Annotated in this window: 42 protein-coding genes (1 of these 42 running past the window's edge); 28 read left to right on the top strand and 14 right to left on the bottom strand. The window is 35.9% G+C overall.

What is annotated here, in order from left to right; all coding sequences use genetic code 11:
* Window positions 1–189 precede the first annotated feature (189 nt).
* Window positions 190–1,005 carry a 2,3,4,5-tetrahydropyridine-2,6-dicarboxylate N-succinyltransferase gene (locus ACQ65V_RS09635; RefSeq protein WP_430467735.1) on the top strand — a complete coding sequence of 272 codons (816 nt, stop codon included), beginning with the start codon at window positions 190–192 and terminating at the stop codon, window positions 1,003–1,005.
* 55 nt (window positions 1,006–1,060) lie between these two features.
* Window positions 1,061–2,128, top strand: a complete 1,068-nt coding sequence (locus ACQ65V_RS09630; protein WP_430467734.1) for a glycosyltransferase family 9 protein — start codon at window positions 1,061–1,063, stop codon at window positions 2,126–2,128.
* Here the strand turns inward: ACQ65V_RS09630 and ACQ65V_RS09625 are convergent.
* Complete coding sequence (locus ACQ65V_RS09625) at window positions 2,125–2,946, bottom strand: glycosyltransferase family 2 protein (protein WP_430467733.1); 822 nt, start codon at window positions 2,944–2,946, stop codon at window positions 2,125–2,127. The two genes, ACQ65V_RS09630 and ACQ65V_RS09625, sit on opposite strands and share 4 nt — an antisense overlap.
* 6 nt (window positions 2,947–2,952) lie before the next feature.
* Window positions 2,953–3,774: a glycosyltransferase family 2 protein gene (locus ACQ65V_RS09620; protein ID WP_430467732.1), complete on the bottom strand. Its 822-nt coding sequence runs from the start codon at window positions 3,772–3,774 to the stop codon at window positions 2,953–2,955.
* Window positions 3,775–3,815: 41 nt separating this feature from the next.
* On the opposite strand from ACQ65V_RS09620, the gene ACQ65V_RS09615 reads away from it, so the two are divergent.
* Entirely contained in the window at window positions 3,816–4,577 is a 762-nt protein-coding gene (locus ACQ65V_RS09615; RefSeq protein ID WP_430467731.1) for a glycosyltransferase family 2 protein, read from the top strand.
* Here ACQ65V_RS09615 and ACQ65V_RS09610 read toward each other — a convergent pair.
* Window positions 4,574–5,347 (bottom strand): Kdo domain containing protein, encoded by a 774-nt coding sequence (locus ACQ65V_RS09610; protein ID WP_430467730.1) that lies wholly within the window; start codon window positions 5,345–5,347, stop codon window positions 4,574–4,576. The genes ACQ65V_RS09615 and ACQ65V_RS09610 overlap by 4 nt on opposite strands.
* A gap of 70 nt (window positions 5,348–5,417) precedes the next feature.
* Here ACQ65V_RS09610 and ACQ65V_RS09605 point away from each other — a divergent pair, with 70 nt between their 5' ends.
* The 17 genes from ACQ65V_RS09605 (at window position 5,418) to uvrB (ending at window position 41,730) form a co-directional block, all read left to right on the top strand.
* A complete protein-coding gene (locus ACQ65V_RS09605; protein WP_430467729.1) occupies window positions 5,418–6,269 on the top strand; it encodes a glycosyltransferase in 852 nt (283 codons plus the stop codon).
* A gap of 39 nt (window positions 6,270–6,308) precedes the next feature.
* The gene (locus tag ACQ65V_RS09600; protein ID WP_430467728.1) at window positions 6,309–7,418 is read left to right on the top strand and encodes a glycosyltransferase family 4 protein; all 1,110 of its coding nucleotides are present in this window, start codon (window positions 6,309–6,311) and stop codon (window positions 7,416–7,418) included.
* Complete coding sequence (locus ACQ65V_RS09595) at window positions 7,418–8,608, top strand: glycosyltransferase family 4 protein (protein ID WP_430467727.1); 1,191 nt, start codon at window positions 7,418–7,420, stop codon at window positions 8,606–8,608. Before ACQ65V_RS09600 ends, ACQ65V_RS09595 begins: the two co-directional genes overlap by 1 nt.
* Window positions 8,609–8,668: 60 nt before the next feature.
* A complete protein-coding gene (locus ACQ65V_RS09590; RefSeq protein ID WP_430467726.1) occupies window positions 8,669–10,081 on the top strand; it encodes a CCA tRNA nucleotidyltransferase in 1,413 nt (470 codons plus the stop codon).
* A gap of 2 nt (window positions 10,082–10,083) precedes the next feature.
* Window positions 10,084–10,548, top strand: coding sequence for a GNAT family N-acetyltransferase (locus tag ACQ65V_RS09585; protein WP_430467725.1), 465 nt, complete (start codon window positions 10,084–10,086; stop codon window positions 10,546–10,548).
* A complete protein-coding gene (locus tag ACQ65V_RS09580) occupies window positions 10,535–11,551 on the top strand; it encodes a COX15/CtaA family protein (RefSeq protein WP_430467724.1) in 1,017 nt (338 codons plus the stop codon). The genes ACQ65V_RS09585 and ACQ65V_RS09580 overlap by 14 nt, the downstream gene beginning before the upstream one ends.
* 102 nt (window positions 11,552–11,653) lie before the next feature.
* Window positions 11,654–12,172 (top strand): IS1096 element passenger TnpR family protein, encoded by a 519-nt coding sequence (locus tag ACQ65V_RS09575; protein WP_273290615.1) that lies wholly within the window; start codon window positions 11,654–11,656, stop codon window positions 12,170–12,172.
* 242 nt (window positions 12,173–12,414) lie between these two features.
* Window positions 12,415–13,314 carry an ABC transporter ATP-binding protein gene (locus tag ACQ65V_RS09570; RefSeq protein WP_430468625.1) on the top strand — a complete coding sequence of 300 codons (900 nt, stop codon included), beginning with the start codon at window positions 12,415–12,417 and terminating at the stop codon, window positions 13,312–13,314.
* A gap of 84 nt (window positions 13,315–13,398) precedes the next feature.
* Window positions 13,399–14,226, top strand: coding sequence for an ABC transporter permease (locus ACQ65V_RS09565; RefSeq protein WP_430467723.1), 828 nt, complete (start codon window positions 13,399–13,401; stop codon window positions 14,224–14,226).
* Between the two features lie 109 nt (window positions 14,227–14,335).
* Window positions 14,336–17,776, top strand: coding sequence for a T9SS type B sorting domain-containing protein (locus tag ACQ65V_RS09560; RefSeq protein WP_430467722.1), 3,441 nt, complete (start codon window positions 14,336–14,338; stop codon window positions 17,774–17,776).
* Window positions 17,773–20,235: a T9SS type B sorting domain-containing protein gene (locus ACQ65V_RS09555; RefSeq protein ID WP_430467721.1), complete on the top strand. Its 2,463-nt coding sequence runs from the start codon at window positions 17,773–17,775 to the stop codon at window positions 20,233–20,235. The genes ACQ65V_RS09560 and ACQ65V_RS09555 overlap by 4 nt, the downstream gene beginning before the upstream one ends.
* Window positions 20,236–20,274: 39 nt before the next feature.
* On the top strand, window positions 20,275–22,056 hold the full coding sequence (locus ACQ65V_RS09550; protein ID WP_430467720.1) for a gliding motility-associated C-terminal domain-containing protein: 1,782 nt from the start codon (window positions 20,275–20,277) through the stop codon (window positions 22,054–22,056).
* A gap of 433 nt (window positions 22,057–22,489) precedes the next feature.
* Window positions 22,490–27,316 (top strand): choice-of-anchor L domain-containing protein, encoded by a 4,827-nt coding sequence (locus tag ACQ65V_RS09545; protein WP_430467719.1) that lies wholly within the window; start codon window positions 22,490–22,492, stop codon window positions 27,314–27,316.
* 121 nt (window positions 27,317–27,437) lie between these two features.
* Window positions 27,438–32,288: a choice-of-anchor L domain-containing protein gene (locus ACQ65V_RS09540; RefSeq protein WP_430467718.1), complete on the top strand. Its 4,851-nt coding sequence runs from the start codon at window positions 27,438–27,440 to the stop codon at window positions 32,286–32,288.
* Between the two features lie 124 nt (window positions 32,289–32,412).
* On the top strand, window positions 32,413–37,245 hold the full coding sequence (locus ACQ65V_RS09535) for a choice-of-anchor L domain-containing protein (protein ID WP_430467717.1): 4,833 nt from the start codon (window positions 32,413–32,415) through the stop codon (window positions 37,243–37,245).
* 86 nt (window positions 37,246–37,331) lie between these two features.
* A complete protein-coding gene (locus ACQ65V_RS09530; RefSeq protein ID WP_430467716.1) occupies window positions 37,332–39,680 on the top strand; it encodes a choice-of-anchor L domain-containing protein in 2,349 nt (782 codons plus the stop codon).
* Window positions 39,681–39,723: 43 nt separating this feature from the next.
* Complete coding sequence (gene uvrB, locus ACQ65V_RS09525; RefSeq protein WP_430467715.1) at window positions 39,724–41,730, top strand: excinuclease ABC subunit UvrB; 2,007 nt, start codon at window positions 39,724–39,726, stop codon at window positions 41,728–41,730.
* Between the two features lie 67 nt (window positions 41,731–41,797).
* Here the strand turns inward: uvrB and ACQ65V_RS09520 are convergent, their stop codons facing one another.
* Entirely contained in the window at window positions 41,798–42,199 is a 402-nt protein-coding gene (locus ACQ65V_RS09520; protein ID WP_155090335.1) for a TerB family tellurite resistance protein, read from the bottom strand.
* Window positions 42,200–42,339: 140 nt separating this feature from the next.
* Between ACQ65V_RS09520 and ACQ65V_RS09515 the strand changes: the two genes are divergently transcribed.
* A complete protein-coding gene (locus ACQ65V_RS09515) occupies window positions 42,340–43,149 on the top strand; it encodes an alpha/beta hydrolase (protein ID WP_430467714.1) in 810 nt (269 codons plus the stop codon).
* Window positions 43,150–43,173: 24 nt separating this feature from the next.
* Entirely contained in the window at window positions 43,174–43,440 is a 267-nt protein-coding gene (locus ACQ65V_RS09510) for a DUF1456 family protein (RefSeq protein ID WP_430467713.1), read from the top strand.
* 37 nt (window positions 43,441–43,477) lie between these two features.
* Here ACQ65V_RS09510 and sucC read toward each other — a convergent pair whose 3' ends face one another.
* Together sucC and ACQ65V_RS09500 are read right to left on the bottom strand one after the other, a co-directional pair.
* Window positions 43,478–44,668: an ADP-forming succinate--CoA ligase subunit beta gene (gene sucC / locus ACQ65V_RS09505; protein WP_273291918.1), complete on the bottom strand. Its 1,191-nt coding sequence runs from the start codon at window positions 44,666–44,668 to the stop codon at window positions 43,478–43,480.
* A gap of 85 nt (window positions 44,669–44,753) precedes the next feature.
* Window positions 44,754–45,416 carry a hypothetical protein gene (locus tag ACQ65V_RS09500; RefSeq protein ID WP_273291916.1) on the bottom strand — a complete coding sequence of 221 codons (663 nt, stop codon included), beginning with the start codon at window positions 45,414–45,416 and terminating at the stop codon, window positions 44,754–44,756.
* Window positions 45,417–45,530: 114 nt separating this feature from the next.
* Here ACQ65V_RS09500 and lysA point away from each other — a divergent pair, with 114 nt between their 5' ends.
* From lysA to ACQ65V_RS09475, 5 genes are all read left to right on the top strand, one after another.
* Window positions 45,531–46,736 (top strand): diaminopimelate decarboxylase, encoded by a 1,206-nt coding sequence (gene lysA / locus ACQ65V_RS09495; protein ID WP_430467712.1) that lies wholly within the window; start codon window positions 45,531–45,533, stop codon window positions 46,734–46,736.
* 100 nt (window positions 46,737–46,836) lie between these two features.
* Entirely contained in the window at window positions 46,837–47,874 is a 1,038-nt protein-coding gene (locus ACQ65V_RS09490; protein ID WP_430467711.1) for an AI-2E family transporter, read from the top strand.
* A gap of 98 nt (window positions 47,875–47,972) precedes the next feature.
* Complete coding sequence (locus ACQ65V_RS09485; protein WP_430467710.1) at window positions 47,973–49,163, top strand: DUF1624 domain-containing protein; 1,191 nt, start codon at window positions 47,973–47,975, stop codon at window positions 49,161–49,163.
* A 40-nt stretch (window positions 49,164–49,203) separates the two neighbouring features.
* A complete protein-coding gene (locus ACQ65V_RS09480; RefSeq protein WP_412561358.1) occupies window positions 49,204–49,329 on the top strand; it encodes a hypothetical protein in 126 nt (41 codons plus the stop codon).
* Entirely contained in the window at window positions 49,326–50,045 is a 720-nt protein-coding gene (locus tag ACQ65V_RS09475; RefSeq protein WP_430467709.1) for a hypothetical protein, read from the top strand. Before ACQ65V_RS09480 ends, ACQ65V_RS09475 begins: the two co-directional genes overlap by 4 nt.
* A 2-nt stretch (window positions 50,046–50,047) precedes the next feature.
* On the opposite strand, the gene ACQ65V_RS09470 is transcribed toward ACQ65V_RS09475, so the two are convergent.
* Together ACQ65V_RS09470 and ACQ65V_RS09465 are read right to left on the bottom strand one after the other, a co-directional pair.
* A complete protein-coding gene (locus ACQ65V_RS09470; RefSeq protein ID WP_430467708.1) occupies window positions 50,048–51,658 on the bottom strand; it encodes a carboxypeptidase-like regulatory domain-containing protein in 1,611 nt (536 codons plus the stop codon).
* Between the two features lie 29 nt (window positions 51,659–51,687).
* Window positions 51,688–52,065: a glyoxalase superfamily protein gene (locus ACQ65V_RS09465; protein ID WP_273291906.1), complete on the bottom strand. Its 378-nt coding sequence runs from the start codon at window positions 52,063–52,065 to the stop codon at window positions 51,688–51,690.
* 59 nt (window positions 52,066–52,124) lie between these two features.
* On the opposite strand from ACQ65V_RS09465, the gene ACQ65V_RS09460 reads away from it, so the two are divergent.
* Complete coding sequence (locus ACQ65V_RS09460) at window positions 52,125–52,934, top strand: M23 family metallopeptidase (RefSeq protein ID WP_430467707.1); 810 nt, start codon at window positions 52,125–52,127, stop codon at window positions 52,932–52,934.
* Window position 52,935: 1 nt separating this feature from the next.
* Here ACQ65V_RS09460 and ACQ65V_RS09455 read toward each other — a convergent pair whose 3' ends face one another.
* The 6 genes in view from ACQ65V_RS09455 to ACQ65V_RS09430 are tightly spaced (at most 26 nt apart) and all read right to left on the bottom strand, a layout consistent with a single transcriptional unit that may run on beyond the window.
* Window positions 52,936–53,508 (bottom strand): hypothetical protein, encoded by a 573-nt coding sequence (locus tag ACQ65V_RS09455; RefSeq protein ID WP_430467706.1) that lies wholly within the window; start codon window positions 53,506–53,508, stop codon window positions 52,936–52,938.
* Window positions 53,509–53,520: 12 nt separating this feature from the next.
* Window positions 53,521–54,942, bottom strand: a complete 1,422-nt coding sequence (locus tag ACQ65V_RS09450) for a M20/M25/M40 family metallo-hydrolase (RefSeq protein WP_430467705.1) — start codon at window positions 54,940–54,942, stop codon at window positions 53,521–53,523.
* Window positions 54,935–55,813 (bottom strand): PPK2 family polyphosphate kinase, encoded by an 879-nt coding sequence (locus ACQ65V_RS09445; protein WP_430467704.1) that lies wholly within the window; start codon window positions 55,811–55,813, stop codon window positions 54,935–54,937. The genes ACQ65V_RS09450 and ACQ65V_RS09445 overlap by 8 nt, the downstream gene beginning before the upstream one ends.
* Window positions 55,814–55,839: 26 nt before the next feature.
* The gene (locus tag ACQ65V_RS09440) at window positions 55,840–56,382 is read right to left on the bottom strand and encodes a hypothetical protein (protein WP_273291897.1); all 543 of its coding nucleotides are present in this window, start codon (window positions 56,380–56,382) and stop codon (window positions 55,840–55,842) included.
* Between the two features lies 1 nt (window position 56,383).
* Window positions 56,384–57,547, bottom strand: coding sequence for a sigma-54-dependent transcriptional regulator (locus ACQ65V_RS09435; protein ID WP_412561365.1), 1,164 nt, complete (start codon window positions 57,545–57,547; stop codon window positions 56,384–56,386).
* A 2-nt stretch (window positions 57,548–57,549) separates the two neighbouring features.
* On the bottom strand, window positions 57,550–57,671 hold the end of the coding sequence (locus tag ACQ65V_RS09430; protein ID WP_430467703.1) for a DUF6268 family outer membrane beta-barrel protein. 766 nt of this gene lie beyond the right edge of the window; 122 of the gene's 888 nt are visible here — the last part of the coding sequence; the start codon falls outside the window, past its right edge — the gene reads right to left on this strand; its stop codon occupies window positions 57,550–57,552.

The following is a 57,671-nucleotide window of genomic DNA, read 5'->3' as shown; positions in this document are numbered from 1 at the left end:
TCCTCAAGTTATGGGGAGAGGAGTTTTCAAAATTAGCTATTAATTAAATTCTCAGATCAACTTATTATAAAATAAATTATCATCGCATTTAACAGTAATAAGACACTCGTTCTTTGAGTGGGTCACAATTTTTTAAAAATATTTTCTGAAGCCTCAATATCGAGTTATCTTTGATAAAATTTTTATCGCATGAAACAACTACAATCCGTTATAGAAAATGCTTGGGAAGACCGTTCCCTATTAACCAATCTCGTTACAATCGATGCCATTAGAAGTGTTGTTAATCTTATTGACGAAGGCACACTTAGAGTTGCTGAACCCACAAAAGATGGATGGCAAGTCAACGAATGGGTAAAAAAAGCCGTAGTGCTTTATTTCCCGATTCAAAAAATGGAAACCCATGAAGTCGGTATTTTTGAATACCACGACAAGATTCCTCTAAAAAGGGATTATATGGAAAAAGGTATAAGGGTTGTTCCTCATGCTGTAGCAAGGCACGGAGCTTACATTTCCAGTGGTGTTATTTTGATGCCAAGCTATGTTAATATAGGTGCTTATGTTGATGAAGGTACTATGGTAGATACTTGGGCAACCGTTGGTAGTTGTGCACAAATTGGTAAGAACGTTCATCTGTCTGGTGGTGTTGGTATTGGAGGAGTTCTCGAACCATTACAAGCCGCTCCAGTAATTATTGAAGACGGAGCTTTTATTGGTAGTCGCTGTATTGTTGTTGAAGGTGTGCGTGTTGAAAAAGAGGCCGTACTCGGCGCGAATGTGGTACTAACCATGAGTACAAAAATTATCGATGTCACTGGTGACGAGCCCGTTGAAATGAAAGGTAGAGTGCCTGCAAGATCTGTTGTTATTCCTGGTAGTTATACTAAGAAGTTCAAAGCTGGTGAATTTCAAGTGCCTTGCGCTTTAATCATTGGTAAACGTAAAGAAAGTACAGACAAGAAGACATCTTTGAATGATGCGTTGCGCGAGTATGATGTTGCGGTCTAAAGCCCCATTGCCCTTTGGGCATTTCCCCTAAGGGGAAAATTAAAAGTTTCTAAAATTGAAAGTACTAGTTATTCAACAGAAAATGATAGGTGATGTTTTAGCCACAAGCATTTTGTTTGAGGCTATAAAACACAAATATCCTGATGCTGAATTACATTACGTCATCAATTCACATACATATCCTGTTGTAGCCGAAAATCCGTTTATAGACCAATTTCAATTTTTCACTCCTGATCACGAAAAAAGCAAACGTAAACTCTGGCAATTTGCCAATCAATTACGAAAAGAAAACTTTGATGTTGTTGTTGACGTTTACTCACAAATCTCAAGCAACATCATTGCTTTACGCTCTAAGGCAAAAACTAAAATATCACTAGACAAAGGTCATAACGCTTTAATCTATAACCATAGGTTTAAAAATAAATCAAAGGCTAAAACCAATGCTGGCCTAGCTATTGAAAACCGATTACAAATGCTAGAGCCTCTAGAAATTGACACGACTACAATTGTTAGACCAAAAATCTACCTCACCAATTCTGAAAAGGCAAATGCAAAGCAATTTTTGGAATCAAACGGAATTGATTTAGAAAAACCGCTTTTTATGATTGGTGTTTTGGGTAGCGGAAAAGATAAAACCTATCCGTTTGCCTATATGGCTAAAGTGATTAACAACATTGTAGCTGAACAACCTGATAGTCAGATTTTATTCAATTACATCCCGAAACAAGAAGCAGATGCTAAGGCTATTTTAGAATTATGTTCTGCCGAAACTCAAAAGCAGATTCATTTTGAGGTCTTTGGAAAAAGTTTACGAGATTTTCTTGCCATCACATCACACTGCGAGGCATTAATTGGAAACGAAGGAGGCGCTATAAATATGGCAAAAGCATTATATATTCCTACATTTACCATCTTTTCCCCATGGATAAAAAAAGAGGCTTGGAATATGTTTGATGATGGTAAAAAACATGTTTCTGTTCATCTTAAAGATTATGATGAACAAGCCTACACGGACATTTCTCATCCAAAGGAATTGAAATCAAAAACATTTGAGTTGTATGAAGATTTTAAACCTTCTTATTTTGAGGAAGAATTGAAAGAATTTTTAAAGCGACTAAACTAATCTTTTTTAATGCCGAAGTCAGTCCACTTTTTATTCTCTTTTTTAGTCGTTGCTCTGATGGCCAAATTTTTATCAATCGAATCTTGTGTTTTATAGCCTCTAGGATGATCTAAATGCAAACAAACCGCACTGTATCTAATTTGTTTAGACTTTAAACCATAGTTAAACAGGCGCTCACCTAACTCTCTGTCTTGGCCTCCATATTGCATGCGTTCATCAAAACCATTGATTGCCACTATATCTTTTTTCCAGCCAGAAGCATTATGGCCGTTCCAACTTGCGTTGGTTGGAGTCACCGTATTTAAAAATTGACTAGTAACACCCTTCGCAGTAAGCTTATTGTTTTTAAATGATGATTTTAAACCATGGGATTTCAACCATTTTACATTAAAACAACGTTGGCTAAGAATATCCTCTTTGGTTATAAGTTTGGAGATGGACATAGGCAACATAAAATATCCACCTGACAAAAAATATCCTTCTTCTCGCTCATTAATATGAACTTCCACATAATCCTCTCTTGCCATACAGTCACCATCACTCATTAAAATATAATCTGCATTACAGGCCACTATGGCTTTATTCAAAATTTGGGATTTTTGAAATCCATTATCCTCATGCCAAATATGTACAATGGGATAACTTACTTCGGACTTCATCCTTTCGATAAGGTCAAAAGTGGGTTGTTTAGAACCATCGTCTGCAATAACCATTTCAAAATTCTTGTAGGTCTGTGGCTCATAACTCCACATGACTTTTTCTAGCCATTCTTCAGAATTATAGGTGCTTATTATTACAGAAATATCTGGTTCTTGCATGGTTAACTATGTCTTTATACCAAAGGCTGTCCATTTGGCCTTTTCTCGTTTTGTAGTCGCTCTTATTTGCTGATTTAAAACCTCAGCTTCAGTATTTTTATAAGGTCTATCATGATGCAAATGTACACAAATAGCACTATATCTAACTTGTAAAAATTTGATACCATTATTCATCATGCGCTCTCCCACTTCCCTATCCTCACCTCCGTACTGCATGCGTTCATCAAAACCATTTACGGCCAAAATATCAGATTTATAGCAAGATACATTCATACCATCAAACGTAGCTTTGGTAGGTGTAATGGCATTTAGGAATCTAGATTTAAAATCTGATGTAGTGAGCTTGTTGAGTTTAAATGTTTTGGGCTGTCCTTTTGCTAAAAGCCAATCTCTATCAAAACATTTTTGCTCACTTATAATATCCTTTGTGATACTATTGGAAATCTTTTCAGTCAATTTAAAATAGCCACCGGACAATGCACTATTTTTTCTTTTCAAACTTAAATGCGTTTCCACAAAATCTTCTCTGGCAATACAATCTCCATCCGTAAAAATTAAATAGTCAGCATTTGAAGCCAAAATTGCTTTATTTAGAATTTTTGTTTTCTGAAAGCCTTTATCTTCCTGCCAGACATGAGTTACATTTAACTTGTTTTCCGTAGAAAATTTGTCAACAACTTGTTTTGTTCGTTCATCAGAACCATCATCTGCAATGATAATCTCAAAGTCCATTTCAGTTTGAATACCATAACTATGCAATACCAACTCTAACCATTCTGGTTGATTGTAGGTGCTGATAATCACAGATGCTTTTAAGTCTGATTGCATAACCACAAAAATACTATTTTTACACCAGTGAAAATGCAACTATGCTAAAACTATCTGGTGTTATTATAACGTTTAATGAAGAGCGAAATATTGAGAGATGTTTACAATCTCTAGTAAATGTTGTTGATGAAATTGTGGTTGTAGATTCGTACTCTACAGATAACACTAAAGCAATTTGTGAGCGATTCAATGTAAAATTTATTGAGCAAGAATTCTTAGGTTATATTGAACAAAAAAACTTTGCCTTAGCCCAAGCCAGTTACAATCATGTTGTGTCTCTTGATGGTGATGAGGCGTTGTCTGAAACACTTCAAAAATCTATTATTGATTTAAAATCCAACTGGAAATTCGATGGGTATTATGCCAATCGCTTTAACAACTTTTGCGGACAATGGATAAAATATTCCGATTGGTATCCTAATAAAAAATTAAGGGTTTTCGATAAAACCAAAGCAGAATGGAAAGGCATTAATCCTCATGACAATGTTCAATTACATGATGAAAACGCTAAAACCGGACATTTAAAAGGTGACATCTTACATTGGACGTATCAGACCTATGAGGAAATGGACAAAAAAACAGATTACTTCTCCACTATTGCAGCTAAAGCCTACTATGATAAAGGTAAAACTGCTCCTATATGGAAATTGATCTGGAATCCATACTGGGCATTTTTTAAAGCCTTTGTTTTACGTTTGGGATTTTTAGATGGTCTAAACGGTTTTAGAATCTGCTACCAAACTTGGAAAATCACCTATTTAAAATATTCTAAACTCCGAGAACTATACAGAACTAAGGCTTAGTTCTTTTTCTTTCTCCAGAAATAATATTTCTTTTTAAAGGCTTCTTTCTTTTTGAAACTTGAAGAGAATTTTTGCGAGAAATAATACATGCGCTCTCGCACCTCTGCATGAGGTTTGTTAATCAAATTAGCATATTCATCACTGATAATATCCAGCATATAATCTTTTGGAGATAAACGTGCAAAATTGGCAAGTCGCTCATCATAGCTTAGCGTTTTAAATTCCATACGGTTTAAATCTACCAGATAGAATTTATAGTCGTTACCATCTTTCTTTATCAGCGTATTTCCTGGTGAATGATCTAAAAAATGAATCCCTTTTTCATGCAGCTGAAACGTGAACTGTGTAAACTGTCTTAAGATATTCTCATAATCCTCGCATTGTGGCTCATCAATAAGTTTACGGATTGTAAAATCGTAATTAAGTTGCTTACTGATATAATAACTTTTTCCAAAAACGAAAAGTGAGGTATATTCGATATAGGCTTCTGGACTCGGAGTTAAAATACCTGAATCCAACAATCGTTCCGCATATAAAAACGAACGTTCTGCCTTACTCTTTCTAAAAAAACGATAGACAATTTTGTTAACCACATTAGGAACCTTAAAACCCTTAATATTGTAGCGCTCACCTTCAATGTCTAAAATTTTAATCACATTTCTATAGCCTGTACCAATCAACTCACCTTCGTGGTTAAATTTTTCTAGCGTCGTTTCAATTGATGCTTTGGTTAAGGCTGAGTTTTTGTGGATTTTAATCTTTACAGACATTATAGTTATGACTTTGCATGCAAAAGTAGCTATTTAATTCTTTAAATTTACCGACTATTAATCGGCATTTATGTTTAAACATTATCTCATTACGCGTTTTAATCTCAGAAATAAAAACTGGGACGTCACCAAGAACAATGAAACCTTGTTAACGCGAGAATGGATGACGCATCGCATTGGTTTATTCAGCAATTTTTGTTTGCCATCGGTTGCAAGTCAGACGAACAAAGACTTTCAATGGCTATTGTTTTTTGATCAAACCACCGATGATGATTTTAAACAAGAACTTGAAACCCTTTTAAAACCCTATCCACATTTTAAATCATTCTATGTGGATGGTATGGATGCCTTTCATCCGTCCATAAAAGCGTATGTTTCAGAAGATGGTAAAGAGAGCTCTCATATTATCACGTCTCGAATAGATAATGACGATTGCATTCACAAAGAATATATAGATACCATTCAGCAACAATTTACATCACAAGACTTTATGGCTATTGACGTTTTAAAAGGCTATTCGCTTCAAATTTCGCCTGAGATTATGTTGGGTAAAAAAGAGCATATTTTTAATCCATTTATCAGTTTGATTGAAAAAAATGTCGAACCCAAGACCGTTTGGTTTAGTGACCATAATATGTGGAAAAAAGAGTCGAGACGTGTTGAAATAGCCAACAAACGCTTGTGGATGTCCATTATCCATGAGAAAAATAAAGTCAATGAATTTGATGGTTATGATAATGTGGATTGGAATAGCATAAAATCAGATTTTATAGTATCTGAAAGTGTCGATAAAAAAGTCACTTCAGAAATAATCCCACACAGCCAATGGCGCTATTTAAGTTTTAAGAACAAACTCTACGTCAATTATGTGTTGGCGAGCAAGAAGTTTAAAAAAGCACTTGGTCTATATAAAATTAAGTAATATTGAAATCCCTACTTTTGTGGCTCTAAAACTCAATACATGCGATTAATACAGTTTACGGCATCCAATGGTTGGCGTGGCCACGAGCAGAAAATCATTTATTTATACGAAGCTTTTAAAGCCGAAGGCCATGTAGAGGATCAATGGATTGTTTGTCCAATAGATTCTGAAATCTATCGCATTGCAACCGATAAAGGTATGCAGGTTATTCCTTTTGAATTTAAATCAGAATACAGCTTAGCCTATGCCAAAACATTTAAAAAATTAGCGGAAGAGAAGAATGCTTCAGTTATTTTTATACATAGCAGTAAAGCACATACCCTTGCCGTTTTATCGCATTTTATTTATGGCATGAAAGTGCCTTTAGTATTATGCAGAACATTGATAAAGCGTGTGGACACCAACTTTTTTAGAAAGTGGAAATACAATTACAAAGGCATTAAAAAAATCATCTGTGTATCGCAGCCTGTTGTTGAATCTTTAAAATTTGCAGTAAACGATCATAGCAGATTTACTGTCATTGGTAGTGTAACCGATGTCAATAAATTTAAAAAACAAGAAGCAACTGGTGTTTTACATGAAGAATTCAACATACCGAAGGACTATAAACTAATTGGAAATATTGCCGAGTTCACAGGGTTTAAGGATCATTACACTTGGGTGGATACTGTTGAAATTCTCGTAAAGGAGAACAAAATAAAAGCGAAGTACATTCTTGTTGGAAAAGGCAGTATGGAACAAGACATTAGAAATTATGTCGAAGAAAAAGGCTTAAACGAACATATCATTTTTACAGGGTTTAGGCGTGATGTGCCTGAAATATTACCCGAGTTTGATTTGTTCCTATTTACATCCAACAACGAACCCACAGGTGGAGTACTTTTAGAAGCTTATGCGTGCAAAGTACCTATTGTAGCTGCAGATGCTGGAGGGATTTCTGAAGTTATTGTTGATGGCGAAACAGGTCTTTTGGCTGAAGTTGGCAACGCAAAGGATTTTGCCGATAAAGTGACACTCTTAATTAATGATGAAAAGCTTCAAAAGACATTTACCGAAAATGGTTATCAATATCTTTTAGATAATTTTACAAAAACAGTGATTGCACAGAAAATGCATGATGAGCTTAAAAAACATCAGTTACAAGATTAATGCGTATACTCTTCTTTACAAATGAATATTCTCATCCCAGATTACCAAACTCTGGTGGTGTAGGCTCATTTTTAAAAATAATGAGCGAAGCATTAACAGATAAAGGACATGAAGTATTTGTCTATGGATTTTCTAAAAAACCACTGGAATTTTCGGATAATGGAATCCATTTTAAGTTTTTTAAAAAATATTCTAAGCAATTTCGTTTTAAAGAGTTTAAACGATCAATATCTACAAAATTAGGTCTCGGCAAGGCAGATATAAAATTCTTAGAAGGAGAACGAAAGTATTATGCAAAAAAACTTAGGTCTTATTCTCAAAAGCACCAAATAGACCTTATAGAGTCCTTTGTATTTAATGGTTTAACGGCATATTTTGATAATTCCACACCTCTTGTACTTAGGTTTCATGGATCGAGAGGGTTTTGGCATTGCTATCTTGATAAAGCACCTGAAAAAGCAAAAATAGAAATTGAAAAAAAAGCGCTCAATGCCACTCCCTTTGTTATAGCCAATTCAAACTTTTCAAAAGATTTTATAGAAGATTATTATAATGTAGATGTAGATACAGTCATCCACAATGGAATAGATACTAAGCTATTTGCGCCTGATAATACAATAAAGGAGTTGCCAAAATCTATATTCTATGTAGGAACCATGTCCGAGGCTAAGGGAGTTAAAGACTTAGCTAACATATTTAACAGTATTATAGAAGCACAACCTGAAGCTAGTTTACACCTCATCGGAAGAGGTGAGAGCTATTGGAATTATATAAATACCGAAGTGCTTTCAGAAAAAGCACAATATAAAACTCAGTATTATAATCACTATCAACTATCGGAGATTCCTAAAAAATTGATGGAAGCATCAATTATTGTAGTACCATCAAAAGGTGAAACTTTTGGATTTACTATTGTAGAAGCTATGGCACTTGAAAAAGTAACTGTTGTTTCTAATATTCCTGTTGCTAAAGAAATTATATCTGATGGTATTGATGGATTTATAGCTAAAGACAGCGAGGACTTTATAAAAATAATCTTAAAAATATTAGATGACTCTAATGATTATGATGCCCTAAAGAAAAGAGCTCGCGAAAAAGTACTTCACAATTTTACTTTAGAAAAAATGATCACTGACTCCATAAATTATTATAAGAAAATAATTGAAAACAATTCTCAATCTCTAGATTAATCCTTTGAAAAGAATTGTTCTATACCGTAACTTTGCAAATCCCAAGAATGGGTTGCAGTTATGAACCACAAACAAGCTCTAAAACACAATATTTTTGAAATCATCTCTCAATCTGCTGAAGAATTACAGCTAGACTGTTTCGTCATTGGTGGTTTTGTCAGAGATTATTTTTTAGAACGTGGCAACGCTAAGGATATTGATATTGTTGCCATTGGTAGCGGTATTGAATTGGCACAGCAAGTATCAAAAAATTTACCGCAACAACCAAAAGTTCAGGTGTTTAAAACTTATGGCACGGCAATGTTGCGTTATGACGATATAGAGATTGAATTTGTAGGTGCACGCAAGGAAAGTTATACCGAAGACAGCAGAAACCCTGTTGTTGAAGATGGGACTTTAGAAGACGACCAAAACAGGCGTGATTTTACAATTAATGCTTTGGCTTTAAGTTTAAACAAAGACAATTTTGGTGAACTTCTAGACCCTTTTAACGGCATTGAAGATTTAGATAAAGGTATTATCCGTACACCTTTAGACCCAAATATTACTTATAGTGATGACCCTCTGAGGATGATGCGAGCAATACGTTTTGCTACGCAGTTGAATTTTACAATTGAGGAAAAATCACTCAATGCTATTAAGAAAAATAAAGACCGCATAAAAATCATAACTAAAGAGCGTATCGTTGTAGAGTTGAATAAAATTCTCGAAAGCGACACACCTTCCATTGGTTTTATGCTTTTAGAAAAAACAGGTCTTCTAGATTACATTTTACCAGAATTAACAGCCTTAAAGGGGATTGACGAAATTGAAGGTCAACGCCATAAGGACAACTTCTATCACACTTTAGAAGTGGTAGATAATATCGCCAAGACTACCGATAATCTGTGGTTAAGATGGGCTGCTTTATTACACGATATCGGTAAAGCACCAACAAAGAAGTTTCATAAAAAAATCGGATGGACCTTTCATGCGCATGAGTTTGTTGGGGCAAAAATGGTGTACAAACTATTTAAGCGTCTTAAGATGCCATTAAATGATAAAATGAAATTTGTGCAAAAGATGGTGTTAATGAGCTCAAGACCAATTGTATTGGCCTCCGAAGTTACGGATTCTGCCGTAAGGCGTTTAATTTTTGATGCTGGTGAACATGTAGATGATTTAATGACACTGTGCGAAGCTGACATTACCACTAAAAACCCTAAAAAGTTTAAGAGGTACCATAACAACTTCAAATTAGTAAGAGATAAAATTGAAGAAGTTGAAGAACGTGACAGAGTTAGAAATTTTCAACCGCCAGTTTCTGGTGAGGAAATTATGAAAGCCTTTAACCTTAAGCCGTCAAAAGAAATAGGAATTATTAAGGAAGCTATAAAAGAAGCGATTTTAGAAGGAGAAATTCCTAATGAACATGAAGCAGCTTTTCAACTCATGATAGAAAAAGGGAAAGAACTAGGCTTAACTACAGCATAGCTATGATAAAGTTGGTTAGAACAGATTCTAGTAACATCGATTTCATTGAATTGGTAAAACAACTCGATGCCTATCTAAAAATTACAGATGGAGATGAGCACGATTTTTACAATCAGTTTAATTCCATAGAAAGTCTTAAACATGTTATAATAGCCTACGAAAACAACAAACCTATTGGCTGTGGTGCTTTTAAGCCTTTTGGATCTACTAAGGTGGAAATAAAACGTATGTTCACATTGACAGAAGAAAGGGGAAAAGGTATCGCAACAAAAATTCTGAATGAATTAGAACATTGGGCACTAGAGTTAGGGTATTCTTACACCATTTTAGAAACGGGAATACGGCAAACTGAGGCTGTAGAATTTTACAAAAAGAATAATTACTTAATTATACCCAACTATGGGCAATACATTGGTGTTGAAAATAGTCTTTGCTTTGAAAAATTATTGAGATATGAAAAAGGATAATAAAGCTGTTATTTATTGGCTTCTTATAGGCTGTGCTTTAATTTTTGTAATGGTCATCGTTGGTGGGATCACAAGACTCACACATTCGGGCTTATCAATTTCAAATTACAAACTGATATCGGGTACCATTCCTCCAATGAATGAAGTAGAATGGAATGAAGCCTTCGAACTTTATAAACAATACCCAGAATACCAAAAGTTAAACTACGGTATGTCCTTAGAAGAATTTAAGGATATTTACTTTTGGGAATGGATTCACAGAGTTATTGGGCGCTTTATTGGCTTGGTATTTATTATACCCTTCGTTTATTTCTTAATCAAAAAGCGACTTTCAAAATCAACCATAAAAAAATCCATTATTCTACTCATTATGGGTGGTTTTCAAGGCTTTTTAGGTTGGTATATGGTAAAGAGCGGCTTGGTGGACAGACCCGATGTTAGTCATTACAGATTGGCAGCCCATCTTACAACCGCATTTTTAACGTTTGCCTACACGTTTTGGGTTGCTCTAGATTTAATGTTTCCCAATAAGAAACAGATTGATAAAAAACTGCGAAACCTGATAAGAATTGGACTGATTGTACTCATTATTCAAATTATTTATGGTGCATTTGTGGCAGGATTGGATGCAGGTTGGATTCATAACCATTGGCCTTTTATGAGTGAAGGTAAGTTCATCCACGAAACGGTTTACATTGAGCAAAACCCAACATACCTCAACTTTATTGAGGGTAAAAGCGGTGTGCAATTTGTCCACAGAACATTAGCATACATCGTTGTTATTTTCATTCTCGCTATTTGGTATAAAGCCACACGAAATGAGATAACCCATTGGCAAACAAAAGGAGTGAATAGTCTTTTAATTATGGTCGGTGTACAGTTTTTACTTGGTGTTTTAACATTAATCTACGCTGTACCTGTTTGGCTAGGCGTGCTACATCAAGTTGGTGCATTTATCTTATTGAGCTGTATGGTATTTACACTTCACCGTTTTAGCAAATAAGGATTGCTGAAACTAATTAACCATAAACGCATCAACAAATAAACTGTTAAACATCTTGTACATATTAATTAACTTTGAATTCAGAACTATTATCTTTGCATTATGATATACAGATTTAGAGTCATATTAGACAATGATACGGAAGATGATGTTTTTCGGGATTTAGAAATCCGAGAGACGGATACTATGGAAGACCTACACAACATCATTACTCAATCCTTTGGGTTCGATGGTATGGAAATGGCTTCTTTTTACATTAGTGATGATGAATGGAACCAAGGTGAAGAAATCGCCATGTTCGATATGAGCGAAACTGGTAACGAAGTAAAAATGATGAGCACAACCATCATTAAGGATATAGTGCACGAAGCCTCACCAAAGTTGATTTATGTTTACGATTTCCTCAACATGTGGACATTTTATGTAGAACTTGGGGAAATTGTTGAAGAAGCTCAAGGTACTGACTACCCTAATTTAATGTTTGTGCATGGACAAATACCAGATGAAGCCCCAGAAAAAATATTTGAATCCGAAGATGATGATGACGATTATAATGAATTTGAAGATGAAATAGATGTCGATGATTATAGCGATTTAGATTTTGATGAAAATTGGAATTAAATCCAATCCACCAAACAACAATTAAGCATCTTTACGATGCTTTTTTTATTTTACTGTAACAAATATCAATGAGAATCGTCTTACCTACATAACCAAACAATGTTAATCAAAAAACACTATTAGTCATAGTGTCATATTGAGCGCAGACGAAACACAAGAAACCGAGAGATATTAAAGTTTTCGACTGCGCTCAAACTGACAAGACAGTGTGCTTTTTGAGAAACATAAAAACCAATCATATTTTGGAGCCAATCCTAACAATCAACAATCTCACAAAGAAATTTGGCTATTTAACAGCCGTAAAAGATTTAAGCTTTACCATCAATAAAGGTAATGTCTATGGTATTTTAGGTCCTAACGGAAGTGGTAAGTCCACAACATTGGGCATTGTACTTAATGTTGTTAACAAAACCAACGGAGACTTTCATTGGTTTGATGGTAATACCACAACCCACGATGCCTTAAAACAAGTCGGCGCAATTATAGAACGTCCCAACTTTTATCCTTATATGACCGCAGAACAAAATTTAAAATTGGTATGCAGAATAAAAGGTGTTGACCATAGTAAGATTGCCGAAAAACTGGAAATCGTAGGTTTACTGGATAGAAAAGACCATAAGTTCAAAACCTATTCTTTAGGTATGAAACAACGTTTGGCCATTGCTTCCGCCCTACTCAACGACCCAGAGATTCTAATCTTAGATGAACCAACCAATGGTCTCGATCCGCAAGGTATTCATCAGATACGTCAGATTATAAAAGACATTGCTGCAGATGGCACTACGATCCTTTTGGCCTCACACCTTTTGGATGAAGTTGAAAAAGTATGTTCTCATGTTGTGGTTTTACGCAAAGGAGAAAAATTATATTCAGGTCGTGTAGATGAAATGATAAGCAGCCATGGCTTTTTTGAATTAAAAGCTGAAAAGCACAGCGAACTCATCAATGTACTAGAAAACAACTCAGATTTTGGCAAATTAAAAGTTGAAGGAGATCTCATAACGGCTTTCTTAAATGAACCTATGTCTGCACCAGATTTTAACAAGCTAATGTTTGAAAAAGGTATAGTACTCTCGCATTTAGTAAAACGAAAAGAAAGTCTGGAGGAGCAATTCCTTCAACTTACAGATAAATTAAATTAATAAAAACCAACTTGTCCTGAGCGCAGTCGAAGGGTCAAAAAACAGCATAATCTATTTTTAGAATTAAGCACAACCAATCAATATATGTTACGTCTTATAAAATTAGAATTACAAAAACTTTGGTTAAATAAAACCAGTAGAGTTCTCATATTTATATCTTTTATTTTACCCTTTACAGTACTGGTACTGTCTTCAATAAAAATTAATTTCTTTGGCTTTTTTACGTTAGAACTTGGTGAGCTTGGAATTTTTAATTTTCCTATAATTTGGCATATCACTACGTTCTTTGCTTCCTACTTTAAATTCTTCTTTGCCATTGTGGTGGTAAGTATGATAGGAAACGAATACAGCAACAAAACCTTAAAACAGAACCTTATCGATGGACTCAGTAAAAAGGAATTTATACTTTCTAAATTCTATACCATTGTTTTCTTTTCGATATGCGCTACGCTTTTAATAGGTGTTGCTTCATTTCTAATAGGGCTTTATTATTCTAGCTATACGGAAGCTTCAATTATTTTCAGAGAAGTAGAGTTCTTGCTAGCTTATTTTGTAAAACTTGTAGGGTTCTTCAGTTTATGTTTATTCTTTGGAATGTTATTAAAACGTTCAGCTTTTGCGTTAGGTTTCCTTTTTGTTTTATACATTTTTGAATGGTTAATATTTTGGGGAGCTTATGAAGCTTTTGGTAATGCGGATAGTGCTTTTAAACTCAAAAACTTTTTGCCATTAGAGTCCATGTATAAGCTCATTGACCAGCCTATACAACGAATAGTAATGACCAAATTCCCGGAAAAAACAGATATCGCTTATGACTATGCAGTACATTGGTACGAAATCGCCATAGTTTTGGGTTGGTCTGCACTTTTTATCTTTTTGTCTTATCGACTACTTAAAAAGAGAGATTTATAATATCTTTGATAGCAATTGCTATAGAATTTTTAATACTAAAACTAGGAAAACAAGAGTTCTAGTTGTTATATAGTATTGTCGTGCAAGCATAATGCACATCAAAGATGTTATGAAAAAGTTAGGTTTTGCTATGCTCTTACTAATGTTTTGTACCCAAATTTTTGGGCAGAACGAAGCATCCTATTGGTACTTTGGGCAAAATGCTGGTCTTCGCTTCGATGCTACTACAGGCACGGTCACAGGGATTACAGATGGACAAATTAACACTTTAGAAGGTTGCACATCCATCTCTGATGAAAACGGAAATCTTCAATTTTATACAGATGGTCAGACCGTTTGGAATAGAAACCATCAAATCATGGCTAATGGTGATTACTTTGGTGGTACAGGATTATTGGGTGATCCTTCAAGTACATCCTCTGGGCTAATTGTACCAAAACCAGAAGACCCAACACAATATTATATCTTCACTGTTGATGAACCGCACCATGAAAATGCTGCCGTATATCCAAATCAATTTACCGGAAATTATGATAGTGGCGGAAACGTGCCATCAGCAGACGATGGTTTCAATAACGGATTTAATTACTCTCTAGTAGATATGACCTTAAATGGTGATTTAGGAGATGTTGTTGACACCGAAAAAAATGTTCACCTTGTTACTTATGATCCAACTGATGATTTAGAAATACGTTACAAATGTGCTGAAAAAATAACTGCTGTTAGAGCTGAAGATTGTTCCTCGTTTTGGGTTATTACTCATTTTGGAGATAAGTTCTATGCGTTTTATGTAGACGTTAATGGAGTAAGCACTACACCTGTTATCTCAACCGTGGGACCTTATGTACCTATTGAAGGCTACCGAAGAAATGCTTTGGGTTATTTAAAAGCATCACCAGACGCTTCTAAATTAATAGTGGCCCATTTTGGGGAAGCTACAATTACAGCAGGTGATGCTGGTGGAGGTGTTTATTTGTACGATTTTGATAATGAAACAGGAGTTGTTTCTAATAATGTTGAATTGTACAGTGCGCAAAACAATGATAGTCCATACGGAGTGGAATTTTCTGCAGAAAATCGCAAAGCCTATGCTACCATTGGTATTGGTGCTTCTGGCAACGGAGCAAGTCAAGTTTTGCAATGGGATTTGGAAAGTGCTGACATCCCTAATTCCATGCAAGTCATTCATTCTTCCAACACCATAAGTGCTGGTGCTTTGCAACTCGGCATTGATAGGAGGATTTATAGGGCTCAATTTTCTTTTGGAGCTCCTTCAAACGTGCATAGATATATTGGTGTTATTAATAACCCTGAAGCTGATGGTCTTGCCACAAATTATGATGAACAAGGAGTACTGTTAGACGTTGATGGTTTTAATCAAAACACCAGTAGAATTGGCTTACCACCATTTATTCAATCGTTATTTAACTCGCAAACGGATATTATTAGAAATGGCATCAGTACTACAGAACTGAGATTGTGTACCGGTGATGATTATACCTTACAAGCAGATGAAATTGTTGGTGCAGACTATGCATGGTCTTTTAATGGTTCGCCTTTAGCAGAAACATCCTCACAATTATTTGTAGATACACCTGGTTTTTATGAAGTATATATAGAACCCAACAATGGAGACTGCCCAATTGAAGGAAGTGCAGTTGTTGGTGTGTTTGATATTCCAGTTGCAAACCCACTAATAGATATTAGTGTTTGTGATAATTCTGGTAACGACGGGATTTTTGAAACATTTGATTTTACCAATAAAAATGGAGAAGCGCTCTTAAGTCAAAATCCATCGCAGTATAATGTTCGGTATTTTGAAACCATGGATGATGCCAACAATTTAGAAAACCAAATTGTATTTCCCTACACCAATATTAGTAATCCTCAGACTATATATGTAAGAGTTGACAATATGGACAATACCAATTGTTTTGACATTAATTCTTTTGAACTTCAAGTCTATAATACACCGCAGATCGTTCAGCTTAATAATATAGAATTTTGTGATAATGAAGGTGACCCAATGGATGGCTTCGCCAGTATTGAACTTGGTGATCTAATTCCAACTATTAGAGGAGCGCAAGATGAAACTGAAACAAACATTACGTTTCATCCAACTCAAACTGATGCAGATAACAATACCTCTTCGCTGCCACTTACGTATACAAATTCAACAGCCTTCAACGAAACCATTTTTGTTAGAATAGAGAATACAACCAACACCACTTGTTTTAGTACTGGTAATTTTGAATTGATTATCAATGATGCACCTGTAGCCAATGATATAACGATTATACAATGTGACGAAGATGGTATTCCCGAAGGTTTTACAACATTTAATATCAGCTTATTTAATGATGATGTCATTAATAATAGTGCAGACCGAACTGTGGATTACTACCTCTCTCAGACAGATGCAGAAAACCAAGAGGACGAAATAAATGCCGATGCCTTTGAGAATTTCTTTAACCCACAGATCATCTATGCAAGGGTGACCAATACCAATACTGGTTGTGTGAGTTTCAGTGAAGTTTCATTAGAGGTCAGCACCACTTCGTCCAACAACGCAAGCCTTTCTGTCTGTGACAACGATGGTAATGAGGATGGTTTCGCTTCCTTTAACCTCAGTGACAGCAATGCCATTGTACTGGCTGGTGCGCCTGCTGGTCTCGACCTTCAATATTACGAGACCTATATTGATGCTCTGGTGGAAAATAACCCTCTTGGCACGACATTTACCAATACCGTTCCCTACAACCAGACCATATACGCACGTGTTGAAAACTCTAATGCTTGTTATGGTATTAGTGAGATTGAACTTACTGTGTTAGAGCTTCCTGATATAGAAACTCAAGCTGAGACTATATACTGTCTCAACTTTTTCCCAGAGACCATTGTCTTGGATGCTGGTGTCATCAACGATTTAGCAAGTAACTATTTCTTCGATTGGTCCACAGGTGAGGATACGGCAACTATCGAAGTTAATAGTCCAGGAACATACACGGTAAGGGTCACTAATACCGATGGCTGTTTTAAGGACAGAACGATTACGGTATTGCCTTCCAATATTGCATCGGTCACTAATGTAGATATTGTGGACGCTTCACAGAATAATACCATTACCGTTATTGTTAGTGGTGAAGGTGATTATGAATATGCGCTCGACGACATCAACGGTCCGTATCAAGATTCTAATGTGTTTGAGGATGTTCAACCTGGATTGTACACGGTCTATGTTCGAGACAGAAACAATTGTGGTATTACCGAAGAACTGGTCTCCGTAATCGGCTTCCCTAAGTTCTTTACGCCCAACGATGATGACAAAAATGACTTTTGGCAGGTAAAAGGCATCAACAATCGTTTTCAGGCCAATTCCTCAATTCTTATATTTGACCGTTATGGAAAACTGTTAAAAAAGCTCGATCCTCTTGGTCCTGGCTGGGACGGAACCTACAATGGTGCCAAGATGCCTACCAGCGATTATTGGTTCAAGGTGCAGCTACAGGATGGAAGAACTTTTACCAGTCATTTTACACTAAAACGATGAGTTTAAAACCAAATCTATTTATAAAGTCTATAGTATTACTTTACTTTTTATGTTTCAGCATCATTAGCTATGGTCAACAGCCTAACGATTGTGTTAATGCTGTTACGGTTTGTGGTAACTCTAGTTTTACTTTAGATGTTAGTGGTATAGGTATGCAAGAATTAACGGGTTCCAATACCTGTTCTAGTCAAGAAAATAATAGTATTTGGTTGGAAGTTACGATTGCCAATTCAGGGACTTTGGCTTTTACACTAACACCTGGAAGTACGGACATCAATGAAGATTATGACTTTTTCCTTTTTGGTCCTGACGTAAGTTGTGGAAATATTGGTCAGGCTATCCGTTGTTCTACCACAAATCCAGCGGCTGCTAACCAAGGAAATAATTTAACTGGCATGAATGCTACTTCAGCAGAAACTTCTGAAGGTCCAGGAGCTAATGGTGACAGTTTTGTTGGTGATCTGGATGTTTTGGCCGGAGAAACTTATTTTTTAGTCATAGACAGACCCATTGGTAATAGCCCATTTTCTCTAGATTGGACTGGTACTGCAACTTTTCCTGATAATCCTTCTAACCCTGTATTGACTAATCCAAATTCTACAAGTTTACCCAATTTAAATATTTGTGATGCATTAGCACCTTTTGATGATGCTATCACAGAAGTAGATCTTACAACTTTGACACAAGATATTATAAATGGCGAAAGTGATGTTACTGTAACGTACCACGCATCCGAAAGTGATGCCAACATCAACGCTAGTGCTTTGGGTGATGTTTTCAATACGTCTGGAGGGAATCAAACTGTTTTCATAAGAATTGAAAATACTACGACGGGTTGTTTCATTATCAATGATTTTGAAATTAATGTCACCATATTTTCAAATTTCAATCAGCCGACCACTTATGAAGTTTGTGATGATGATACGGATGGAGATGACCAGAATGGTATGACCACATTCGATTTTGATGTTAAGACGCAGGAAATTATAAACGGAATTGCTGGAGCAAATTATAGCATCAGTTATTATTCAAGTCTAGCAGATGCTGAAACAGATACTGCTCCACTTCCTACAAATTATACAAATACAGTTCCTACTCCAACCGATATATTTGTTCGTGTAGAGGATTTGGATACTGGTTGTATTGGTTTTACGTCTTTTGAAATTATTGTGGCAGCAAAACCAATTGCGAATGATGTTTCATTAATTCAATGTGACGAAGATGGTATTCCCGAAGGGTTTACAACTTTTAATATTAATGAAGCTTTTGATACTATTACTGGTGGTGACCCAAATGCTTCCATTATGTTCTACCTCTCTCAGACAGATGCTGAAAACCAAGAGGATGAAATCAATGCCGATGCCTTTGAGAATTTCTTTAACCCACAGATCATCTATGCAAGGGTGACCAATACCAATACTGGTTGTGTGAGTTTCAGTGAAGTTTCATTAGAGGTCAGCACCACTTCGTCCAACAACGCTAGTCTTTCCGCCTGTGACGACGATGGTAATGAGGATGGCTTTGCCTCTTTTAACCTCAGTGACAGCAATGCCATTGTACTGGCTGGTGCGCCTGCTGGTCTCGACCTTCAATACTACGAAACCTATATTGATGCTCTGGTGGAAAATAACCCTCTTGGTACGACATTTACCAATACCGTTCCCTACAACCAGACCATTTATGCTCGTGTGGAAAATTCCAATGCCTGTTATGGTATTAGTGAGATTGAACTTACGGTTTTTGAACTGCCCAACATTGAAACCTCTTTTGAAACCCGATACTGTCTCAACTTTTTCCCAGATACCATTGTCTTGGATGCTGGTGTCATCAACGATTCGCCGAGCAATTATTTCTTCGATTGGTCCACTGGTGAGGATACCGCAACCATAGAGGTCAACAGTCCAGGAACATACACGGTAAGGGTCACCAATACCGATGGCTGTTTTAAGGACAGAACGATTACGGTATTGCCTTCCAATATTGCAACCGTAACCGATGTAGAGATTGTGGATGCCTCACAGAACAATACCATTACTGTTATTGTCAGTGGTGAAGGTGATTATGAATATGCCCTTGATGACATCAACGGTCCGTATCAGGATTCCAATGTGTTTGAGGATGTGCAACCTGGATTGTATACGGTCTATATTCGCGATAGAAATAATTGCGGTATTACCGAAGAACTGGTCTCAGTGATCGGCTTCCCTAAGTTCTTTACACCCAACGATGATGACCAAAATGACTTTTGGCAGGTAAAAGGCATCAACAATCTTTTTCAAGCTAATTCCTCTATTCTTATATTTGACCGTTATGGAAAACTTTTAAAAGAACTAGACCCTCTTGGTGTTGGTTGGGACGGAACCTACAATGGTGCCAAGATGCCGACCAGCGATTATTGGTTCAGGGTCAAGCTCCAGGACGGAAGAACTTTTACTAGTCATTTTAGTTTGAAGCGGTAAGTTTTAAAAAACGTAACTTAGTTTTACCAAACCACAAATTTGAAAAGAGCACATTACATATTATGCTTTCTCCTGTTTGGTGTAACTATCCCTCTATTTGCACAAGACATTTCATTATTTCAGCAATTTAATGGCAGATATGATTATGTGGCCATTGGTAATACCTTAAATATTCAGGAAAATGGATCTTTTGTTCCGTGTATTATAGAAACGAGCTCATCAGCAGATTTAAATCTTAATGCTAATCAAAATGTAGTTGCTGCGTATTTATACTGGGCAGGTTCTGGCTCTGGAGATTTTGACATAACATTAAATGGGTCTTCTGTAAGTGCCGAACGCACTTTTAGCGATAGTTTAGATGCTGAGCGTATATTCTTTGCTGCTTTTGCTGATGTCACCTCTATTATTTCTAATGAAGGTAATGGTACTTATACGATTTCAGATTTTGACCTTACTAATGTCATAGGACCTTATTGCAGTACTGGTACTAATTTTGGAGGTTGGGCGATATCCATAATCTACGAAGATGATAGTTTACCTTTAAACCAGCTTAATGTTTATGATGGTTTACAGAGTGTACCCACATTTTTGAGCATCACCTTAGATAACTTAAATGTACTGGATAATGAAGATGCTAAAATCGGTTTTATTGCTTGGGAAGGCGACAGTGCTTTGGCCGTTAACGAGCAATTGACCATCAACGGAAATGTGATTAGCAATCCACCTTTAAATCCTGCCAATAATGCTTTTAATGGTACCAACTCATTTACGGGAGCATCTGACATGTACAATATGGATATTGATGTTTACAACATTCAGAATAATATTAGTATTGGAGATACTTCTGCCACAATTTCCCTAACATCTGGTCAGGATTTTGTAATGATAAACAATATCATCACTGTACTAAATAGCCAATTGCCAGATGCTACTATTATCATTGATGATTATATAGTCCGTTGTGGAGATTACAACATCGACCTTTTTTATACGGTGAATAATTTTAACAGTACTGATATACTACCAGCTAATACACCTATTGCTTTTTATTTAGATGGGACTTTAATTGGCCAGAGCCAAACAGTTAACCCTATTGCTATTGGTGCATCTGAAAGTGGATCAATAACCGTAACGGTTCCAGAAAATACCAACCCTAATCTAACCATTACTGCCATCGTAGATGATGATGGCACAATGACAGGCACCATTACAGAAACCAACGAAAACAACAACACCACTTCTTCTAATATTGAATTACTTGTTATACCAGATATTGTTACGCTTCCAAGCCTTATTGGTTGTAACGAAGGTTTTGAAATCTCAACTTATAATTTGTTCGATGCTTTAGTGAATTTAGATTACGAAGATGACCAAATTTCATTTTACCTTTCTCTTGAAGACTTAGAAACCTCATCGAATGCTATTTTAATTCCGAGTGATTATAATAATATCTTCAATCCTCAAATCATTTACGTAAGGCTTGAAAGCCCTCCTTGTTATGAAATATTTCAATTCAATTTAACCATAGAAAATTGCCCACCATACATTCCTGATGGCTTTTCCCCAAATGACGATACTTATAACGATTGGTTTAACATTCAAGGTTTATACGATATATTCACAGAGCATGAGCTTAAAATATATAACCGTTATGGTGATATAATTTTTGAAGGTGATAATGAAAAACCTTGGTACGGCAAGATAAATAGAGGATTGAACAATCATGGAAAAATTGTACCTGTGGGCACGTATTATTATGTTATAAATCTTAATGACCCCAACTACCGACCAATGGTAGGTTGGGTGTACGTAAATTATTGAAAATGTTAAGATTTTTATCCGTTCGTCTTATTCTTTTGGAACTGTAGGAAAATTACTTTAATTTTAGAAACACCTGTGAAAAGAATTTCGTTAAGCTTCACAATTCTTGCACATTTTCCCTCATATAAATAAGTTACAAAAAGTCTCATAATTATGATTTGAGATTTGAAATATAACAATATTGAGTTTCAGGTTAAGGAACATTATCTGTTGAGGCTGTAATGTTTTAGAAATTTCAATTTGGGGAAAAGACCTCTTTTTTGAGGTCTTTTTTTATATATTTACATTAAAATGTTAACGTTTTATGTATTTTGTCGTGTTTTTTTGTATTTAATCTTTATACAGCTTACTTTCCCCACACACAAAAACAATACAAATAATCAGTAGCCCCAAAGTCTAAACTTATTTGTGTCATAAAACTTAATCTAAGCTCATGAATACTGTTCATCGTTCCCTCTATATAATTCTATGCTTTATATGTAGCAAAACTTATACACAGCAGATAACGGTGGATGATACAGCCACACCTCAAAGTTTAGTTGAAAATACCTTAATACAAGGTTGTGTTGAGGTCTCAAATATAAGTTCACCTTCAAATGGTAGTTCAGTAGGTTTAGGGAGTTTTGGTTATTTTGAACGTGGTTCATCTAATTTTCCCTTTCAAAACGGTATTGTTTTAACTACAGGTAGTGCAAATTCAGCCGGAAATGGGCAAAATGACAATATTTTAAATGAAGGTAATGACAGCTGGACTACAGACCCAGATTTAGAAGCAGCACTTGGTATCACAAATACTTTAAATGCCACTTCTATAGAATTCGATTTTATATCTATTTCAAATCAGATTCAATTTAATTACATCTTAGCATCAGAAGAATACTTTGGTAATTTCCCTTGCGACTATTCTGATGGTTTTGCGTTTTTAATTCGTGAAGCAGGCACAAGCAATCCCTATGTTAATATTGCATTGGTACCAGGTACAACCACACCTGTAAATACCAACACTGTACATGATGAAATTGTTGGTTTTTGTGATGCTTCAAACGAACAATATTTTGAAGGTTATAGTTTAGGTGACACTAACTATAATGGTAGAACTACTGTTCTATCTGCCACGGCCGCAATTCAACCTAATGTACAATACCAAATTAAACTTATCATTGCTGACCAAACTGATGAAAATTACGATTCGGCAGTATTTATTGAAGGTAACAGCTTTAACGCTGCGGTAGATTTAGGTGAGGATTTTTCAACCTGTGCAAGTGATGTAACCTTAGATGGAGATATTGGAAACCCACAAGCTACATACACATGGTATTTTAATGATGTGGTTATCCCTACGGCAACGCAACCAACTTATAATGTTTTACAAACCGGAAACTACCGTGTTGAAATTGAAATTCCATTATCTGGCAGTACGTGTACGATAGAGGACGATATTAATATTACCTTAAGTTCTACACAATCTTCAGACCCAATTTCGGATTACGAACTTTGTGATGATCTAAGCAACGATGGCATAGAAACCTTTGATTTATCAACTAAAGATGCCGAAGTATTAGCTTCTGTACCTGCATCTAACTATAATATTTCTTATCATTATACAACTACTCAGGCTCAAATGGGTATTAATGCCATTACCACACCAATTCAAAACACAACCAATCCACAGGTAATTCATGTTAGAATTGAAGATACCGACAACGGCTGCTTGGCTTTTTCTACTATAAATTTAATAGTTCACCCTTTACCTACGGTTATGGATCCAACACCACTTGAGGTTTGTGACGATCAAACAGCAGATGGTTTTACCACCATAGATTTAAGTATAAAGGATGATGAAATTACCAATGGACAGACCAATCTTGTTGTAAGTTATCACAGTACTGCTACAGATGCAGCAACAGGGAGCAACCCGTTGCCAATGCCTTATGTAAATACCAATGTAAACGAACAGGTTTTTGTAAGTATACAACATCCACAAACGGGTTGTATCAGCACGACAACTTTAGATATAACTGTATTGGATAACCCAGTAATAAACACAGACGATCATTACATTGATGCTTGTGACGCTGACCATGACGGATTTGCAAATTTTGATCTAACGACTATAATTCCAGATGTGCTACAAGGAATAACTGGTGTAACAGTTACCTTCCACGAAACCAATGAGGATGCCCTTTCGGGTGCTAATCCTATAGCTGATGACACTAATTATGCAAACATAAATGCAGAAGAGCAAATTGTGTTTATTAGAGTTGAAGACAATAATACAGGCTGTGCTTCCGTAACTCCAATAGAAATTCATACCAATCTTTTACTAACAGCAACCGAAATCAATGATGCAATACTTTGCGACATTGATAATGACGGTGTTGAGGAATTCGATTTTTTATCTATTGCAGGTGGTATCATAAATGACATTCCAGATATTACTGTTGAATTTTACTTAACGGAAAATGACAGGGACAATCAGATGAACCCTTTAGATCAATCTGTTCCATTTACACCTAGTAGCAATCCACAGACTATCTACTTAGGTTTATCAAGTCCTACGTGTTACGATATTTCTCAAATTGACTTAATTTTAGTTCCAGTTTATGAGTTTGAAAACATTGTAAGTCAGTCCGTTTGTGATGAAGACCAAGATGGTTTTACGACAACAGATTTATCTCAGTTTGATATTTTAGTCACTGATGCACAAGATGGCTTTAGTGTTACTTATTTTTTAACTGAAGAAGATGCTACCAATAACACCAATGCATTACCAAACTTGTACACCAATACGTCTAATCCTTTTTCATTATATCCAAGAATTACATCCGATGAAACAGGATGCTCAGATATTACCTCATTTGAAATAACGGTTCTAGAAGCACCAATAACTTCTACTCCATCTGATATAGTTATTTGTGATAATGATCAAGATGGCATTTCTACAATTAATTTGCAAGATGTTATTCCACAAGTAGTTTCTAGTACTAACAACAGGCAGATAAGTTTTCATGTTAGCCAAGAAGATGCTGATAATGCGGCAAATGCAATAACAAACGAAAGTAATTATAATGCCCAAACGGAATCCTTATTTATTCGTGTAGAAAATTCATCGACAGGATGTTATTCAACCGAAACATTAAATATCATCGTAAATACGCTTCCGGTGTTTACGGTAATTGACAATTATAGAATTTGCGAAGATAGCAGTGATGGTTTTGGTGATTTTATTTTTAATACTAAGGATGCAGAAATTTTAAATGGACAAACTGGCAAACAAGCTTTGTATTATTTGAGTCAAAATGATGCAGATAACAGAGTCAATGCCATTGATAAAGATTCTAATTTTCAGAATTCAAGCAACCCTCAAACCATTTTTGTTAGGGTTGAAAATTTAACGGATCAAGATTGTTATGGTACATCTAGCTTTACAATAGAAGTGGGTACCAACCCAGTTTATAATCAACCAGTAGATTGGTTTGTTTGTGATGATATATCCAATGACGGTTTTGAAACTTTCGATTTATCGACTAAGATTACTGAAATTTCCGAAGGCATTACAGAAAATTTAGACATTACATTCTATCTGTCTCAATCTAATGCTGAAAATAGTGTTGACCCTCTTCCACTTGAATACACCAATACCACAAACCCACAAACTATATTTGTGCAAATAGATAATGGAACCATTTGTAATTCCGTAACATCTTTTGAGTTGAATGTTATTCAAGTTCCAGATGTTAATGAGTCTATTCCACTTACATATTGTGATGCAGATTACGATGGTTTTACGGAGTTTGATTTAACAGAAGCTGAGTTTGAAATTCTGGATGTAAGACAAGATGATATAGAAATCACTTATTTTGAGAATTTTGAGGATGCAGAAACAAATTCTAACGTCATTCCAGATCCTGAAGCCTATACCAATACGAGTAATCCACAAACCGTATATATAAAAATCACCAATACCATTTCTAATTGTTATGTTCTGGTTCCCATAGATTTAATTGTAAATACTCCGCCTGTAATTAATGATTTTGTGTCCTATGATATCTGTGAGAATGAAAACAATAGCTTTGACTTAACTGAAATCGATGAAGTTATAATGGACGAGAGCTTTAATGTGCTTATCAATTATTTTTCAAACGAAACTGATGCTATAGCAAATGAAAATGCTCTAGACACCAATTACACCTACCAAACCAATAATGATACTCTTTTTGCTAGAGCAGAATATAGTACCACGCATTGTTATATAGTTTATGAGTTTAACTTAAATGTTAACCCTAATCCGATTGCAAATCAACCTAGTGATTTAGAAGATTGTGATGATGATTTTGATGGTCTTCTAGAGTTTGATCTCACGCAGCAGAATGCCAGTATCCTTGGTGGTCAAAATCCGTCCAATTATACAGTAACTTATCACAACACAGAACTAGAGGCAAACGAAAATAATTCCGCTTTAGACACTAACTATATAGCTTTTGATTCTGAAATCATTTTTGCTAGAGTAGAAAATAATAGCACAGGTTGTTACGATGTCACTCAGTTTTCAATAATTATAAATCCTTTACCAATTATCGATATTGAAGATCAGGTTATTTGTTTAGACAATTTACCGTTAGTGGTCTCAGCAAATACCAATATTTCAACAGACACCTATTTATGGTCAACTGGCGAAACCACTCCAGAAATTGAAATTACAGAAATAGGCACCTATTGGGTAACGGTTACAACAGAATTTGGCTGTGAAAACACAAGGGTTTTTGGAGTTTCAGTATCTGAGGCCGCAACAATTGAGGCCACTGAGGTTGTGGACTTCTCAGACCCAAATAATATAACCATTACTATAAGTGGTATTGGAGACTATCTCTATCAATTGGATGATGGTGAACCACAAGAATCTAATGTATTTGAAAATGTTGGCATGGGCTATCATACGGTAACCATCATAGACCTTAATGGTTGTTCTGAAGTTACGAACGAAGTTTTAGTCATTGACATTCCAAAGCACATGTCTCCTAATAATGATGGACAATTTGATACTTGGCACATTGTTGGTGTGGAAACACTACCTGGAACGGTTATCCATATCTTTGATCGCTATGGTAAACATTTAACAACACTTAAACACAACACACCAGGTTGGGATGGCACTTTTAACGGCAAGAAAATGCCTGCCAATGACTATTGGTTTGTTGCACAGATAATGCGTGGCAATGAATCTTTTGAAGTCAAAGGACATTTTGCCATTCGTCGTTAAAAACAAGCCAATTAGAGTTAAAATTCTATTTAGTTGATTCTTTTAATTGCTTTTATCTATTTTTACGGTCTAGATTTTTATAGTTACCTGATTCCTATAGCTTTCTACGACAAAAAAAGCAATGATAAAGAAAAGTTTACTTACTCTTCTCTCCTTGGGCATGCATATATGTTTCCTATATGCACAGCAAATTACTACGGATAATTCTCAACAACCAGAGCAACTCATTCAAAATTTAGTTGGCAATAACTGTGCATCAGTTTCAAATATTTCTTCCCAGATTAATGGTAATATCAATAACATAATCAGTTACGGCAGCTTTGATAACGGAACATCGAACTTCCCACTGCAAAGCGGATTGGTTTTATCAACAGGTAATGTAGCAAGAGCTGGTAATGCTTTTATTGGTGAAGATCTCAGCGATGGTGAAATTGATTGGGAAACAGATACTGACATATTGAATGTCCTAGGCATAGACCAAACCTTGAATGCCACATCAATTGAGTTCGATTTTGTAACGGTCAATAATTTTGTGGTCTTCAATTATCTATTTGCTTCAGATGAATACCAACAGGAATACCCTTGTAATTTTTCGGATGTTTTTGCAATACTTATCAAAAGGGCTGGCACTGCAGACCCTTATGTTAACATTGCCACGGTTTCAGATGATAATACCCATGTGAGTACCAATACCATCCATCCCGATATCAGTGGGTTTTGTGATGCTATAAATGAGGACTATTTTAAAGGCTACAATGTAGGTAGCACCAACTTTAATGGGCATACTAATGTCTTAACGGCTAATAGCACAGTTATTCCTGGTGAGACCTATCATATAAAGTTTGTCATTGCGGACCATATTGATGAACGCTTTGATTCTGCGGTTTTCATTGAGGCAGAAGGTTTTGGTGGTGCCATAGATCTTGGACCAGACCAGTCCATCTGCGGAAACGATCTCACGTTAGATGCTGATATAAACAATCCTTCAGCCAACTATGCTTGGTATTTAAATGGCGCTCAAATTGCTGGCGAAACCAGCCCGACTCTAGGCGTTGCCCAATCTGGAACATACACAGTCGAAGTCTCAATACCAATATCTGGTGGCGATTGTACAATGGAAGATACTATAGAAATAGAGATCATTCCCTTTCAACCAGCAGCTCCGATTGATGACCTTCCAATCTGCGATCCCGCACCTAGCGATGGCTTCTATGACTTTGATTTTCCATTGTTGAAAGATGATGAAATCTATGCTGAATTGCCTTCAACAAATTACACCATAAGTTATCACCATACTGAAGACGATGCACTAAACAACACCAACCCGATACAAGGAATTTACCAGAACACTGAACAAACAGAACAGATTTTTGTGCGAATTGAGAGTTTAAGTGGTGATTGCCTGCAAATAGGAAGTTTTAATATTGCGGTGAATAGTTCGCCCAATACTTTGGAAACAACAGCAGCTGTCTGCAATGGACAAATAAATGATGGTGGATTTATAATCTCATCTTTATCACACTTTGATTTTGAACTCTCAAATTACGAGTTCAACAGAACGGTAAGCTATTATCTTACAGAAAATGATGCACTAAACAATCAAAGCCCTATAACTGAAACAGATGAAATTATTGGATCACCTGACTTTATTTATGCTCGTGTAGCAGATGCCTCTAGTGATTGTTCTTCAATAGAAAGATTAAATCTTGATTATCAGGCTCAACCAGATATCGGTATTGACACATATATAGTTAGCCAATGTACTGATCCAGAATATTTTGAAACTAGTGGATCAAACACTATCACTTATGACAATGTTTCTGTTGGCTTCAATTTGGATGATATTTTTGATGAAATTGAAAGCACCTATCCTGGCATTACTGTCCAAGTAGCCGTCCTTTTAGGTATAACTAGCGACCCAAGAATTTATAATACCACCTCACCTATTGCTACCATACCGCTTTTATTAAGATTTGAAGGGGAAAACTGTCCAACACCCTTAACTCTAGAGCTTCATAAAAATGTTCTATATAATATATTTGGTGAAGAAAGCACAGTTAGCAGATGTGACGATTTCTCAAATGATGGAGTATATGATTTTGATTTTAATGATGTTTCAAATGAACTGTCTCAAGGGCAAGATGATATTCAATTTACATTTTACGAAACAGAAGACGACAGAGATAATGAAGAAAACCCAATAAGTCAATTTTCACCTTATACAGTAAATACTCCTTCTAAAGAATTATTCTTTACCTCCACCTACAATGATTGTGTTTATGATTCAAAGGTTGTTTTAGAAATCAATGAAGCTCCTGTTGTTTCACCACAAACTGTTGAAGCTTGTGGAGAGTTCAATGACACAACAAATAATACCACTGTTCAACTAAGCCCTTTTAATAATCTAATGGCTCAAGGTTTAAACGGTGTTTCAGTTACTTTTTACGCCACGCAACAAGACGCAGAAAACAATGAAAACACTATAGAAAGTATTGATGTGGCCGGGAATTCCACTCAAGTATTCTCTAGAATTACCACTATTTCCACAGGGTGTTTTAACATAACCACTTTAGACATCACTATTCTTGAAAGTTTGGATATTGACTCTCCCTCGCCTATTGTTGTTTGTGATGACAATCAAGATGGGTTTTCAATAGTTAATTTAGAAAGTGTAATATCTGATTTATCAATCGATGAAAATGATTTTGATATTTCCTTTTACGAAACCTTTGAAAACGCACTTAGCGACAGGTTTGCCATAGAAAATCCAGAAAGCTATAATGCCCAAACACAAAGCGTATATATTAGATTGCAACGTGTAGGTTTGGATTGTTTTACGGTGGTCGATTTTGAAGTGCTCATTTATGATAACCCAATCCTAAACTCAATAGCAGACTTTGTCAATTGTACGACAAACGGAGCCAATTTTGCCGATTTTTATTTTGAAGACAAAGACTCAGAGATAATTAACGGGCAAGAAGGTATGCAAGTGTCGTATTACGAAACAGAGGACGATGCGATAAATAGAGTTGATGAGATAGATAAAACCTCTGCTTATCAAAATACGTCTAATCCACAGACGGTTTACGTTAGATTGGAAAATGAAACAGAGAACAGTTGTTATAGAGTTGCTCCTATGCAAATTGAGGTGAAGGAAGCACCAATTTATAATGTACCATCAGACGTTTTTGAATGTGACATCAACAATAACGGCTTGGCCGCTACGGATCTAAACGATAAAATAGCCGAAATAAGTTTGGGCAGTCCATCGAACTTAAACATCACATTTCATTTAACCCCTTTAAACGCAGAGCTCGGAACCAATGAAATCCCTTTGGACTATACGCCAAGCAACAATCCACAACTCATCTACTCGCGTGTTGAGAATATAGACTCTGGCTGTTATAATATAGATACATTTTACATCAATACGCTTTCGCTTCCAGAAGTCAACTATGGACAATCGCTAACGACTTGTGCTAACAATTACGAGTTTGAACAACAATGGGATTTAACCGAAATAGAACTTCTAATTTTAGAAGGACGACAATACGGTATTGATTTTACCTATTTTGAAACTGAAGCTGATTTGTTCGCTGATATAAACTCAATAAATAATCCCGAAACTTATACTAATTCTTTAGGTCAACAGACCCTTTATGTAAGAGTTAGAAATAGCGTTACAACCTGTTTTGCTTCAGTGCCTTTTGATTTGATTATCAATAGTCCGCCAGAGATTGACCCTATTGATACTTATGAGGTTTGTGCTAATGCTGAGAGCTATGTGGATCTGTCGGATATTGATTTAGCACTTCTTGAAGACACCTTTAATGTATTGGTGAGCTATCATACCTCAGAGGCTGATGCCGAAGCGAATATTGGTGCTATTAATACCGATTACACTTATACCAACACTGTTGAAACACTCTTTGCAAGAGTTGCGTATTCCACGACTGGTTGCTATGCCGTACACCCTTTTCAGTTGGTGATCAACCCGCTTCCTGTTGCCAATCAGCCCAATGATCTTGTAGCCTGTGACGATGACTATGATGGACTTTTAGAATTTGATTTATCCTCTCAGGATTCAGCTGTTTTGGGCAATCAAAATCCTAATGAGTATTCCGTAAGTTATTTTAGTTCAGAGAACGAGGCCACTGAAAACATAAACGAGTTGGACGTTGAGCATACTGCTTTTGATGGTGAGGTAATCTTTGTAAGGGTAGAAAACTTGGCCACTGGCTGTTTTGACATTACACAGTTTTCTGTTGTCATCAATCCATTGCCAGATACCGTTGTTGAAGACCAGGTGCTCTGCCTAAATGATTTACCACTGACTGTTTCTGCCGATACTGGGAATCCTTTGGACACGTACCTCTGGTCAACAAATGAAACATCCTCTGAAATTGAGATTACAGAGGTTGGTTCGTATGCCGTGACCATAACCAATCAGTATGGTTGCCAAAGCACAAGTACGTTTAATGTTACGGAATCCGAGTCTGCCGTTATCGATATCGTTGAGACAATTGATTTCTCAGACCCGAACAACATAACGGTTACCGTTAATGGTATCGGTGATTATCTCTACCAACTTAACGATCTGCCGTTTCAGACCTCAAATGTTTTTGTGAACGTACCCATTGGATACAACACCATTACCATTATAGACCAAAATGGCTGTGCCAGAATAACTCGAGAGGTCTTGGTCTTTGATGCACCAAAGCATTTAACACCAAATGATGATGGCGATTTTGACACGTGGCACATTGCTAGTGTCCAAGAATTGCCTGGTACCAGAGTTCATATCTTTGACCGTTACGGCAAGTTGCTCAAGGAAATTGGGCACAATACTTCTGGTTGGGACGGTACCTTCAACGGTAACGAAATGCCTTCTGGTGACTATTGGTACATCGCCTATGTCATCAAGGATGGCGAAAGCTTTCAGGTTAAGGGGCATTTTGCTTTGAAACGTTAATTTTTATAATTCTTTACGCTTTACAAAACACTTACTGGCATAGTTTTAGTGGCTTTTTAGTATATTTATATAAAAAAGAAAGCTTTACGTTTTCTCTATTGCTGTAAATTCCTAAATATCTCACGTGAAAAAGAAAAGTACGTTTACGTTTCTATTGCTTTTCGTGCATATGTGTTTTTCATATGCACAGCAAATTGTTACGGACTCTTCTTTACAGCCTCAGCAACTTATAGATAATTTAACCGATGGGAGTTGCGTTATTGCATCTAATGCTAATTCTGCAATCAATGGTAGTGTTAATGGCATTCCAAGTTATGCCTTATTTGATAGAGGCACTTCTGATTTTCCCTTAGAGAGCGGTATTATATTATCTACAGGTAATGTCAATTCTTCCGGGAATAATATTATTGCTGAAAGTTTAAGTGACGGTAACTTAGATTGGGATACCGATCCTGATATAGAAGCCATATTGGGAATCTCGCAAACACTCAATGCAACATCGTTAGAATTTGATTTCACCTCGATAAACAATAGCGTTGGATTTAAATATGTATTTGCTTCAGATGAATATCAACAACAATACCCTTGTAATTTTCAAGATGTTTTTGCAATTCTCATTAAAGAAGCTGGCACATCAGACCCTTACGTTAATATTGCGCTAGTTCCTGATAGTGCTTCGTCCATTAACACAAGTTCTATACACCCTCAAATACCCGAAGGATGTGATGCAGAAAATGTCAATTTTTTTGAAGGCTATAATCTTGGTACAACTAATTATGATGGACAAACCATAGTACTAAATGCGACTGCAGATATAACGCCTGGTGTCACATATCGCGTTAAGTTCGTTATCGCTGATCATATCGACCAGCGTTTTGATTCTGCTGTATTTATTGAATCAGAAGGGTTTGGTACGTCTGTGGATTTAGGCCCAGATATTACGGCTTGTGGTTCTACGATAGAATTGAATGGTGAAATTGACAATGATGATGCCACCTATGCCTGGTTTATAGATGGTGTAGAAATTGCAGGAGAAACCAACCCTACGCTTCAAGCATTGCAATCTGGTTTTTATGAGGTGGTAGTTACCATTCCGTTGCCAAATGGGTCGTGTATCATAACCGATTCTATTACTGTAGACACTATACCTTTTCAACAAGCTGAGCCAATAGCTGACCTCATTATTTGTGACGAATTACCATTTGACGGCTTTGCCATATTTGATTTAACCATAAAAACAGAAGAAATTCTTAGCAATCTCCCTTCAGACGATTTTAATATCAGTTATCATCATTCTGAAGTAGATGCTTTAGATAACCTCAATCCTATTGTAGGCGATTATGAAAATACAGAACTTTCTGAAACACTTTATGCTAGGATAGAAAGTATGGACGGGAGTTGTCTTCAGATTGGATCCTTTAATGTTGAAATAGGAGCGCAACCAAATTACAATATAATTCCACCGATAATTCTCTGTGCGGATTTTTTAATTGATGGTGTCGGCTATTTAGAATTGTCATATTATGCCTTTGAAATTGCCAACTACGAGTTTAATAGAACTGTTACCTTTCATGTTACTGAAGCAGACGCATATAATGATGTAGACCCTATAACTTTTGCTTCTGATATGCCTTTTGGCTCTAATTTCACATATGTAAGAATTGAAAATGATTTTACGAGCTGCATCAGTGTTGTTCCAATTCCACTTGTTATTCAAGAGCGTTTAGACTTTGACCAAAGGTTTTATATCGATTTGTGTTTGCCTACGAGTCAATCATTTGCTGTTTTTGATTTGGGTATTATAAGAGATCAAGTCTTAGTTGCTTATCCAGATGCTGGTATCACATTTTATACAGATTTTCAAAATGCTCAGGATCAAGCTTTCCCTATTTTCCCAGGAGTAACCTACCAAAACGAAGTACCGTATCAGCAAACTGTATATATGGCAATTTTAGACGGAAGCCAAGATTGTCCGTCAGTAGTTCCTATAGAACTGCACACAAATCTTACTCACAATTTATATGGTGACCAACCCGTTGTTTCTGGTTGTGATGATCCATCAAACGATGGCACATTGGATTTCGATTTAAATGAAGTAAGCGAAGAGCTTAATGATGGTTATGATATTGAAATCACCTATTATGAAACGCCACAAGATAGAATCAATGGTGAAAATCCAATAAACGTAAACGCACCATACACTGTAACAAATAACAATAACATAGTTTATGCAAACATATCAAGTAATGGTTGTGATTATGATGCAGATATTGAATTGGATGTACTCCCTTTACCAGAGTTAGAACCGCAAACTATTGAGTATTGTGGTAACACTAATGCTCAAACGGGTTTAACAACCATTCAATTAAATCCATTGATAGATTTAATTAACAATGACCAAGCCGAGTTTACTACTATTGAGTTTTATGCAACTGAAGCAGATGCTATTGCTGATGAGAATGTACTAGGTTTCAGTTATGACTCTGCAAGTAACTCACCGTTATTATATATCAGAATTACGGATAACAGATCCCAGTGCTATAATTTTTCAACCTTACAAGTTAATATCTCTGATGGGTTGGAAATAGCAACACCTGAGCCCATAATTGTTTGTGATGATGACCAAGACGGAAGCTCAACTGTAAATTTAGAGTCTGTCTTACCGCAACTATCCAATGATCTGAGCGGTACAACCATTTCATTTCATCAAACCTATGGCAATGCAGTAGCCAATAGGTTTGCCATAGAAAACCCTGAAAGCTTTACTACTGAAACTAGAGAAGTATTTATAAGAATAGCTGTTGAAGATTTAGATTGTTTTGCCGTAGTCGCTTTAGAAGTCCTAATTTATGACAATCCTCAATTGACTTCTATTTCAGATTATATCAATTGTGAAATAGATACCAATGTAACAACAGGCTTCTTTTTTGTAACTAAGGATTTTGAAGTCATCAACGGTCAAGAAGGTATGCAGGTGCTCTATTTTGAAACAGAAAATGACGCAATTAATAGAGCGAATATTATTGACAAAAACTTAGCATATCAAAACACATCAAATCCTCAGACCGTTTATGTTCGCCTAGAAAATGAAGCTGAGAATAGTTGTTTTGCTGTTGCACCAATGCAGATAGAAGTGCGACAAGCACCAATATATGTTGAGCCAACAGATATGTTTCGCTGTGACTATAATGGTAATGGTCTCAATACTGTAAATTTATCCGAAAAAGTAGATGAAATCACCAATGGAGCCACTCAAAATTTAGATGTTTCTTTTCATTTAACACCTTTAAATGCAGATCTCGGAACTAACGCTCTACCTTTAAATTACACTACTACTGCTAATCCGCAACTGATTCATGCACGTGTGTTAAATACTGATACTGGATGTCACGAAGTTTCCTCATTTAATATTACTACGTTAGACCTTCCTGAAGTTAACCAAGGGCAATCGTTAACTGTTTGTGGTAACAATTATGAATTTGAGCAACAATGGAACCTAAAGGAAATAGAACTTCTAATTTTAGAAGGACGACAATACGGTATTGAGTTTACTTATTTTGAATCTGAAGCCGATTTACAAAATAATCTGAATAGTATTACCAATCCTGAAGCTTATGTAAATACATCAAACCCGCAGACACTTTACGTAAAAGTTCTTAATGTAAGCACAACTTGTTTTGCTTCAGTGCCTTTTGAATTAATTATCAACAGTCCGCCAGAGATTGACCCTATCGATACTTATGAAGTTTGTGCTAATGCCGAAAATTATGTGGATCTGTCGGATTTTGATTTAGCGCTTCTAGAAGATACCTTTAATGTATTGGTAAGCTATCACACCAGTGAAGCCGATGCCGAGGCCAATGTTGCTGAGCTAAATACGGATTACACTTATACCAACACTGTTGAAAACTTATTTGCAAGAGTTGCGTATTCCACAACTGGCTGTTATTCCGTACATCCGTTTCAGCTGGTGATCAACCCGCTTCCTGTTGCCAATCAGCCCAATGACCTCGTGGCCTGTGACGATGACTATGATGGACTTTTAGAATTTGATTTATCCTCTCAGGATTCAGCGGTTTTGGGCAATCAAAATCCTAATGAGTATGCCGTAAGTTATTTCAGTTCAGAAAATGAGGCCACCGAAAACATAAACGAGTTGGACGTTGAGCATACTGCTTTTGATGGTGAGGTGATCTTTGTAAGAATAGAGAACCTGGCCACTGGCTGTTTTGACATTACACAGTTTTCTGTTGTTGTCAATCCATTGCCAGATACCGTTGTTGAAGATCAGGTGCTCTGCCTAAATGATTTGCCATTGACTGTTTCTGCCGATACTGGGAATCCTTTGGACACGTATCTCTGGTCAACAAATGAAACATCCTCTGAAATTGAGATTACGGAGGTTGGGTCGTATGCCGTGACCATAACCAATCAGTATGGTTGCCAAAGTACAAGTACGTTTAATATTACGGAATCCGAGTCTGCGGTCATCGATGTTGTTGAGACGATTGATTTCTCGGACCCGAACAACATAACGGTTACCGTTAACGGTATCGGTGATTACCTCTATCAGCTCAACGATCTGCCGTTTCAGACTTCTAATGTTTTTGTGAACGTACCCATTGGATACAATACCATTACCATAATAGACCAAAATGGCTGTGCCAGAATAACTCGAGAGGTCTTGGTCTTTGATGCACCAAAGCATTTAACACCAAATGATGATGGCGATTTTGACACGTGGCACATTGCCGGTGTCCAAGAATTGCCTGGTACCAGAGTTCATATCTTTGACCGTTACGGCAAGTTGCTCAAGGAAATTGGGCACAATACTTCTGGCTGGGACGGCACCTTCAACGGTAACCAAATGCCTTCTGGTGACTATTGGTACATCGCCTATGTCATCAAGGATGGCGAAAGCTTTCAGGTTAAAGGACATTTTGCTTTGAAACGTTAATTTTAAATCGAAATTTTCTTTTAACATCTTATTCAAAATTTAGTGTAAGTAGTATGCTTATCTTTGCTGTCCGTTTTTAAATAAAAATGAAACAAGTCTTCTCATTTTTTATCATGTTTATATCCCTACTGAATTATTCCCAGAATATAACAGTAGATAGCCAAACCTATACTCCTCAACAACTTATCGAAGATATACTCATCGATAGTGATTGTATTACTAATATTGTTGTCACAAATGTTGTAGGTGGTAATTTTGGAGGCGCAGACCAAAGCTATGGCTACTTTGATGCCTCAGGAACCTCATTTCCCTTTCAAAATGGTATAGTAATGAGTACCGGTCGATTAGCAAATGTACCTGGACCAAACAACAACTTAAGTGATGATGATGCCACAAACTGGGAAGGAGATGCCGACCTAGAATTTGCCCTAAATGAGTCCAATACCTTTAATGCAACCATTTTAGAATTTGATTTTACATCTGTAGCATCGCAAGTGAGTTTTAGATATTTATTTGCTTCTGAGGAATATCAGGAAAACAATCCTAATAGTTGTCAGTTTTCAGATTTATTTGGGTTTTTGATTAGACCAACTGATGGTCAAAATCAGTACGAAAATATTGCTTTGGTACCAGACACTAATATTCCTGTAAAAGCAACAACGGTTACACCTGGAGTTCCTGGATCTTGTCCTCCACAAAATGAAACCTATTTTGGAACTTTCAATGGTGTAAATGCTCCGATAAATTTTAACGGCCAGACAGCTGTATTAACTGCAACGGCTAATGTCGTACCCAATCAATCCTACCATGTAAAGCTTGTTATTGCCGACGAACAAAACTATAGATTTGACTCTGCTGTTTTTTTAGAAGCAGGTAGCTTTCAGCTCTCATCAGATTTAGGTCCAAACAGACTTATTGCAACTGGTAATTCGCTGTGTGAAGGTGAAGACTTAGAATTAATAGCTTATCAAGATGGACAAAACACCTATGAGTGGTTTAGGGATGGTATTTTAGTTCAAGGAACTGCTTTAGGCTGCGGCACTTGCGGAAGTTATACAGTCACCGAGCCAGGTACATATACCGTTGAAGTTGGTTTAGCCAATAACTGCACATCTTATGGTGAAGTGGTTATTGAATACGCTCCTTTGCCTGTTGGACAAAATGCGGTTTTAACGGAATGTGATATCAATCAAGATGGGTTAACCACCTATAACCTATTTGATGCTTCATCAGATTTGACCAACAATGATGATACGCTAGTCATTTCTGATTTTTTTATTTTAGAAAGTGATGCCAGAAACAATACTAATCCGATAACCAATCCAACTAGTTTTCAGAATACCATTCCTTTTCAAACTGTTTTTGCGAGAATTATAAATCCTGCCAACTGTTATGACATTGTAGAACTCGAACTGCAAACTTCAAATAATATAATTGCAATTCCAGATTTAGAGGTTTGCGATGGTGAAGTCATTGATGGTTTTGCAAATTTCACTTTAAGCGATATAGAAGCTTCAATCGTCAATCAGATTCCGACTGGTGCAGATGTGACATTCTATGAAAACGAAGCTGATGCATTCAGCGAAACCAATGCCCTACCCAACACTTATCAAAATGAAGTGGCAAATTCGCAAATAATTTTTGTAAAAATTAAGAGTAACAATCAATGTTTTAGCATATCCCAAGCTAGGCTGAACGTACTTTACACGCCAGTTTTAGAACCAAACGAATCATTGTTTTATTGTATAGATACTTTTCCTGAAACCATTACACTGTATGGTGGAGTACTTAATGATTCTCCTAATAATTATTACTACGAGTGGTACTTTAATGGAGCATTAACTGATGTTGATACGTCTTTTTATGACATTAATGAAACAGGTACGTATACCGTCATAGTAACAGACCCAAATGGCTGTTCGTCTAGCAGAACGATAACAGTAAATCCATCTGAAACAGCAACGATTGAGAGTATTGTTGTTGATGGTATTGCACCCAACAACTCAGTGGCCATTAACGTTTCAGGACAAGGGTTTTATGACTATGCTATAGATGACATCGATGGGTTTTACCAAGAAAGCAATGTTTTTAACAATGTTACTTACGGTATGCATACAGTTTATGTAAGAGACAGAAATGGTTGCGGTATTATTGAAGAAATTATTACAGTGCTTGGGTTTCCTAAGTTCTTCACACCAAATGGCGATACCACTAATGACGTTTGGCAAATTTTAGGTTTTGATATGCTCGAAAATCCCATAGAATATATCCGAATTTTCAACCGTTACGGCAAATTTATTTATGAAATAAATACCCAAAATCGAGCGTGGGATGGAAATCTAAATGGACAAAAACTACCAAGTGATGATTATTGGTTTGTCGCCAAATTTTCTGATGGCAAAATCTATAATGGTCATTTTGCGTTGCGACGTTAATCAAACATTTTATTCCCGATAATCTTTATCGTAAATTTGCGCTATGCGATTTAAGATTGAGTCAGACTTTAAGCCTACTGGTGATCAGCCAGAAGCCATTAAACAACTAGCAGATGGTATCAACCAAAATGAGCGATATCAAACCTTACTAGGTGTTACAGGCTCTGGAAAAACTTTTACAGTTGCCAATGTGATACAAGAAGTGCAACGTCCAACATTAGTTTTGGCGCATAACAAAACCTTGGCAGCCCAGCTATACTCTGAGTTTAAACAGTTTTTTCCTGATAATGCTGTTGAGTATTTTGTATCCTATTACGATTACTATCAGCCTGAGGCTTATATTCCTGTTTCTGGAGTTTACATAGAAAAAGATCTTTCTATCAACGAAGAGATTGAAAAGATGCGATTGAGCACCACTTCCTCTCTACTCTCAGGTCGTCGTGATGTTTTGGTAGTGGCTTCTGTATCTTGTTTATATGGTATTGGTAATCCTGTGGAATTTCAAAAGAATGTGATTACCATTGAACGCGACCAAGTCATTTCGCGTACCAAATTATTGCATCAATTAGTTCAAGGATTGTATTCGCGTACTGAAGCCGATTTTAAAAACGGAAATTTCAGAATAAAAGGAGATACGGTAGATGTTTTCCCTGGTTACTCTGATAATGCCTTTAGAATTCACTTTTTTGGTGATGAAATTGAAGAAATCGAAGCCTTTGACGTGCATACCAATGAAGTTTTAGAACGTTATGACCGCTTGAATATCTACCCTGCAAATATGTTTGTAACCTCACCAGATGTATTGAATGGAGCTATTAAAGAGATTCAAGATGATTTAGTAAAACAGCATGATTATTTTAAAGATATTGGCAAACACCTTGAGGCCAAACGCCTAAAAGAGCGCACAGAATTCGATTTGGAAATGATACGAGAATTGGGTTACTGCTCTGGTATTGAGAACTATTCGAGATATTTGGATGGCAGAGCACCAGGCACAAGACCATTCTGTTTATTGGATTATTTTCCAGATGATTATTTAATGGTCGTGGACGAAAGTCATGTAACCATTTCGCAAGTTCATGCCATGTATGGTGGTGATAGAAGCCGAAAAGAAAATTTGGTAGATTATGGCTTTAGACTGCCTGCAGCCATGGATAACCGACCGTTAAAGTTTGAAGAATTTGAAGCGCTTCAAAATCAAGTGATATATGTATCTGCCACTCCAGCAGATTATGAGATGCAAAAATCTGGTGGTGTGTATGTTGAGCAGGTTATTCGTCCGACCGGACTTTTAGACCCAATAATCGAGGTACGACCAAGCCTCAATCAGATTGATGATTTAATTGAAGAAATCCAAGTTCGTGTTGAAAAAGATGAACGCACTCTAGTCACGACCTTGACCAAACGTATGGCTGAGGAGTTGGTAAAATATTTAACTCGAATTTCCATCCGGTGTCGTTATATCCACAGTGATGTTGATACCTTGGAACGGGTTGAAATTATGCAAGATTTGCGAAAAGGTATTTTTGATGTTTTAGTTGGTGTTAACTTACTTCGTGAAGGCTTGGACTTACCAGAAGTTTCTTTAGTAGCAATACTTGATGCTGACAAAGAAGGTTTCCTTCGTTCTAATCGTTCTTTAACTCAAACGGTTGGAAGAGCCGCAAGAAACCTAAACGGTAAAGCCATTATGTATGCAGATAAAATTACCAACAGCATGCAAAAAACGATAGACGAAACCAATTACCGTCGCGAAAAACAAATTGCCTATAATACCGAACATAATATTACACCAACAGCTCTAAATAAAAGTTTGGATAGCGCTTTGGCAAAAAATTCAGTGAGCACATACCGTACAGAATTGGAAGCAAAATTAGCTGCTGAACCTGAAAGCGAATACCTAACAAAGTCACAACTCGAAAAGAAAATACGCGAAAAACGTAAACAAATGAAACAAGCAGCAAAAGCACTTGACTTTATGGAGGCGGCACGTTTTAGGGATGAGATTACGGCTTATCAGAGTAAGCTGGAGAAGTTGAAGGTGAAATAGTGGTTAAGTAATAAGTGTAAAGTATTAAGTCTCGAACACTTTACACTTTGCACTTTACACTTCGATACTAATTGTATTGTACCTTAAAAATATCAATCAGAAAATCAGGTGGTACTATCTTATTAGGAAAACTATCCATTAAATCCAGTACGCGATTTATAGACTCATGGCTTAACCCCATTCGTAATCCGAAGTTATGGATTTTAACCAATTGCTTTGGTGCAACCTTGTGGTCTAGATTCATAAGTAGTACTAATCTATGGAATTGCACAATACGCTCGCTATGCGATTTTAAATGTACATAGGTTACAGGATGCTCAAAAAGATATTCAAAATCCTCCTTAGATATATCTAATTGTTTGGCTATACTAAACAAAAAGTTATACTCAATGGACTTTATATTTTCATCTGTCTGCGCAAAGGCTATCATCTCAGATAGCAAGCTCAACTTTTCAGCACGGTTAATCATCATAGAGGGAATTATTTAACAATGTAAAGTTAACGAGGTACATTATTTTATTGTCGTTGATATAATGTATCTTGTCGAAAAATTGAACGTACTTGGTCGGTTTTTTTAAACGTTTATCAATCCGAAACACCAATTATAGCATGAGATTGAAGCCTATTTGCATATTGTTTTTTGTATTTTTTATTAGTCAAATTACTGCGCAAAGTACTGCGTCTAAACAGGTTACAAAATTTGTGATTGCAGCTCCACAACTCGATACGTTAAAAACTATTTGGGTGTATTTACCTACAAATTATCAAAATTCTGAAAAACGCTATCCTGTGGTATATATGCATGATGCACAGAATTTATTTGATGCTGAAACCTCTTATGTCGGCGAATGGGAGGTTGATGAATATTTGGATGGCTTAACAAATAATGAAAGTATTGTTATAGGTATAGAACACGGCAATGAAAAACGTAATGACGAATTAACGCCTTATAAGCACGAAAAATACGGAGGCGGAAACGGAGAGGCTTACCTCATGTTTATAAAAAACACTTTAAAACCTCATATAGATGTTATATACAGAACCAAGTCTGATGCAAAACATACAACACTATTTGGGTCGTCATTGGGCGGATTGATCTCTTTTTACGGAGCGATAAAATATCCTGAAACTTTTGGTAACGCTGGTGTGTTTTCCCCTTCCTTTTGGTTTAGTGAAAAAATCTATGATTTAGTGACCTCAGCTGAAATTCAGGAAAGCTCTAAGTTTTATTTTTTGGTTGGTGATGAAGAAGGTGAAAATATGGTACCTGACCAAGAGCGTATGGTAAAATTATTAAAATCTAAAGGTGTAAAAGAAAAACAAATAGAAAATCATATTATTAAAGGCGGAAAACACAATGAAGCTTTTTGGAAAGCGCATTTTGGTAATGCGTATCAATGGTTATCGACCAACAACTAATCACTAACAACGAACAACTAACCCATGACAAACAACGACATATTCAAAAAACTAAGAGTAGCACACAAACTAAGAGATGATGATATTGTAAAAATTCTGGCTCTTGTAGATTTCAGAATCTCTAAAAGTGAGCTCAATGCATTTTTCAGAAAAGAAGACCACCCAAAATATGTGGAATGTGGTGACCAAATTCTAAGAAATTTCCTTAATGGATTAATCATTCATTTAAGAGGTCCAATGCCTAAAAAACAGGATTCTAATAAACCCAAACAAAAAAAGAGCAACGATTAAAAACGTTGCTCTTTGCATTTATATGAAAAGTAAAAACTTATCCTAATACCTTCTGCACCTTATCCGCAGCTTCCTGGAATTCAGTTGCACTTAATACATCCAATCCAGAATTATCGATTAAGTCTTTAGCGATGTCTGCATTGGTTCCTTGTAAACGTACGATAATCGGTACGTTAATGTTACCCATGTTTTTATACGCATCAATAACACCTTGCGCTACTCTATCGCAACGTACAATACCACCAAAAATATTAATTAAGATAGCTTTTACGTTAGGGTCTTTTAAAATGATTTTAAAAGCTGCCTCTACTCTAGCTGCATCAGCTGTACCACCAACATCTAAAAAGTTAGCTGGCTCACCACCTGCTTGCTTAATTAAATCCATAGTTGCCATCGCCAAACCAGCTCCGTTTACCATACAACCTACATTTCCGTCAAGGTCAACATAATTAAGACCTAGAGCACCTGCTTCTACTTCAATAGGATTTTCTTCACGTAAATCGCGCATTTCTGCTAAATCTCTATGTCTGTATAAGGCATTATCATCTAAAGTTACTTTAGAGTCAACGGCCATGATTTTATTATCACTGGTTTTTAAAACCGGATTGATTTCAAATAAAGACGCATCAGACTTTACATAAGCCGTGTATAATGCTGAAACGAATTTTGTCATTTCCTTAAACGCAGTACCTGATAATCCTAAATTAAATGCTACACGTCGCGCTTGAAAAGGTAACAGTCCCAATGCTGGGTCAACCTCTTCAGTGAAAATTAAATGTGGTGTTTCTTCAGCAACGGTTTCAATATCCATTCCACCTTCAGTAGAATACATAATCATGTTTCTACCCGTACCACGATTCAATAATACAGACATGTAGTACTCATCTGGTTCATTTTCGCCAGGGTAATACACATCTTCAGCAATTAATACTTGGTGTACTTTTTTACCTTCGGCAGATGTTTGAGGTGTCACTAGGTTCATCCCAATGATTTCACCTGCAATGGTTTCAACCTCTTGTAGATTCTTAGCTAATTTTACGCCTCCGCCTTTTCCACGTCCACCTGCATGAACCTGAGCTTTAATAACGTGCCAACCTGTACCGGTTTCTGCCGTTAATTGCTTTGCTGCATCAACAGCTTCTTTAGCGTTTTTTGCTACAATACCGCGTTGGATACGTACTCCAAAACTGCTTAATAATTCTTTCCCTTGATATTCGTGTAAATTCATTTGTTATCAGAAATTTATTGCTGCACAAAAATACACATACTATACTTTATACCAATATTTTTTTTGGCTGATTTTAGTAATGTCATTAAACTTTATTCAGATTTTTTATAATTGAAAACGCACTATCAACCACAGTGTCTTCTACAACAATAGTGAACTCGTTAGTTGTGGATATAACTTCGTAAAGTGGTACGTTTTGCCATGCCAGTCGTTTTAGGATGAGATAGTATAAACCGGATACCTTTGAGTTATTCTTTGGCAATATTAAACTAATAGCAGATAATTTTTCTTTCAATTCTAAGCAAACTTCATCCTTAAAGCTTTCCAGAACATCTTGTTTTTCTGAGCTTGAAATAATAATATTACTCTCTAAAATACCTCTAGTAAACGTATAGAAGATATGGCTTTTGTCCTTTATCTTATTCAAGATATCAGCTTGACTATTTATTAATGTATTTGAATTTTTGAAAGTAAAATCACTCAAATTAGAACGTAAAGTGATATCGCCGAGTTGCTCGAGTAAGGTTCTTAAACCATGATAAGGTTTGCTAACGGTTAATTTATCCTTGTAGCGTCTTAGCGCCATCATTATCGCACCTGTTTTTACCGGACGGCCTAATTGTTTTGATACTTCCTCTTGCAATACGTTTGCCAAAGCGGAGTAATTGATAATTTCTTTGGATATACCTTCTTCTAAAAAGGGCTGCTCTAGTACAATAGCTTCAACACAAGATGATACGGTTTTCATATTTGTTAATTATTTAACAATTTGTGTAAAATTAGTAAATTAATTACAAATAATTCGTTATTATATATTGATAGTCTATGTTTGCTGTCTAAATTTTAGAAGTACAATCCACTTATGAATAATAAAACCCTTTTACAAATTGCCGAGGATTTTGGAAGTCCAGTGTATGTGTATGATGCAGACACCATTACATCGCAATATAACCGCTTAACCAAAGCATTTAGCACCGTTAAAAATTTAAAATTGAACTATGCCGTTAAGGCGCTTTCCAATATTTCAGTTTTAAAATTATTTAATTCATTGGGTTCTGGATTGGATACTGTTTCTATACAGGAAGTGCAACTAGGTTTAAAAGCTGGGTTTAAGCCAGAGGATATTATATTTACTCCAAACGGTGTTTCCCTTGAAGAAATTGAAAACGTTGCTAAGTTAGGTGTACAGATTAATATAGACAACCTATCTATTTTAGAACAGTTTGGCACAAAGCATCCCAAAGTCCCTGTTTGTATAAGAATTAATCCGCATGTGATGGCTGGAGGGAATACTAATATTTCCGTGGGACATATTGATAGTAAATTCGGAATTTCAATTCATCAGATTCCTTTGCTGTTGCGTATTGTTGAAAATACCAAAATGAACATCAACGGTATCCACATGCATACAGGCAGTGATATTTTAGATATTGATGTGTTTTTATATGCCAGTGAAATTTTATTTGAAACGGCCAAAAACTTCAAAGATCTTGAGTTTATTGATTTTGGTTCTGGTTTTAAAGTGCCTTATAAAGCTGGCGATATTGAAACCAATATTGAGGAGCTCGGTAAAAAACTATCCAAACGATTCAATACATTTTGCAAAAACTACGGTAAAGAATTAACCTTGGCTTTTGAGCCTGGTAAATTCTTAGTGAGTGAAGCAGGTGTTTTTTTAGCTAAAGTCAATGTGGTAAAACAAACCACCTCTACGGTTTTTGCTCAAGTAGATTCTGGATTCAATCATTTAATACGTCCGATGCTCTACGGCTCTCAACACGAGATTATTAACATTTCAAATCCTAAGGGACGAGAACGTTTTTATTCTGTAGTAGGTTACATCTGTGAAACGGATACGTTTGCAAATAACAGGCGTATTAATGAAATCAATGAGGGTGACATTCTTTGTTTTAAAAATGCCGGAGCCTATTGTTTTACAATGGCGAGTAATTATAATTCGCGTTACAGACCAGCAGAAGTAATGATTTACAAAGGGAAGCCTCAACTCATTAGAAAAAGGGAAACCTTTGATGATATTCTGAATAATCAAGTGGAGATTAATTTTTAGGTTAGGCGCAAAATTCAAATGCGTTAATATTTTAGGGGTTAAGATAATTTTTGGAATACGATAAGATTTATCTTTGTGAGAAGCCTTTGCTTATACCATTATGAATCAGATCGCACCAAAAATAATACGCCAAATTTTCGTTTTACTTTTAATCATTCTTACAGGTAGTCTGATTTTTAGAGAAATGCTCCCTTATTTAAGCGGAGTTCTAGGTGCCATCACTTTTTATATTCTTCTAAGAAAGTTAATGAAAAAACTGGTGAGAACATATAATTGGAAACCAGCATTGGCAGCAATCACCCTTATGGTTGGTTCATTTGTTATAATTCTTATACCACTTAGTGGATTTGGCATTATGCTTGGCAATAAAATTTCTGATGCTGCACAGAACAGCGAAAAGGTGATTAAGGCTTTTAAACAACAGACAGGCTCATTAGAAAAAACAACTGGTATCAATATCAATTCGCAAATAGACACGCAGTCCATTACCACTTGGCTATCAGAAAATCTACAGAATTTGGCTGGCAATACATTTAACCTTTTTATTGCTGTAGGACTGATGTATTTTATGCTTTATTTCATGCTAACTAATCGTAAGGAATTACGGAAATCGTTGCGAGACTACATCCCAATGGGCAATGATAGTCTAAACTCCATAGGCAATGAAGTACAAGCCATGGTGAAATCTAACGCTATCGGTATTCCCCTTGTTGCATTAGCTCAAGGAATTATAGCATTGATAGGATTTGTTATTTTTGGTATTGAAGACCCATTTTTTTGGTTCGTAATTGTGACTATTGGTTCTATGATTCCGTTTATAGGCACTTTAATTGGCATTATACCCGTTTTTATCTTAACCTTATCGACCGGTAATACTTTTCAAGCTTGGGGAATTTTAATCTACGGACTTGTTGTTGTCGGATCTACCGATAACCTTATTAGGCTGTACGTGCTTAAAAAACTTGATAATGTTCATCCACTAATCACGCTTACAGGTGTTATTGTCGGTGTTCCTTTGTTTGGTTTTATTGGACTTATTTTTGGACCTCTTTTAGTTAGTATTTTTATGGCATTGGTTAAAATCTATAAAAATGAATATGGTAAGAACATCACAGGGCAAGAAGAAGATCGTCTATAAATCGGATGATTATATATCATAACCAACGTCATAGTACTATTCTTTTTCATTACCTTTAACCATGCCCGAAGTCTTTATAATCCTAACACTAAAGACTGATGAAATTAATCAAATCAACCAGAATTGAATCTATAGATATTCTGAGAGGCCTTGTAATGGTCATCATGGCTCTAGATCATGTAAGAGACTACTCCAATACGGGTTACATGTTTGCAGATCCCACAAATTTAGAAACCACCACTCCCATACTTTTTTTCACCAGATGGATTACACATTTTTGTGCTCCTGTATTTGTGTTTTTGGCTGGCACTTCTGCCTTTTTATATGGAAGTAAAAAAGCCTCTAAAAATCAGCTTGCTAAATTTTTGTTTACCAGAGGGCTTTGGTTGGTTGTTATTGAATTGACCGTTGTTAATTTAGCATGGACATTTGATATTGGTTTTGGTGTCCATATTTTCCAGGTTATATGGGCAATAGGGATTTGCATGATGTTTTTAGCTGCTTTAATTTATTTGTCTAAAAAAATACTTTTGGCTCTTGGGCTTGTTATAGTATTTGGACACAATTTATTGGATGGTATTACACAAGAAGGCACAGAACCCTTATCGTTATTATGGTATTACGTTCATCAGTTTAACTTTCAGGTGATCAATGATGGCCAAGGTATGTTGGCGATTGCCTATCCTTTTCTACCATGGTTAGGTATTATGATATTGGGCTATTGTTTTGGGTATTTTTACACCAAAGGCTTTAATGCTAGTTTACGCAGAAAATGGTTGCTTCGTTTAGGTTTTGGCGCCATCATACTATTTGTGAGCTTACGTTTTTTAAACGTGTATGGCGATTTGGCTCCATGGAGTTATCAAGATACAACGACTAAAACTATATTGTCTTTTTTCAACACCACTAAATATCCACCATCATTGCTCTATACGCTAATGACATTGGGACCATCTCTATTGTTTTTATATGCCATTGAATCCGTTAAGAATAAGGTTACTGATTTTTTAATCGTTTTTGGACGTGTACCTTTTTTCTATTACATACTCCATCTTTATCTTATTCATATTATCGGAATGATAGGATTATCCATACAAGGATACGACTGGAGAGAACTTATTTTAACACCCGCTCGTTTTATGAGTGGCTATCTATTTGACAAAGGCTTTGATCTTTGGGTAACCTATCTAATTTGGGTTTTAGTTATTGCTCTTTTATTCCCTATCTGTAAACGATATATGCAATATAAAGCAAACAATAAAGACAAATGGTGGCTAAGCTATCTGTAACTTTTATAGTATCTTATCTACATATAGAAAACCAAGACTTATGAATGGATTTGATATTGTTTTAGTAATTGCCGTAATCCTTTTTGCTCGATTAGGTATGCGCTTGGTGTCTAGATATATAAAAATGAAACAAGAAAATAAAGAAGACAAAAAAGATAAGTTATGATTAATATCTTTAGAAAAATTAGAAAAAAGTTCTTCTCTAATAAAATGAGCATTTATTTACTCTATGCCATTGGTGAAATTGTCTTGGTAATGATTGGTATTTTACTGGCACTCTATGTCAACAATTTAAATGAAGAACGAAAGTTAAAAAACAATATCAATAATACGTTAAGAACTATTTCTTACGATTTAGAAGTAGACACATTATCCGCTAGATCAATCATAGAATACTATGATGCCAATTCTAAAAACAGTAAGAAAATTATTGATCGCGAAATTACCATGGAGAACTACAAGGAATGCCCAGAATGTATGAGCCTTGTGACCATCTACAAACCGTTTAATATACAAACCAAAGGTTTTGAACAGCTTAAAAACCTGATAGATGAACGCGCTACCGAAAAAGACAGCCTTATAATTGACATTACAAAGTTCTATACCATCTTTAAACCCTTAATAGCTAAAAATAACGATAGGATGGAAACCATTGTTATGAGAAACTTCACAGATTTTGAAAAATTTCCTTGGTTTGTTGATTTAGCTCAAGGCAAGATGACAAATGAACTCATTGAATATTTTGTGCAGAGTGAAGATTACAGAGTAAAAGTTGCATCCCACGCCATGCTTGCCGTTGGAAACCATTCTGGAATAACTAAGGCGTATAAAGAGAATGCTGTAATGCTCTTAGACAGAATTAATAAACGATTAGAGCAATAAGGTTAAAGGTCACCTCCCTTTGTTTTCTTTAAAGGAGAATTGACCCAATATTTATCTATATCAAAAGTTGGAGGATTTACCCTTGTATCTAAAATGGGTAGTGTTTTGGTAACGAATATGAGATTATTATTTGGTTTTTTATCTTCAAAAATCTCTTGCGTAAAGAACTCTCTAAACTGATAACCCAATAATTTTGAATCCTTATTTAATTTTGCACCTGTGGCATCTTTAATTTTTTTAACGCGATAAGAGAAGTCCTCTGATTTTACTTCTTCTAAACTCGCACCTGTACCAGCAGCCCAATCCAACACCTGAATCTTAACCACTTTGGGCTTAACAAGTTCTATATCTTTAATTATTAATTTCTTGTCTTTATACAATACTCTAAACCTACTCTTTCTTGCAATTGAAGACTCATCAACTGCTTTATTAAAGCTAATGTAAAATGCCTGATCATTAGGGTCGAACTCAAAATCGCTCACCTTAAATGGATTGGGCTCTTTAATAATAAACCTATTATTAAAGGTGATGTAATTGAGGTACATTTTCTCATTATATGGCTTGTACTCTACATTAACTTCGTATAAGGTATTTAAGCGTTCCCTTAACTCAAATTTTGTGCTATTACCACTTTGTATTTTGTACTGAGCAAAATTTTCATTCTCAATCATTTTATATTCAATCTTGTATATGGCGTAATTACCTTTGGCTATATAAATTGTCCCCTTTGCCCTAAATTTTGCTACTTCAGTATTTTTTGATGCAAAAGATATCTCAAATAGCGGAGTATCTTCTATGTATTTAATGCCTTCAAGCTTAAAATCGTGGTTATTCACAAAGTCGTCCCTAAAAGTGTCGACAAAAGAAAAGCTCGGTATGTCAAAATTACGTATGGCATTATGTCCGTTTAATATCTCCAATTCGTTTTCTAATGCTGTATTAAACTGTGCGCTCTCATCCTTATTTATAACTTTGGCTTGACCATACACGCTCTTTAAAAGCAAAGAATCCAAATAATAGTCCTCATTTAAATCATAAGAATATAAGGCCGTACGGTTTTCTGAATTCCTAAATTTATTGGTTTGAAAACCTGCATCAAAGGTCTCTAAAATAAACTCATTAAGGTTATAATAATTATTGTTAACCAATTGGTAATCTCGGTAATATGCCATGTATGAATGAGGTGTTCTGGGATAATTGAAAGGTATTCTCTTTATAGCCTCCTTAATTATCGTTTCGGGTTCATAAGTAATAGACTTTGCTTGGGCCACAACCAAAACAGCAGACAATTCTTCAACTTTAGGTCTTAAGTATATCTTGTTTATGGTATTTAAATTAAACGAACCTGCATTAATTCTTAAGGTTTCAAAACCAATGGAGGATATAATGATTGTTTTACCAGACGATTTATAATCAATAGGCAGCCTAAATTCACCATCTTCATCTGCAATCACACCATTTTGCACATCATCAAACTTAATTGTAGCAAAGGATACAGGGTATTTCGTTTCAAAATCTAAAACTTTACAGAGTAATTCGTTAGCATTCTGCGCGAAGGTCATTACAGAAAAACCTATAATAAAAACGGAAATAAATAGAAGTCTTAATTTCATGCTATAGACAAAATACATAAAAAATACAATTACAGATCTCTATAAAAAGTTAAACCATTTCCGTACAAATCATAAAAAGCAAACTCTTTTGTTCCCCAAATCTTTTCCTTTAGAGCTGTGCGCTCATGAAAAACATCTTTGGTTTTATACTCTTCGTACAATTTTGTAATATTTTCAACATATATGCGAAGCATTGGTCTGTCTAAACCCTCTACCCATTCTTTTTCATCGTGCCATTGTAGATGAATCTCAATATTATCTCTAGACACACCAGCATAACCGTTATCGCTCGTTGTGTCCGTAAAAGCAAGCTTAAAACCTAATTTTTCAACATAAAAATCAACAGCTTTAACTACGCTCTTAACAGGTAACACAGGATGAATTTCTTTGAGGTAACCAGTATTCATTTTTTAAAATATTTATCTTTATAAATGTAACAATTTAATTATACCTATATCTCTACTATATGAAAAAGTTGCTACTTCTAATTATAACGTTTATTTCTATTCAGCAGTTTTATGGCCAGAGTTTAAAAAGCTATAAGCATATTGAAAACGATACGGTTTATCTAGATTTCATAAACCCGTTTTACGCTCCTATGGAAGTAAAATTATCACCTTTGGATTCTACAAAGGGGTTTATAAAAGTAAATCCCTATAGTTTTATAAAGTACAAGGACACTTTAAAAAAGGCAGTAGCGATTCCAATTGCACGACTTGCGGATACCTCTAAAATCCATATTAAGTCTTACCTAAAATTTAAAGCTAATTTTGGTGATTCTAAAAGCGATGCTGATAATAACCACGCTTATCTGTTACCTTACCCAAAAGGAAAACGCTATAAAATAATACAATCCTTTGGTGGAAAATTCTCCCATAATGATCCACATTCTAAATATGCCATCGATTTTGGAACCAAAGTTGGAGATACTATAACTGCGGTAAGATCTGGAAAAGTGTTTTTTGTAAAAGAAGACTCTAAGGAACATTGCAGAACCCGAAAGTGTATAAATACGGCCAATAAACTTTATATTTTACACGACGATGGCTCAATGGCGCACTATGTGCATTTAGATTTTGAAGGAGCTTTGGTTGATGTCGGAGATATGGTTAAAGCTGGTCAACCCATTGCTATTTCTGGTATGACTGGTTTTACCACGATACCACACTTGCATTTAGTACTCTACAAATCTGGAGGATTATCAATACCTTTTTATTTTAAAGGACAAAAACGAAAAAAATTAAAACAAGGCAGGTTCTACAAACGGAAACTATAACCTAGTTTCTCACTTTTCCTGAAAAATGATTAACCTTAGGATTAATAGGGTTTCCTGTTGTTCGTCTGTAAATTACTATCTGCCCACAGTGCCAAATGGCATCTGCAATTGGGCCATTAACTTGATTCCAAAACGGAATTTCCTGTTCACCGAAAATAATTTTGTATTGCGAAATATCATCACTGGTTCTTAAAATATCGGCTGCGGTTTTAAGATTTGTTAGTGTTCTTGCTCGCATTTCTTCATAAGACAAATCTTCATCAACTCTAGAGTTTGGTTCTTTTAAGGTTGAATTGACAATAATCTTTGATAAATCATAAATATGTTTGATGGTTTCCTCGGTCGATCTACCATCCTCATTAGCTTTATAGGCTAAATCTTTTTCCGTTAAGCTATCCGTTGCCCAGTAATACCGAAAACCAAGTGCATCAACCATTCGCGCTGCCATAGTACCAGCGGTAAATTCATCAGAGTACTCTGGGATTTCATAGTATGGTAATTCGGTTTCAGAACTTTCTTGTGCGAAACTAATTAGTGCAAATAATGAAATGACTATTAGAAGTACTTTCTTCATAAGGCAAACCTATTAATCTTTTATTTCTTTGTTATTGGTTATGGTTTCAGTACCATACTTATCCACCAAATACACCAAAGCTGTCATGGTTGCTGCTCCTAATTCAAGCTCACGTTTGTTGACGTGTTCAAAGGTGTCATTGGCTGCATGATGATGATCGAAATAACGTTGCGAGTCTGGTCGTAATCCCGCTAAGACGATATCATCATTTTTTAGAGGTCCTATATCGGCACCACTTCCCCCTTTTTCAAAATAATGGATTAAATACGGTTTGAATAGTGGTCTCCACGATTCAATTTTTGAAAACATAAGGTCACTACAATCAAAACTAAAGCCTCTTGGTGTAAAGCCTCCTGCATCACTTTCTAAGGCAAAAATGTGCTTTTCGTTCTTTTCTTTAGCAACTTCGGCATATTTTCTTCCGCCACGTAATCCGTTTTCCTCGTTCATAAATAACACTACACGAATACTACGTTTTGGTGTGATACCGCTTTCTTTCATCAATCGTAAAACGTCCATGGATTGTACCACACCTGCTCCGTCATCATGTGCTCCATCCCCTAAGTCCCATGAATCCAAGTGACCTCCGACTATGATATATTCATTTGGGAATTCACTACCAGTAATTTCACCAATGACGTTATAAGATTCTACATCATCAAACTGCTGACAACTCATTTCAAAATAAAACTCAAGATCTTTATCCTTTTTTAAAGCTTCGCTTAACTTTACGGCATCATTGGTACTGATTGCTGCGGAAGGAATACGTTGCTCTACAGATAAATCTCCGTAACCCATACTACCAGTATGCGGATAATCATCTAAGCGAGAACTCAAAGAACGAACAATTGTACCGACAGCTCCATATTTAGCGGCTTCTGCAGCACCTGCATAACGCTCTGCAGCACAACCACCATAGGCTTGAAATGTATTAACAAGCTCCTGTTCCCAAGATCTGTTAATGAATACAATTTTACCTTTTATGTTTTCTTCACCCAGTTTTTCTAAATCCTGATACGTATTAACTTCTATAACCTTTGCTTTTACACCACCCTCTGGTGTAGCAACTGATCCGCCTAAAGCACAGATATTGACTTTATTTAAGCCGTCCGAAGTTTTAAAATAAGCCATTTCTTGTTCACCTCTCACCCATTTTGGTACCATTACAGGTTGCAACCAAACTTTGTCTAGTCCTAATTTCTCAAGTTCTGCTTTAGTATATTGTACAGCGAGTTCAGCATTTGTTGAACCAGATAAGCGTCCACCTATTTTGTTGGACAAGTAATCTAACCATTCGTAACTTTTACCATTGGTTAGCGATTGTTTATAAATGCTTTTTAGAACGTCTTCATCCGACTGTGCTTTCAGGGAAAAGGAAAGACAGAAACAAATGAGTAATGCAATTCTGGATATAGTCTTAAGATAGTTATTCATCGTTTAGTTCTTGTTTATATACATCAATATTCGCTTTTTCCTTAGCTGGCAACTCCGGCTCTCTTATATCTTTATATGTTGTCAATGTCTCATACAGAATCTTAGCCACAATGTATCTTGCCGTTGGCTTATCATCTGCAGGAATATTAAACCAAGGTGCATGAGGTTTAGAACTTCTGTTTAATACATCTTCATAACAGGCTTGATACTTATCCCACAATTTACGTTCCTTTAAATCATCTGCTGAAAATTTCCAATGTTTATCTGGTCTGTTGAGACGTCTTAATAATCTGTTTTTCTGTTCTTCTTTAGATAGATTTAAAAAGAACTTAAAGATGATGGTACCATTATCTGCAATGTGCTTTTCAAAATTATTTATTTCTTCAAATCGTCTGTCCCAAAAGGCATCATCAACATCTGCAACAGAGTTTATATCTGGCATATTCTCATATATCAAATAATTGGGATGCACACGTGTTACCAAAACATTTTCATAATGCGTTCTATTAAAAATCCCAAATTTACCTCTTGCCGGTAATGCTATATAATGTCTCCAAAGATAATCGTGCTTTAACTCTAAATCCGTTGGTTTTTTAAAACTATGTGCTACAATACCTCTTACGTTAAATTCCTTAAAAACTTCACGGATTAAGCTATCCTTACCTGCCGTATCCATACCTTGAATGCAAAACAAAACCGAGTATTTACCATGTGCATACATCGCGTTTTGGATATCCGCTAAATCTTTACTGACATCCCTTAAGGCTTCTTTAAGTTCTTTTTTATCAGCATCTAAGTCTACACGTGTTGGTAAATCTGAAATATTAATCTGAGATGTGATCTTAAATTTCTCTATTTTGACTTCTTTCATGTAATGTTGTTTGTTTAATTTTTCATCTATTCGTCGCTAGCTTCCTCTTCTTGATAAGTCAATGGGTGATCCTCAACACCTAAGCCAACAATTTTTATAATACTAACAACCGTATTGTATAGCATTAAGACAACACTTATTAATCCTCCACTTAAAATTGCGGACAATCCCAAACTGATATAATAAATTATTGTGTACCAAGAGCTAGGTACATTTTCCGCTTCAGTCACAGGAATGTTCATTAACTGAAAAACTATCATGGCAGCAACAAACACTATTGTGTCTATTTTGGCAATGAGCAAAACATGTTTATAATGTTCGTCCTTTAATCTGGACTTAGTGCTAGAGCTTATACTTAGAAGTGTTAATAAAAGTGCAAGAATTGTTGCAGACGCAAGGACAATGGTGTTACAAAGGGCATTGATACCTGGTAAAGAGGAGGCAATCAGTGATTTTGCTTCATAACCACTTATATTACCCAATCCGTAAGCACCCAAACCAATAATTATAGCAGATATAATACCTCCTAATAGTGCTCTTTTGTTATATGCAGTTAATTTTAATTTCATGTTATTTCGAAGCAAACGCCTTTACATCTGCTTCACTTACTTCTTTTCCTCCTAAGATAATCAATCTTTCTACAACATTTCTTAATTCACGGATGTTACCTGTCCAATCATAATCTTGAAGCAGTTTAATGGCCTTAGAAGAAAATGATTTTTTGGCTGTTCCTTGTTCACTGGAAATTTTTTCCGCAAAATAATCCACCAATAGAGGAATGTCTTCTCGCCTATCATTCAGTGCTGGCACTTTTATTAAAATAACAGCCAATCTATGGTACAAGTCTTCCCTAAACTTACCGTCTTCAATCTCCTTCTTTAAGTTTTTATTTGTTGCAGCTACAACTCTTACATTTACTTTGATGTCCTTATCGCTACCAACACGTTGAATACGACTTTCCTGCAAGGCTCTCAATACCTTAGCCTGAGCAGACAAGCTCATATCGCCTATCTCGTCAAGAAAAATAGTACCTCCGTTTGCCGCTTCAAACTTACCTGCTCGGTCTTTATTTGCTGATGTAAAAGCCCCTTTTACATGGCCAAACAATTCACTTTCGATTAATTCGCTAGGAATTGCAGCACAATTAACCTCTATCATTGGCCCTTTGGAGCGCTCACTTTTTTGGTGCAACCAGTGTGCCACCAATTCTTTACCTGTTCCGTTTGGACCTGTAATGAGAACACGAGCATCAGTTGGAGCCACTTTATCAATCATATCCTTGATATTCTCAATAGCATCACTCTCACCTACCATTTCGTAGTTTTTGCTAACTTTCTTTTTTAGCATTTTGTTTTCAACCACGAGCTCTTTTCTGTCTAAAGCAATACGAACCGTATTTAAAAGTCTATTTAAATCTGGTGGCTTAGAAATATAATCAAACGCACCTAAACGCATTGTGTTTACAGCTGTATCCAAATCTCCGTGACCTGAAATCATTACCATAGGTATTTCTGGTTTTATTTTTTTTACAGCTTCTAAAACCTCAACCCCATCCATTTTTGGCATTTTAATATCACAGAGCACTAAGTCGTAATCGTCTTTTTTGATTTTTTCAATTCCAGCTAGACCATCTTCGGCCTCTTCAACTTGATAGGTATCACTCTCTTCAGAAAGAATTTTTACCAATACTCTTCTAATGGCTGCTTCATCTTCTATTATCAATATTTTTGACATATCTATATTTTGAATTTTATTCCTGTTCTTAAGTAAAAGGCGTTTAAATCATTTAATTTAAAAACCTCATTTCTTTCTCCATCGCGCAATACGTTATTTAACCTAAAGGTATAACCAGCATAAG

Origin of the sequence: Winogradskyella ouciana (genome assembly GCF_965284585.1) — a bacterium.
GTDB lineage: Bacteria > Bacteroidota > Bacteroidia > Flavobacteriales > Flavobacteriaceae > Winogradskyella > Winogradskyella ouciana.
Note: the sequence above shows the minus strand (reverse complement) of the source record. Positions and strands in the feature narration are given on the sequence as shown.

Bases quoted from the DNA above. Each gene is read 5' to 3' on its own strand.
- ACQ65V_RS09635 (WP_430467735.1), top strand. From the start codon at position 190: ATGAAACAACTACAATCCGTTATAGAAAATGCTTGGGAAGACCGTTCC.
- ACQ65V_RS09625 (WP_430467733.1), bottom strand. From the start codon at position 2,946: ATGCAAGAACCAGATATTTCTGTAATAATAAGCACCTATAATTCTGAA.
- ACQ65V_RS09620 (WP_430467732.1), bottom strand. From the start codon at position 3,774: ATGCAATCAGACTTAAAAGCATCTGTGATTATCAGCACCTACAATCAA.
- ACQ65V_RS09615 (WP_430467731.1), top strand. From the start codon at position 3,816: ATGCTAAAACTATCTGGTGTTATTATAACGTTTAATGAAGAGCGAAAT.
- ACQ65V_RS09610 (WP_430467730.1), bottom strand. From the start codon at position 5,347: ATGTCTGTAAAGATTAAAATCCACAAAAACTCAGCCTTAACCAAAGCA.
- ACQ65V_RS09605 (WP_430467729.1), top strand. From the start codon at position 5,418: ATGTTTAAACATTATCTCATTACGCGTTTTAATCTCAGAAATAAAAAC.
- ACQ65V_RS09600 (WP_430467728.1), top strand. From the start codon at position 6,309: ATGCGATTAATACAGTTTACGGCATCCAATGGTTGGCGTGGCCACGAG.
- ACQ65V_RS09595 (WP_430467727.1), top strand. From the start codon at position 7,418: ATGCGTATACTCTTCTTTACAAATGAATATTCTCATCCCAGATTACCA.
- ACQ65V_RS09590 (WP_430467726.1), top strand. From the start codon at position 8,669: ATGAACCACAAACAAGCTCTAAAACACAATATTTTTGAAATCATCTCT.
- ACQ65V_RS09585 (WP_430467725.1), top strand. From the start codon at position 10,084: ATGATAAAGTTGGTTAGAACAGATTCTAGTAACATCGATTTCATTGAA.
- ACQ65V_RS09580 (WP_430467724.1), top strand. From the start codon at position 10,535: ATGAAAAAGGATAATAAAGCTGTTATTTATTGGCTTCTTATAGGCTGT.
- ACQ65V_RS09575 (WP_273290615.1), top strand. From the start codon at position 11,654: ATGATATACAGATTTAGAGTCATATTAGACAATGATACGGAAGATGAT.
- ACQ65V_RS09565 (WP_430467723.1), top strand. From the start codon at position 13,399: ATGTTACGTCTTATAAAATTAGAATTACAAAAACTTTGGTTAAATAAA.
- ACQ65V_RS09560 (WP_430467722.1), top strand. From the start codon at position 14,336: ATGAAAAAGTTAGGTTTTGCTATGCTCTTACTAATGTTTTGTACCCAA.
- ACQ65V_RS09555 (WP_430467721.1), top strand. From the start codon at position 17,773: ATGAGTTTAAAACCAAATCTATTTATAAAGTCTATAGTATTACTTTAC.
- ACQ65V_RS09545 (WP_430467719.1), top strand. From the start codon at position 22,490: ATGAATACTGTTCATCGTTCCCTCTATATAATTCTATGCTTTATATGT.
- ACQ65V_RS09540 (WP_430467718.1), top strand. From the start codon at position 27,438: ATGATAAAGAAAAGTTTACTTACTCTTCTCTCCTTGGGCATGCATATA.
- ACQ65V_RS09530 (WP_430467716.1), top strand. From the start codon at position 37,332: ATGAAACAAGTCTTCTCATTTTTTATCATGTTTATATCCCTACTGAAT.
- uvrB (WP_430467715.1), top strand. From the start codon at position 39,724: ATGCGATTTAAGATTGAGTCAGACTTTAAGCCTACTGGTGATCAGCCA.
- ACQ65V_RS09520 (WP_155090335.1), bottom strand. From the start codon at position 42,199: ATGATTAACCGTGCTGAAAAGTTGAGCTTGCTATCTGAGATGATAGCC.
- ACQ65V_RS09515 (WP_430467714.1), top strand. From the start codon at position 42,340: ATGAGATTGAAGCCTATTTGCATATTGTTTTTTGTATTTTTTATTAGT.
- ACQ65V_RS09510 (WP_430467713.1), top strand. From the start codon at position 43,174: ATGACAAACAACGACATATTCAAAAAACTAAGAGTAGCACACAAACTA.
- sucC (WP_273291918.1), bottom strand. From the start codon at position 44,668: ATGAATTTACACGAATATCAAGGGAAAGAATTATTAAGCAGTTTTGGA.
- ACQ65V_RS09500 (WP_273291916.1), bottom strand. From the start codon at position 45,416: ATGAAAACCGTATCATCTTGTGTTGAAGCTATTGTACTAGAGCAGCCC.
- lysA (WP_430467712.1), top strand. From the start codon at position 45,531: ATGAATAATAAAACCCTTTTACAAATTGCCGAGGATTTTGGAAGTCCA.
- ACQ65V_RS09490 (WP_430467711.1), top strand. From the start codon at position 46,837: ATGAATCAGATCGCACCAAAAATAATACGCCAAATTTTCGTTTTACTT.
- ACQ65V_RS09485 (WP_430467710.1), top strand. From the start codon at position 47,973: ATGAAATTAATCAAATCAACCAGAATTGAATCTATAGATATTCTGAGA.
- ACQ65V_RS09480 (WP_412561358.1), top strand. From the start codon at position 49,204: ATGAATGGATTTGATATTGTTTTAGTAATTGCCGTAATCCTTTTTGCT.
- ACQ65V_RS09475 (WP_430467709.1), top strand. From the start codon at position 49,326: ATGATTAATATCTTTAGAAAAATTAGAAAAAAGTTCTTCTCTAATAAA.
- ACQ65V_RS09470 (WP_430467708.1), bottom strand. From the start codon at position 51,658: ATGAAATTAAGACTTCTATTTATTTCCGTTTTTATTATAGGTTTTTCT.
- ACQ65V_RS09465 (WP_273291906.1), bottom strand. From the start codon at position 52,065: ATGAATACTGGTTACCTCAAAGAAATTCATCCTGTGTTACCTGTTAAG.
- ACQ65V_RS09460 (WP_430467707.1), top strand. From the start codon at position 52,125: ATGAAAAAGTTGCTACTTCTAATTATAACGTTTATTTCTATTCAGCAG.
- ACQ65V_RS09455 (WP_430467706.1), bottom strand. From the start codon at position 53,508: ATGAAGAAAGTACTTCTAATAGTCATTTCATTATTTGCACTAATTAGT.
- ACQ65V_RS09450 (WP_430467705.1), bottom strand. From the start codon at position 54,942: ATGAATAACTATCTTAAGACTATATCCAGAATTGCATTACTCATTTGT.
- ACQ65V_RS09445 (WP_430467704.1), bottom strand. From the start codon at position 55,813: ATGAAAGAAGTCAAAATAGAGAAATTTAAGATCACATCTCAGATTAAT.
- ACQ65V_RS09440 (WP_273291897.1), bottom strand. From the start codon at position 56,382: ATGAAATTAAAATTAACTGCATATAACAAAAGAGCACTATTAGGAGGT.
- ACQ65V_RS09435 (WP_412561365.1), bottom strand. From the start codon at position 57,547: ATGTCAAAAATATTGATAATAGAAGATGAAGCAGCCATTAGAAGAGTA.